Annotated in this window: 46 protein-coding genes (1 of these 46 only partly in view); 19 read left to right on the top strand and 27 right to left on the bottom strand. The window is 72.5% G+C overall.

Going from position 1 to position 57671, the window contains the following annotated elements; genetic code table 11:
* Nucleotides 1-123 precede the first annotated feature (123 nt).
* Nucleotides 124-252, top strand: coding sequence for a hypothetical protein (locus tag WMF14_RS16455; RefSeq protein ID WP_437802043.1), 129 nt, complete (start codon nucleotides 124-126; stop codon nucleotides 250-252).
* Nucleotides 253-1041: 789 nt separating this feature from the next.
* Here the strand turns inward: WMF14_RS16455 and WMF14_RS16450 are convergent.
* From WMF14_RS16450 to WMF14_RS16405, 10 genes are all read right to left on the bottom strand, one after another.
* Nucleotides 1042-1329, bottom strand: coding sequence for a hypothetical protein (locus WMF14_RS16450; protein WP_437802041.1), 288 nt, complete (start codon nucleotides 1327-1329; stop codon nucleotides 1042-1044).
* A gap of 103 nt (nucleotides 1330-1432) precedes the next feature.
* Entirely contained in the window at nucleotides 1433-1678 is a 246-nt protein-coding gene (locus WMF14_RS16445; protein WP_437802039.1) for a hypothetical protein, read from the bottom strand.
* A gap of 988 nt (nucleotides 1679-2666) precedes the next feature.
* Nucleotides 2667-3830 carry an IS481 family transposase gene (locus WMF14_RS16440; protein ID WP_437802038.1) on the bottom strand — a complete coding sequence of 388 codons (1164 nt, stop codon included), beginning with the start codon at nucleotides 3828-3830 and terminating at the stop codon, nucleotides 2667-2669.
* Between the two features lie 143 nt (nucleotides 3831-3973).
* Complete coding sequence (locus tag WMF14_RS16435) at nucleotides 3974-4222, bottom strand: hypothetical protein (protein ID WP_437802036.1); 249 nt, start codon at nucleotides 4220-4222, stop codon at nucleotides 3974-3976.
* A 13-nt stretch (nucleotides 4223-4235) separates the two neighbouring features.
* Nucleotides 4236-5705 (bottom strand): IS4 family transposase, encoded by a 1470-nt coding sequence (locus WMF14_RS16430; RefSeq protein WP_437802034.1) that lies wholly within the window; start codon nucleotides 5703-5705, stop codon nucleotides 4236-4238.
* A gap of 137 nt (nucleotides 5706-5842) precedes the next feature.
* A complete protein-coding gene (locus WMF14_RS16425; protein WP_437802032.1) occupies nucleotides 5843-7303 on the bottom strand; it encodes a serine/threonine-protein kinase in 1461 nt (486 codons plus the stop codon).
* 187 nt (nucleotides 7304-7490) lie between these two features.
* Nucleotides 7491-7874: a DUF5360 family protein gene (locus tag WMF14_RS16420; RefSeq protein ID WP_437802030.1), complete on the bottom strand. Its 384-nt coding sequence runs from the start codon at nucleotides 7872-7874 to the stop codon at nucleotides 7491-7493.
* Between the two features lie 138 nt (nucleotides 7875-8012).
* Entirely contained in the window at nucleotides 8013-10313 is a 2301-nt protein-coding gene (locus WMF14_RS16415; protein ID WP_437802028.1) for a DUF2169 family type VI secretion system accessory protein, read from the bottom strand.
* Nucleotides 10314-10466: 153 nt separating this feature from the next.
* Nucleotides 10467-11327, bottom strand: coding sequence for a hypothetical protein (locus WMF14_RS16410; protein ID WP_437802026.1), 861 nt, complete (start codon nucleotides 11325-11327; stop codon nucleotides 10467-10469).
* 9 nt (nucleotides 11328-11336) lie between these two features.
* Complete coding sequence (locus tag WMF14_RS16405) at nucleotides 11337-12953, bottom strand: hypothetical protein (RefSeq protein WP_437802024.1); 1617 nt, start codon at nucleotides 12951-12953, stop codon at nucleotides 11337-11339.
* Between the two features lie 125 nt (nucleotides 12954-13078).
* Between WMF14_RS16405 and argJ the strand changes: the two genes are divergently transcribed.
* The 6 genes from argJ to WMF14_RS16375 all read left to right on the top strand — a co-directional run bounded on the left by argJ (nucleotide 13079) and on the right by WMF14_RS16375 (nucleotide 18394).
* Nucleotides 13079-14254: a bifunctional glutamate N-acetyltransferase/amino-acid acetyltransferase ArgJ gene (argJ, locus tag WMF14_RS16400; protein ID WP_437329634.1), complete on the top strand. Its 1176-nt coding sequence runs from the start codon at nucleotides 13079-13081 to the stop codon at nucleotides 14252-14254.
* A 331-nt stretch (nucleotides 14255-14585) separates the two neighbouring features.
* Entirely contained in the window at nucleotides 14586-15467 is an 882-nt protein-coding gene (locus WMF14_RS16395) for a hypothetical protein (RefSeq protein ID WP_437802022.1), read from the top strand.
* A 48-nt stretch (nucleotides 15468-15515) separates the two neighbouring features.
* Nucleotides 15516-16124, top strand: coding sequence for an OmpH family outer membrane protein (locus WMF14_RS16390; RefSeq protein WP_437802020.1), 609 nt, complete (start codon nucleotides 15516-15518; stop codon nucleotides 16122-16124).
* A 41-nt stretch (nucleotides 16125-16165) separates the two neighbouring features.
* A complete protein-coding gene (gene fabZ, locus WMF14_RS16385) occupies nucleotides 16166-16633 on the top strand; it encodes a 3-hydroxyacyl-ACP dehydratase FabZ (protein ID WP_272098066.1) in 468 nt (155 codons plus the stop codon).
* 20 nt (nucleotides 16634-16653) lie between these two features.
* Entirely contained in the window at nucleotides 16654-17265 is a 612-nt protein-coding gene (locus WMF14_RS16380) for a TlpA family protein disulfide reductase (protein ID WP_437802018.1), read from the top strand.
* A 25-nt stretch (nucleotides 17266-17290) separates the two neighbouring features.
* Entirely contained in the window at nucleotides 17291-18394 is a 1104-nt protein-coding gene (locus WMF14_RS16375) for a dipeptide epimerase (protein ID WP_437802016.1), read from the top strand.
* Here the strand turns inward: WMF14_RS16375 and WMF14_RS16370 are convergent.
* Both WMF14_RS16370 and WMF14_RS16365 read right to left on the bottom strand, forming a co-directional pair.
* Nucleotides 18360-19070 (bottom strand): pseudouridine synthase, encoded by a 711-nt coding sequence (locus WMF14_RS16370; protein WP_437802014.1) that lies wholly within the window; start codon nucleotides 19068-19070, stop codon nucleotides 18360-18362. The genes WMF14_RS16375 and WMF14_RS16370 overlap by 35 nt on opposite strands.
* An 11-nt stretch (nucleotides 19071-19081) precedes the next feature.
* Complete coding sequence (locus WMF14_RS16365) at nucleotides 19082-20290, bottom strand: protein phosphatase 2C domain-containing protein (RefSeq protein ID WP_437802012.1); 1209 nt, start codon at nucleotides 20288-20290, stop codon at nucleotides 19082-19084.
* Nucleotides 20291-20593: 303 nt separating this feature from the next.
* On the opposite strand from WMF14_RS16365, the gene WMF14_RS16360 reads away from it, so the two are divergent.
* Nucleotides 20594-20743, top strand: coding sequence for a hypothetical protein (locus WMF14_RS16360; protein ID WP_272098061.1), 150 nt, complete (start codon nucleotides 20594-20596; stop codon nucleotides 20741-20743).
* Between the two features lie 259 nt (nucleotides 20744-21002).
* The gene (locus WMF14_RS16355) at nucleotides 21003-21968 is read left to right on the top strand and encodes an FHA domain-containing protein (protein WP_272098060.1); all 966 of its coding nucleotides are present in this window, start codon (nucleotides 21003-21005) and stop codon (nucleotides 21966-21968) included.
* Between the two features lie 98 nt (nucleotides 21969-22066).
* Here the strand turns inward: WMF14_RS16355 and WMF14_RS16350 are convergent, their stop codons facing one another.
* From WMF14_RS16350 to WMF14_RS16320, 7 genes are all read right to left on the bottom strand, one after another.
* Nucleotides 22067-23206: an acyl-CoA dehydrogenase family protein gene (locus tag WMF14_RS16350; RefSeq protein WP_437802010.1), complete on the bottom strand. Its 1140-nt coding sequence runs from the start codon at nucleotides 23204-23206 to the stop codon at nucleotides 22067-22069.
* Nucleotides 23207-23286: 80 nt separating this feature from the next.
* Complete coding sequence (locus WMF14_RS16345) at nucleotides 23287-23430, bottom strand: hypothetical protein (protein WP_272098058.1); 144 nt, start codon at nucleotides 23428-23430, stop codon at nucleotides 23287-23289.
* Nucleotides 23430-23708, bottom strand: coding sequence for a CcmD family protein (locus tag WMF14_RS16340; protein ID WP_437802008.1), 279 nt, complete (start codon nucleotides 23706-23708; stop codon nucleotides 23430-23432). The genes WMF14_RS16345 and WMF14_RS16340 overlap by 1 nt, the downstream gene beginning before the upstream one ends.
* Before the next feature lie 4 nt (nucleotides 23709-23712).
* On the bottom strand, nucleotides 23713-24504 hold the full coding sequence (locus WMF14_RS16335) for a cytochrome c biogenesis protein (protein ID WP_437802006.1): 792 nt from the start codon (nucleotides 24502-24504) through the stop codon (nucleotides 23713-23715).
* Nucleotides 24505-24604: 100 nt separating this feature from the next.
* A complete protein-coding gene (locus WMF14_RS16330; RefSeq protein WP_437802004.1) occupies nucleotides 24605-25996 on the bottom strand; it encodes a TolC family protein in 1392 nt (463 codons plus the stop codon).
* Nucleotides 25997-26086: 90 nt separating this feature from the next.
* On the bottom strand, nucleotides 26087-27550 hold the full coding sequence (locus WMF14_RS16325; RefSeq protein WP_272098054.1) for a sigma-54-dependent transcriptional regulator: 1464 nt from the start codon (nucleotides 27548-27550) through the stop codon (nucleotides 26087-26089).
* A 21-nt stretch (nucleotides 27551-27571) separates the two neighbouring features.
* Nucleotides 27572-28729 (bottom strand): diguanylate cyclase, encoded by a 1158-nt coding sequence (locus tag WMF14_RS16320; RefSeq protein ID WP_272098053.1) that lies wholly within the window; start codon nucleotides 28727-28729, stop codon nucleotides 27572-27574.
* A gap of 180 nt (nucleotides 28730-28909) precedes the next feature.
* On the opposite strand from WMF14_RS16320, the gene WMF14_RS16315 reads away from it, so the two are divergent.
* A complete protein-coding gene (locus WMF14_RS16315; protein WP_437802002.1) occupies nucleotides 28910-29878 on the top strand; it encodes a COX15/CtaA family protein in 969 nt (322 codons plus the stop codon).
* Nucleotides 29879-29937: 59 nt separating this feature from the next.
* Here WMF14_RS16315 and WMF14_RS16310 read toward each other — a convergent pair whose 3' ends face one another.
* Nucleotides 29938-30609, bottom strand: coding sequence for an AMIN domain-containing protein (locus WMF14_RS16310; RefSeq protein WP_437802000.1), 672 nt, complete (start codon nucleotides 30607-30609; stop codon nucleotides 29938-29940).
* A gap of 60 nt (nucleotides 30610-30669) precedes the next feature.
* Here WMF14_RS16310 and WMF14_RS16305 point away from each other — a divergent pair, with 60 nt between their 5' ends.
* The gene (locus WMF14_RS16305) at nucleotides 30670-31245 is read left to right on the top strand and encodes a DUF99 family protein (RefSeq protein WP_437801998.1); all 576 of its coding nucleotides are present in this window, start codon (nucleotides 30670-30672) and stop codon (nucleotides 31243-31245) included.
* A 56-nt stretch (nucleotides 31246-31301) separates the two neighbouring features.
* On the opposite strand, the gene WMF14_RS16300 is transcribed toward WMF14_RS16305, so the two are convergent.
* Nucleotides 31302-32720 carry a hypothetical protein gene (locus WMF14_RS16300; protein ID WP_437801996.1) on the bottom strand — a complete coding sequence of 473 codons (1419 nt, stop codon included), beginning with the start codon at nucleotides 32718-32720 and terminating at the stop codon, nucleotides 31302-31304.
* A gap of 250 nt (nucleotides 32721-32970) precedes the next feature.
* On the opposite strand from WMF14_RS16300, the gene WMF14_RS16295 reads away from it, so the two are divergent.
* The 4 genes from WMF14_RS16295 to WMF14_RS16280 all read left to right on the top strand — a co-directional run bounded on the left by WMF14_RS16295 (nucleotide 32971) and on the right by WMF14_RS16280 (nucleotide 42390).
* Nucleotides 32971-33582, top strand: coding sequence for a bactofilin family protein (locus WMF14_RS16295; RefSeq protein WP_437801994.1), 612 nt, complete (start codon nucleotides 32971-32973; stop codon nucleotides 33580-33582).
* A gap of 167 nt (nucleotides 33583-33749) precedes the next feature.
* Nucleotides 33750-34613, top strand: a complete 864-nt coding sequence (locus WMF14_RS16290; protein WP_437801992.1) for an SRPBCC family protein — start codon at nucleotides 33750-33752, stop codon at nucleotides 34611-34613.
* A gap of 524 nt (nucleotides 34614-35137) precedes the next feature.
* Complete coding sequence (locus tag WMF14_RS16285) at nucleotides 35138-38275, top strand: PD-(D/E)XK nuclease family protein (RefSeq protein ID WP_437801990.1); 3138 nt, start codon at nucleotides 35138-35140, stop codon at nucleotides 38273-38275.
* The gene (locus WMF14_RS16280) at nucleotides 38272-42390 is read left to right on the top strand and encodes a UvrD-helicase domain-containing protein (protein ID WP_437801988.1); all 4119 of its coding nucleotides are present in this window, start codon (nucleotides 38272-38274) and stop codon (nucleotides 42388-42390) included. The genes WMF14_RS16285 and WMF14_RS16280 overlap by 4 nt, the downstream gene beginning before the upstream one ends.
* Before the next feature lie 64 nt (nucleotides 42391-42454).
* Here WMF14_RS16280 and lon read toward each other — a convergent pair whose 3' ends face one another.
* Complete coding sequence (gene lon, locus WMF14_RS16275) at nucleotides 42455-44872, bottom strand: endopeptidase La (protein WP_437329614.1); 2418 nt, start codon at nucleotides 44870-44872, stop codon at nucleotides 42455-42457.
* 52 nt (nucleotides 44873-44924) lie between these two features.
* Entirely contained in the window at nucleotides 44925-45773 is an 849-nt protein-coding gene (locus WMF14_RS16270) for a hypothetical protein (RefSeq protein WP_437801986.1), read from the bottom strand.
* Between the two features lie 161 nt (nucleotides 45774-45934).
* On the opposite strand from WMF14_RS16270, the gene WMF14_RS16265 reads away from it, so the two are divergent.
* Nucleotides 45935-47479, top strand: coding sequence for a DUF262 domain-containing protein (locus WMF14_RS16265; protein WP_437801985.1), 1545 nt, complete (start codon nucleotides 45935-45937; stop codon nucleotides 47477-47479).
* Entirely contained in the window at nucleotides 47476-48690 is a 1215-nt protein-coding gene (locus tag WMF14_RS16260) for a type II toxin-antitoxin system HipA family toxin (protein ID WP_437801983.1), read from the top strand. The genes WMF14_RS16265 and WMF14_RS16260 overlap by 4 nt, the downstream gene beginning before the upstream one ends.
* A gap of 14 nt (nucleotides 48691-48704) precedes the next feature.
* On the opposite strand, the gene WMF14_RS16255 is transcribed toward WMF14_RS16260, so the two are convergent.
* Both WMF14_RS16255 and WMF14_RS16250 read right to left on the bottom strand, forming a co-directional pair.
* Nucleotides 48705-50666 (bottom strand): hypothetical protein, encoded by a 1962-nt coding sequence (locus WMF14_RS16255; protein WP_437801981.1) that lies wholly within the window; start codon nucleotides 50664-50666, stop codon nucleotides 48705-48707.
* Nucleotides 50667-50671: 5 nt separating this feature from the next.
* Nucleotides 50672-51721, bottom strand: a complete 1050-nt coding sequence (locus WMF14_RS16250; protein ID WP_437801979.1) for a PEGA domain-containing protein — start codon at nucleotides 51719-51721, stop codon at nucleotides 50672-50674.
* A 198-nt stretch (nucleotides 51722-51919) separates the two neighbouring features.
* On the opposite strand from WMF14_RS16250, the gene WMF14_RS16245 reads away from it, so the two are divergent.
* Together WMF14_RS16245 and WMF14_RS16240 are read left to right on the top strand one after the other, a co-directional pair.
* Entirely contained in the window at nucleotides 51920-53134 is a 1215-nt protein-coding gene (locus WMF14_RS16245) for a hypothetical protein (RefSeq protein ID WP_437801977.1), read from the top strand.
* Between the two features lie 61 nt (nucleotides 53135-53195).
* A complete protein-coding gene (locus tag WMF14_RS16240) occupies nucleotides 53196-55313 on the top strand; it encodes a thrombospondin type 3 repeat-containing protein (RefSeq protein WP_437801975.1) in 2118 nt (705 codons plus the stop codon).
* Nucleotides 55314-55331: 18 nt separating this feature from the next.
* Here the strand turns inward: WMF14_RS16240 and WMF14_RS16235 are convergent, their stop codons facing one another.
* Together WMF14_RS16235 and WMF14_RS16230 are read right to left on the bottom strand one after the other, a co-directional pair.
* Nucleotides 55332-56180 (bottom strand): hypothetical protein, encoded by an 849-nt coding sequence (locus tag WMF14_RS16235; protein WP_437801973.1) that lies wholly within the window; start codon nucleotides 56178-56180, stop codon nucleotides 55332-55334.
* Nucleotides 56181-56934: 754 nt separating this feature from the next.
* Nucleotides 56935-57671 carry the 3' portion of a hypothetical protein gene (locus tag WMF14_RS16230; RefSeq protein ID WP_437801971.1) on the bottom strand. It continues 172 nt past the right edge of the window, so only the last 737 of its 909 coding nucleotides appear in the window; its start codon lies beyond the right edge, outside the window; it ends in the stop codon at nucleotides 56935-56937.

The raw sequence follows: 57671 nt of genomic DNA, 5'->3' as shown, positions 1-57671 counted from the left end.
CCGGACACGATGCCGTTACCGTGTGCGGCGGCGAGCAGCGCCAAGGAGGCCGCGCCGACTCCCCTGCGCGCTGCGCCCGCTCCGCACGCGCAGGCCCCCAGCCCGTGGGCTTCCTGGCCAGGGATGCTCCGTATCACCGGCACCGCCTACCTCGACGAGGACCAGCTCATGCTCGAGGGCGTCACCATCGAGACCGGAAAGCCAGGCAAGGGCGGCACCAGCTGGAACCATGGAACCACGATGGCAGCATGACGGAGAGAGAGAGAGAGAGAGAGAGAGAGAGAGAGAGAGAGAGCGGCGAGGCTCATGCGACGCCCGGTTTCCTGAAGAGCGGGATTGAAGCTCGCTTCGGCGGGCGATCCGGCTCCGCCCAGGGAGCGTCAACCACGGACCAGGACAGCCAGACGCCCGCAGGAAGGGGCAAGCGGACTCCGGCACGGCCGCTGCGGTCCAGAGGCGCCTCGACGCCGAAGGCGGCGCGATGACGGCGGAGGTACTTGGACGCAAACTGAGCGGCTAGCTCCACTGCATGGAGTGGGTCCGCACCAGCAAGCGGTCGATCAAATGCGATCTCCGCTCCCCATACGATCGTTACACCGATGTCCCAAGGCGCGGGGTCGTCGGCATCGCGCGCCGGCCTGACATTGGACAATCGCACAGCAACACCCCGAGAAGCATCACCATAAAATCGATAATTCAAACCGATCATGACCACCCGCAATCTCTGTCATGTTCTCGACCACGGCACTGAGCGCGGTGACCCCTCCGATGCGCGGCATCCACCGCCGTAAATCTCCGCGCTTCTTCAGGGGGTCGCAGAGGAAGCCCCGAACCCGAGGTCATCCTCGCCAAGCCATTTTAACCTGGCTCCGGCGGGGGCAAGTGTGGCGAGGATTGGCGGGACGCTCCAGCATGCAGCGAGAAATGCCTGGAGTTCGTCGACACCGTAAAATTGGCGAGAGTACGGCCACATGGCCGAGCTCGACCACCGCCCCGAGCGCGCAGCACCGAGCATTGGTGTCCACCATCGCGTCCACTCGCTCAAGTTCCCCATGTCGTGTTCCAAATGGGTGGATCGAGGGTTCCGCCGCCCGCGTTCTCGACCTTGTCGTTGACCCTCCGAGCGATAAATTGGGCACCATCCACGATCGCCTGTGTCCAGTCCACCTGTTTCAGCCGAACCCTGTCATCATCCTTGAACCCGAGAATCTCCACGGCAACAGACCACGAAGCGCCACCGGAATCGAGCCGCACATCACTGATTCGAAGCGTGATGGTCCGCTTCGGACTACCGTCCACTGGGGTAAATATCGTGGTCAACTCAAGCATTGGACCTCACTTGCAGCTATCCTCGCATTTGCGAAGACACTTGGAATAGTCGGCATTACACTTCGCGCGACACGTTGACGTAGGATCGCGTTTTGTGCAGTCCTCATGACAGCCGTCGTGTGACGCTCGTGGACGCACCGAGACGCCCGGGGAAGTACCAGTCGGACTGTGCACGGCCGCCCGGAGCGACCCCCATCACGCGGTCGCAGATCACGGCGCCGCACACCTGCATCATGTAGATCGACAGCGACGGCCCAATGCTGACGTTGCCGGTCTTCGTGGTGTACCCGAGCATCACCACCGTCCGATCGTAGACCCCGACGCCTGCCCCTGGGACGACGCTGAGCACGTTGTGGACTTCGATCCGGAAGTCGCCCGTCCTGCGTGCGCCACAGCCACCCGATGAAGGGGCTCACGGCGAGCCTGGGCTCGGTCCCGACCTGGATCCCACCGACGCTGACACCGCCGCTGAACTCGAGCGCCAGCGCCGGGCGGGGGCCGCGACGAGGCTACAAGCGCAAAGCAGGCCGACCTTGCCGTGGAAGCGCATCGACATGGTGAAGGATCCTCGCCGAGCTGCGACACGCGGTGTGGGGACACCCGCCATTGTTCTTGGTGGGATCTGGGCGTCAAATAGAAACTCGGCGAGTGATCCGAAGAGACAGGAGTGGCCCCGTCCTGGGCGTACACTGATGTGCTGGCAGTGATGTGATTGGGAGTCTTCTTCAGCCGAGTGGTCGACGAACTGCACGCGTCCGGAAATCTGCGGGGCCGCGGCGATCTCGTTGGACGCACCAGAAGAGACTGCGCAGGAGAGAGCCAGCGTCGCGCAGGAGATCTAGCGGCGCTGCGCAGGACGACGCCAAGGCCGCGCAGGAGAGCCAGCGGCGCTGCGCAGGAGGCGGCCGTGGCTGCGCAGGAGAGCCAGCGGCGCTGCGCAGGAGGCGGCCGTGGCTGCGAAGGAGCGCCGCCGGCGCTGCGCAGGAGGCGGCCGTGGCTGCGAAGGAGCGCCGCCGGCGCTGCGCAGGAGGCGGCCGTGGCTGCGAAGGAGCGCCGCCGGCGCTGCGCAGGAGGCAGCCATGGCTGCGCAGGAGCGCCGCCGGCGCTGCGCAGGTGTACGAGCGGAGCCCTGGTAACACTTCTGACCGGGAGCTGCGGTGACACTTCCTTGAGCCACGGGCCCCTGCTCCGGGAGGACTGGAAACAGGGACCGGTTCCTCGTCGGCGCGACACGCTCGCCGCGCTTTCTCGGACCGCCTGGATCTATACACGAACCGCTCCCCGTGGTCGCGGTACACACGAGCCTCTCCTCACGATCCGGCGTGAGTTCGCGCAGGTCACCGCGCTCTGGCCAGCTTCAGCTCCTTGTTCTTGAGGGTGACCTGCGCGAGAAGGACCGGGCCGTAGTACAGCTCCCAGACGTCATCGGCGATCGGAGTCAGCCCCACGGGCTTGCCGGCGAGCAGTGTGGAGACGTTGGTCTGCGCGCCCCCGAACAGCATCCGTCCTTGGTCGTCAAGGCGTCGAACGGCCATCGTGTCCGGGTACTCCGGCGACGAGGGCTTGCTCGGCATCGAGCGGCGCGAGGGCGTGTAGCGCGAAGCCGGCGTCCTCTGGCCGAGCGCCTCGTGCGGACGCTGATCATTGTACTCGTGCCGAAACCGATCGAAGACGCGCTGCTGCGCTGCCAAGTTGGCTTCTGGCGGCGATGTCGCCTCCGCCTTCAACGTCTTGTGCATTCGCTCGTGGCGGCCGTTCTGCTGCGGCTTACCGGGCTCGATCCGCTCGGGATGAATGCCGAGCTTGATCCAGCTGACCGAGAGCGCCGAGAGCCCACCGATGCCAATCGTGGCGAACGGCGGGCCGTTATCGGAGCGGATGCGGTGCGGCAGCCCGAACTCGCGGAACGCGCGCTCGAAGTGCGGCCGCACCGAGGCCTCGTCCGGCTTCGCCACGCCCTCGCACTTGAGCAGGTACCGCGACGCCTGGTCCGTCAACGTCAGCGGGTGGCAGCGCGTCCTGTCGCCGAGCGCGAAGTGCCCTTTGAAATCGGCGCACCACGTGTCATTCGGCTGCTCGGCTGGAGCCAGCGGCGACGGCATCGCGGTCGTCGGCGTCACCACGCGGCGCCGACGGGGCCGGATCAGCCCGTGCTTCTTGAGCAACTCGCCGATGGTGCTCGTTGCTGGCAGCCCCTCGACGCCCAGGCTCTCCAGCCGCGCACGCAGCTTCTTCGGCCCCCATGTGGGGCGCTCCTTCCGCAGCTCGATCAGCGCGTCGACGATCGCCGCTGGCGTCGCGTGCGGGAACGAGCGCGCCACGGGCCGCCGCTCCTCCAGCCCGCTCGGTCCGGCCTGCTCGTAGCGCTCCACCCACTTGTACCCCGTCTTCCGGCTGATGCCGAACCGCCGGCACAGCTCCGCGAACGTCTCGTCCGACTCGTTGACCTGCGCGATGAATCGAAGCCTCTCGTCCACTGAACATGTCTCTTTCCAGGGCACCGGCGCTCCTCCGTCGCCGGTCCTCTACGACATGTGTCACCTAAGCTCCCGGTCCGTCCGGGTGCTACCCAGGCTCCCGGTCTGAACCGTTACCCAGGCCACCGGTCCGTACCCGACAGGCCCGCGAGCGCGCCCCCTCTCCCTCATCGGGGTTCACCAAGCGCGTTCAGGGCACCAAGCCCGCCCCCCGGCAAGTCACCAACGTGGTCGTGGTCGTGGTCGTGAACGTGGTCGTGGTCGTGAACGTGGTCGTGGTCGTGAACGTGGTCGTGGTCGTCAACGGCTCGATCGTGAACGTAGACGTCCCCAATCGTCGCCCAAGGTTTTCGCGGAACGTTCACGTCCACCATCGTGTCGTCGACGACCACGACCACGACCACGACCACGTTCACGTCTGAGGATTGATCACATTTCCCCCTTAGTTTTCGCTGCGTTGGCAAGGGCGGCGTTCCAGCCCGTCTCCAGCATGAGCAAGGTCTGCATTCCGCGCGCGAGCGTCAGCCAGCCGGGGGGACCGTTGCGCTTCAGATGTCCACCAAGACCGGCAACGGCGTAGAGCGCATCGACTACCGTCGCCCCCTGAGCCGGCAACTTCTTGGGCTGGTGCTGGTGCAGCAGCTTCAGCTGCGTGGGGTTCAGGGCTCGTTCCGCAGGCGCGTTGGGCTCAAGGCGTGACAGCGAGCGCAGCAGCAGCATCTGCCACGCGATCGGGGCGAACAGCGCCAGCGCGTTCGTCAGGCTCTGGAAGCTCTCGAGCTGGCGCGTCTCGAGGGCGCAGCCGGTCTTGAGCGCCTTGAAGAACTCCTCGATGAGCCACCGTGCCCGATAATGGTCGACGATCGCTCCGATCTGGTCGGGCGTGTCGACGGGCTCGTTGGTGGCCAGCACCCACGCCACCGGCTCTTCGCCCGCTGGCGGGTCGATCTCCTGCACAACCACGACGTTGACCGCGAGCTCTTCGGCCAGCTCGGGCAGGTAGTAGGGACGGCGCAGCGCCACGCGCCGCGCGCCGACGCCCAGCGTGGCCATCCGCTCCGAGCGCTCGGGGTGCGCGCGTTTGCTCGCCGGTACAGGGCCGGCGCGGCGTTGGGTGAGCACGACCTCGCGACTGAGCCGGATCGGCAGCTCGACCAGCGCCTCGCTCAGCCGCAGCCGTGCGCTGTCGTCGAGCGATTCTTCCTCGTCCTCGGCCAGTTCCGACACGTTTCGATCCCGCGCCATGCGCACGACGAAGCGGTGGCCCTGCTCGACCATGGCGCACAGAAGCGGGTAGGCGTCGGCCTCGCGGTCCATGATGTGCAGCAGCGACGTGCGGTCGCCCACGGCCTGCTCGGCCGCCTCCACCTGCCGCAGCCAGCGCGTCGACTCCTTGTCGGCCATGCGCGCATAGTCGCTGCCCGTCCTGTTTTTCTTGCGTGGGCTCTTGGAGAGGGCGGAGGCTTTGCGGGCCCAGCAGGCAAGGCCCAGCAGTCCAAGCGGCTGGTTGATCGCGTCGGTGGCCACGGCGAGCGTCGCGTGCGCCAAAAAGCCCTGGGTGTCCTTGCCGTTGAGCGGACCGAGCCCTTTGCGTGCTCCGTCGCCGTCGAAGGCGACCGCGGTGGTGTCATGCACCGCACGAACCGTGTCGTGACCGGCCATCCGCTCGAGGGTCTGCTCGCTGTGGGCTTGCACCAGCGCACCATACGACACGCGCTTGTTGCCAAGGAGCCGGTAGAAGCCCTCCAGCTCGGCTTCTGTCTTCAGCGAGTCCGGGAAACTCTCGCCCGGCGCCACGCTCAGCCGCGCCACCACAGCCCGGACCCGCTGATGCAGGCGCGTCGCCCAGCTGCACCGTCTCGAACTCGCGCACGATCGACGGCATCGCTTCCGGTACATCGGGATTTCCCATGATATTTCAGACGCTTGGCGCGTCCGAAACGGATCAAAAATGTGCGGGATCCTCAGACGTTCACGTTCACGTTGGTAATCGCCGGGGGCGCTGACGCGGCGCTACCTATCGACAGGACGATCGCTCAGACCCCAGCGCCCTCCCGCAGCACGATCGTCACATGGGACAGCCCTGTCCCGCCGAGGAGCATCGCCTTCACCAGGAACTCCACCATCGTGTCGAGGCACTCGGCGGGCGAGAATCCCGCCCTCCCCGCCCCGAGCAGCGGCAGCGCCATGCTCCGGAGCTTCATCGTGTCCGCGTGATAAAAGCACCCTTCCAGGAGCCGCAGGATGAGGTCGCGCGTCGGCCTGTAGGTCGCCACGTGATCCCAGTCGAGCGTGATCGCGTGAAACACGAACCGCGCGTTCAACCTGCCAGCGGAGCTGACCACCACCCCGCCGTGACGCACGGGAACGTACTTGCGCGTCTCCATGTGGCACACGCCGCCGCTCGCGTGGTTCAGGGCGAGCGCCACGCCGCCCGACATGGTGAGCTGCCCGTCGTCCGCGCTCACGAGCGCGTCGGCCAACACACCTGCGATGTTCGCGCGCACGATCGAGAGCGTCCTGTCCCCGTGGAACTGGAAGGCCGTGACCGGCCCCGCAGGGCCACCCGACAGGAGGGCGGGCCGGAAGCGCTTGTACTGCTCCATGTACACACGGAGCGTCAGGTCGTGCGGGTCCCCCCAGCGGGTGCTCTGGGCGCCCACGAGGGCGGTGTCGATCTCCTCGAAGGACTGGAAGCGGTCCTTCGGGTCCTTGGCCAGGCAGCGCTCCAGGACGGCCTGCACGTCCTCGTCGAGCTCGGGACGGAGCGCCCGCGGCCGGGCCGGGATGTCCTGCCGGTGCGCGAGCAGGAGCGGCAGGAGCTCCTGCTCCTCGAACGGCCGCTGTCCCGTGGCCGCGTGGTAAAACGACGCGCCATAGCTGTAGATGTCCGCGCGCGTGTCGCTCTCCTGCGGGCTCCACGCCTGCTCGGGCGCCATGTAGAACGGCGTCCCCAGCACCGTCCCCATCGCGGTGAGGGGCTGCTCCCGGAGCGCGGACGGCCCCGTCGTGGCGGTCAGGCGCGCGAGGCCGAAGTCGGCGACCTTCAGCTCCCCTGACGGCGCGATCAGCATGTTCGACGGCTTCAGGTCGCGGTGCATCACGCCGAGCTCGGTCGCGGCGGCCATCCCCCGCGCCGCGTGGAGCATGTAACGCCGCAGATCGTCGAGCGGCAGCGGCCCGCCCTGGAGCCGCGCGGCCAGCGACGGGCCGCCCACGTATTCCATCACCATGAACGGCGATCGGCTCGACAGGAAGCCGAAGTCGTAGCAGCTCACCACGTGCGGCGACTTGATGAGCGCCGAGATGCGCGCCTCGCGCAGCATCCGCTCCCCGGCGTTCGGCTCCGTGTGCCCGGTGAGCACCTTGATCGCCACGACCCGAGCGAGCGCGAGGTGGCGCGCGCGGAAGACGGCGCCCATCGAGCCCACGCCGAGCAGCCCCTCCACGCTGTACCGGCCCGCGAGCTCCTTGCCCAGCGTTGACGCGTCGATCATGAGCGGACGATGACTCCCACTGCCTTCGATGTTCGGAACCCCGCGCGCCGCGGTCAAGGGGCACGGCGCGCCGCGCCCTTCCCCGGCGGGGCGCGGCCGTCGATCCGCCGCCCCCCGGCCTGGGCTCGCCCCGACGCGCGAGGCGGCGTGGCCACGGCCGCGCGCGGCAACCGGGCAGCGGTCGAGCTCAGGCCTTCATGAGGAGCCGGGGGAGGAAGAACCATGGATAGACGAGAAGGAACAGGTTGGGCGCCCACCAGGAGAGATTGTAGTCGCCCACGATGGCCCAGAACGAGATCGCCATCAGGCCGGACGAGGTCGTGAAGACGAGCGACACGGTCGCGAGCCGCTCCCAGGCCGCGATCCCCTTGCGTCGCAGCGAGAGCGCGCCGAACCCCGTCACCGACACGGCGAGATCGATCGGCAGGAACGACCAGTTCCAGGCGACCATCAGCGGGTTGTCGTAGTCGTTGAACAGGTGCTCGGCCGGGATGACGTGCAGCACCGTGATCAACCAGTACAGGATGAATCCACCATCGACGGCGATAAACAGGTACGGGAGCGCGCGCATTCTCGCGGTGTGAGTACCAGGCTTGCTGGAGCGCGTCGCGCGCCGCGCACCGGGCCGACCGGGAGCAATGTCCTGACGCGGAGTTCCTCGTGGACGCGGCGCGCCAGCGCGCGCTGGCGCGGCGCCTCGCGCTTGCGCTCAGACGGCGTGCGCCGTGAGAGCGCCGCCCTGCGCGCGCTGGCGCGGCGCCTCGCGCAGCCTCGCGATCTCGGCCTCGACGCGGGCTCTGAGCCGCGGATCTTCGGCGAGGCGCCTGGCCCAGAGCCGCTTGATGCGCACCCACACGGTGCGTCGGATCGCGCGCTCGCCGAGCGCCGCCGCGCCGCCGCTGCGCTCGGTCGCGACGATCAGCCGGGCATAATCGGCCGCATGCAGCGGGCCACAGACAGCTTCCCACGCGCCGACATAGGCCGCGTCGAACCTGTCGCGGAGCGCCCGCTCACGGCACCTGGCCTCTTCCGTCATCGAGTCCCGCCACCGCCGCTCGGCCTCCGCCCAGCGCGCCTCCGAGAGGCCGTGCGCCTTGAGCACGTCGGCGCGGGGGACCGGCTTCTCGGCGAGCTCCGCCGTGATGATCGCGCACCGCTCGAGGCTCACCTCTTCGCCGTCTCCGAGCGGCGGGAGCGGCCCGGAGGGCGATTCGTCCTCGCGCCGGAGGACGTGAAAGAAGCGGGACGCGGCGGGTCGCTCGGGCTCGCGCACGAGGACGCCCGAAGCGGGGGCGGCGTAGGACGAAGACTCGACGGGCGGCGGCAACACCTCGACGGGCGGCGGCAACACCTCGGCGGACGGCGGCGGAGCATCCTCCAACGCGAGGGTCGCGAGCCCCATGGACGGGCCGGGCGCGGGTGAAGCGAGCGCGCCAGACCATGGCGCGCCGACGATTGGCGCCCTGAGCCTGAGATCGAGGCGCGGCGCCGACCTCGGGTCGAAGAAGAACGGGATCGCGGGCCGCTCACCAACGCGCACCTCCTCCTCGCTCGACAGGGCGAGCGTTGCGCTCGCGACGGCGTCGATCAGCGGTCGCGCTGGCTCGGGCCGGCTCTGCCTCGCCAATCCCGGCGCGGCCGCAAACGGCAGCGCCGGCGCGCGCATCACCGTTTCGCCGTGCTCGTCGGTGAGCGTCGCGCTCGCGACGGCATCGTTCAGCGGTCGCGCCGGCTCGGGCCGGCTCTGCCTGGCCGATCCCGGCGCGGCCGCGAACGGAAGCGCCGCCGCGCGCACCGCCGCCTCGCCCTGCTCGTCGGTGAGCGCGACCGTCTGCAGCGGCGACGGGCGCTGGATCAGGTCGATGATCTCGATCTCGTCGTCCGAGAGGTGGATGGTGCGCCCCGGATCCCCGTCCCGAAGGCGCGCCGGGCCAGGCGCGCCGGGCGCGTCCTCGATGTGCACGGTCCCTTGCGGGCCGATCAGGAGCGCCCCCGGAGCCGCGCTCGCGGCGCCCGAGGCCCGCCCGGGGCGCAGGTCGGGCCACGCGAGCTCCTCGCCGTCGACCGCGACGCCGGCGGCGATCCGCACGGCCGCGAGGGCGTCGTCGTGGACAGGGACGATCTGACGCCACACGACCGTGCAGCGCTGCTCGGCGCCGTCGATCCGGAGCGTGTCCGCGTTGAGCTCGATGACGTCGCCCCCTGTCGCAGGAGGCGCGCCGAGCCCGTGGATCCGCGCCATGCCGCGCGCCCGGGGCAGGCGCATCTCCAGCCGGCGAGCGGCCGGGTGCAAATTCTCGAGCACGATCCACTCGTCGCCGCGCAGATACTCGATCCGCTGGTCCGGGGGCGCCGCCTGGAAGTACGACCAGTCGAAGCCAGCGGGGATCTCCGCGTTCGGGCCCTCGAGCGTCTCGCGCCGGGTCTTGCCGAGCAGCCGCTTGCGCACGGGCCAGGCGCGCGCGATCGGGCCGAGCCCCGCGGGCCGCGCGGGGTCCTGCGGGTCGAGGACGCGGGCCTCGCCGTCGCTCGCGTCGATGCCGAAGGGGTTCTCCAACCCGTTCGCGCCGCGCGCTGCCTTCTCGTACACGAGGGGCATCCGCTGGAACGGCTTCTTGTCGCGGACGAGGAGGCGTTTGTCGAGCGCGCAGCCGCTCGCGCCGAAGACCGCGAGCCGCACCGGCAAGGACTCGACATGCGCCCCGTCAGGGGCGTGCGCGTCGCCCGTGAAGAGCACGTCCGCGCGGCCGAGGTAGGGCGCGAGATCGCCGGTGAACCGCACGCTCCGCGCGGGGTTCTTGCCGTGATGCACCTCGGCGCGGAGGATCTCCTGCGGCTCCGTCCGCCACATGGCCGCGCCGGGCGTGAACGCGAAGCTCGCCTTGACGATGATCGTGATGTAGCGCTGGCCCTGCGTGCGCCACGAGACGGCGGCGGCCTCCGCGCCCGGGAGCGACGCCACGGCGTCGGGGGGCAGCGCGCTCACGACCGCGTCCTTTTGTAGAAGCACCTCGCCATCGCTCGCATCGCGTCACGCATCGCTCTGCGACAAGTGAACCCGCTCAAGGTGACCATCGCGTTGCAATCGCGTGATCCGCGTGTGGAGCCGGCGCGGCGACGAGGGCGTGGGCGGGCGTTGGCAGACGTGGACCGGCGCCGCCGCTCACCCGCCGCACGGGTTCGCCCGGCACGCCCGGACGAAGCCGATCTCGCTCTGCCCCGCCGCGATCTGTTCGATCCACCAGCCGAGCCCCGGGTGAGCGGCCCGGATGAGCGCCACCGTCTCCGCGAAGCGCGCCGTGTCCCCCCGCGCGGCGTAGATCTCGGCGCGGAGCGCCTGGGCCTCCGGCTCGTAGACGCCGCGGAGCACGTCGAGGATGGCCGGGTCCACGTCGCCGAGCGGCTGCGGCCCGTACAGCAGATAACGCAAGAGGCTGTCGAAGCGGAGCGGATCGCCCGGCTCCACGCGGCCCGTGACCGCCGCGCCGCTGTCCGGAGGGAGGCTCGTCCAGCGGCCCCAGGAGCCCGCGCGGGCGGCCTCGGGCGCGAGGCGCCCGAGCTCGCGCTGCTCCTCGGGGCTCGGCGCCGCGAGCTCGACCGGCACCGGCGCGCTCTCCGCCCGGTTCGGCGGCCCGACGTAGACGATCGCCAGCGTGTACTGCCCGGGATCGAGCCCCGCCGGGAGGTACGACGAGACGTCGATGAGCATGCGCCTGCACTCGCCCGGGCACAGGCGGAACACCGGCGTGCCGTGCTCAGGGAGCACGACCGGCGAGGGCTCGGTCCTCACGACCTCCTCGCCGGTGCCCGCCCGCGCGAGGCGGACGCCGATGGCGCCGGCGTTGCCCGCCCAGCTCGGGCGCGGTAGCCGCAGGATGCAGGCGCCAGGGCGGTCGGCGCACAGCGTGATGGCCACGTGCAGGGGGAAGCCGAGCACATAGCGGTGATCGTGATCGAGCGAGCGGAGCACCAGCCCAGGCGGGCCGGCCGGGTCCCCGGCGCTCCGCGCGTGTTCATCGGACATGACAGCCCCTCATCTCCATCGAAGCCCCCTGTTGTTCTCGAGGCGCACGCGCCGGGTCTCCTTCACGTGGCGCCCGCACAGGTCGTTGCCGACCCGCCCGTCGGTCCCAGGGATGAGCTGCTGGTCGGCGTCCACCATCCAGTGGGACCGATAGTTCATGCAGCACGTCGTCCGGCGCGGCTGCCGGTAATCGAAGTAGCCGCACTTGTGCGGCATCCCGAAGGCGTGCGTGAGCTCGTGGACGATCGTGTGGAGCGTGCCTTGCTCGTAGCCGCGCCGGGGCTGCGCCGCCTCGGGGTCCCACCACGCCCTGTGGTGGGTGAAGAGGATGGTCCTGCCGGCGAAGTACCTCGCCGGCCCGACGTCGATCGTGGGGCTCATGCCGGCGACATAGGCGGCCCCTGAGCCCCGCACGTCGGCCTCGACGCTCGCGGGGATGCCGTAGCCCGGGGGCTCCCACGCCCCGTCCCTGCGGCGGGCCCGCGGGAAGAAGAAGAGGCGCCTCTCGTACGCGTGCGCCAGGGACCCGTCGCCCGCCGTGAACTGGCTCTGGATGTCGTGCGGCGCGAGCCAGAGGCGGGTCCGCGGCGGGTCGTCGAGGACGGCCGCGCTCGCGACCGAGAAGCTGATCTGCCAGCTTTCCCAGCGAAACGTGATGTAGCTCGCGTCCGGGTGGGTGCCAGGGATCTCCACGTACTCGCTGCGCCGCTCGCCCTCGCCGCCGTCGAGGATCGCGACGCTCCCGGAGAACAGCACCTCGCCCCGGACCTCGGGCACCGGGTGCGGCTCGAGCGCGGCGATCAGGCAGAACCAGCCAGGCTCCCCGGCGTGCTCGAAGTGCTCGCTCACGAAGCGCGCGGCCATGTCGCCGAGCGTCTCCGCGTCGGGCGCCAGGCGCTGCAGGTCCTGGATGACGCGCGCCTCGGCGAAATCGAGCTGGGTGAAGACCGGCTCGAAGTGCTCCGGCGCCAGCTCCACGGGCAGCGGGGGCGCGCTCTCCATCCGGATGTACTCGACGTCGATACGGCGCCAGAGCGTCATGATCCCGGTCTCGTCGCCGGCCGCCTCGGCGACGCCAGCGGCGTCGAGCGCGGCGCTCACGATCAGGTTGTCTCCTGCGATATCGGTCATGTGGCGCCGGACCTTGCTCCTCCTCCCGACGATCGCCGTGCTCGCGCTGGTCTCCGTCACGTCGGACAGCGCGTAGCCCTCCACCTCTTCCCAGCCAGACGCCCTGTCCTGCGTTCCCTCGTTGTCGTCCTCGACCGGCCCCACATAGCCCCCCGCGGCGTCGTAATCGTTCTCGTCGAGGGTGGGACCCCAGTCCGGGTGCACCTCCGGCCGCTCATTCGAGGGATCGTCGGGATCGCGCGCGCTCCAGCGAATCCGGGCTCCTTCTGGCAGCTCGCCCTCGGAGCTCGTCACCTCGACGGTGATCTCGACGAGCTGCGTATTCTTTGCCCACTGCCCATCGAGATCTCGATTGATGTAGACGCGTCCCCGGTTATCGACGCTCTTGTAACCGGGCTTGTATCCAGCCGCCCGCGTCGTCCCCGGCGGCGCCGTGCTGTCGGGAAAGCCCGGCAGATACAGGCCCTTGATGTCGACAATACGGACCGCGATCATCGAGGCGAAGCATTGCAAATGCCGCGCTCAGCTCGGCCGCCTCCGGGCCTCTCATCCCCCGCGGCGCCTGCCCCCCGCTTGTCGCTTTCTCCCGGCGCGCGTTCGTGCGTAGACTCCGCGCCCTCATGAGCTTCGAGCCAGTTGCAGGTTTTCGCTTCGGCGCCGTCAGCGCCGGGATCCGGAAAGACGGGCGCATCGATGTCGCGCTCGCGGTGGCCGATCAGCCGGCGGTCGTGGCCGGCATGTTCACGCGGAATCTGGTGCGCGCGGCCCCCGTGGACATCGCCATGCAGCGCGTCCGGTCGGGGCGCGCTCGCGCCGTCGTCGCCAACAGCGGGTGTGCGAACGCCTGCACGGGCGAGGCAGGGTGGAAGGCGACGCTCGATACGACGCGCGCCGTCGCGGAGTCCATCGGCGCCTCGGAGGACGAGGTGCTCCCCGCCTCGACCGGCGTGATCGGCGCCGTCCTTCCCGCGCACCGGATCATCGAGCGTGTCCCCGAGCTGTCGGCGCGCCTGTCGCCGAAGGGCTACCTCGACTTCGCCCAGGCGATCTGCACGACGGACCGCTGGCCGAAGCTCGCGCAGCGCAAGCTCGGCGCCGGCGCGACGCTGCTCGGCATCGGCAAGGGCGCCGGGATGATCCACCCCGACGTGGGCCCGCCCCACGCGACGATGCTCGTCTTCCTGTTCACCGACGCCGTGCTCGACGCCGGCGAGGCGAGCGAGGCCCTGGCGGCCTCGTGCGACGTGACGTTCAACGCGTGCAGCGTCGACGGGGACACCAGCACCAACGACACGGTGCTCCTCTTGTCCTCCGGCGCGTCCCAGCGCCGCGTCTCGCGCGACGAGCTCTCGGCGGGCCTCACCGAGGTCTGCGGCGAGCTCGCGCGCTCGATGGTGGCCGACGGCGAGGGCAGCACGCACGTCGCCGAGATCCGCGTCCGCGGGCTCGCGACGCGCGACGGTGCGCGCGCCGTCGCGCGCACGGTGGCCACGTCGATGCTCGTGAAGACAGCGCTGTTCGGCAAGGACGCGAACTGGGGGCGGCTGCTCGCCGCCGCGGGCCGCGCCGGCGTCCCGTTCGACCCGCGCGAGGCCCAGATCCTCGTCGGCGGGATCCCGATCGTGCGAAACGGCGCGCCGGTCGGGGCGGAAGCCGAGCTCAAGGCCAACGAGGTGCTCGCGCGCGACACCTACGTCATCGAGCTCGTGCTCGGCAGCGGCCCCGGCGACTTCGCGTACCTCACGAGCGATCTCGGACACGGCTACGTCGACGTGAACGCGGGGTACCGCTCCTGATCCTCGCGGGGTGACCGGCCGGGCCGCTCGCAGGGAGCGCCCCCGCGCCTTCGCCCTGACCGGAAGCGCCTGCTGCGGCATTCTCCATCACTCCCGGGCCTCGATCGCCGGCCGTCCCCCGCCTCGCCGCCGCGCGACCCCCGCGGATCAGTGAACCTCGCGCGACGAGCGCAGGTGAACGCAGGTTCACAAGCGGGTTCACAAAACGAGCGCCTCGTCGGGCTTCCCGGCGCTCCTCTCCTGCCGCCCCGTGGCACGCTGCGTGTTAGCGCGCGTCATGGTAGTCGTGCGGGAAGGCCGCGCCGGTGCCGGCCGCCGCTGGAGGACTTCGATGCTTCTTCATTCCCCCCTTGCGAAGATCCTGGGTCGAGGCGCGCTGTTCCTGATGATCGCCGCGACCGCGACGGGCTGCGGCGGCTGTGGCGACGCGTCGCTCCAGTGCGACCCCGATGGCGACAACTGTTTCCTCTGCGACGGCTACGGGTGTCGCCCCGTGGAGCCGGACATCGACACCAGCAGCGGCGGTCGGGGCGGCGCGGGTCCTGCAGACCCGGGTCAGGGCGGCGCGGGCCAGGGGGGCGCGGGCGGCGCGGGCGGCGCGGAGACCGACTGCGACGCGGAGCTCACGACGTGTCCCTGCGAGGGCGACGGCGCGTGCGAGGACGGCACGCGGTGCGTCGACGGGCTCTGCATCGCGGCGTGCGAGTTCAGCTACGAGTGCGGCGACGGCAGGGTGTGCGTGAACGGCGAGTGCGCCGATGGCTGCTCCAACGCCGCGCCCTGCGCGGAGCCCGGCACGCGCTGCGACCGCGGGGTCTGCGTCCCCGACCCCGCGAACCCCGCGTGCAGCGACGCGGCCCCGTGCGAGGGCGGCGCGGTCTGCGTCGACGGCGCCTGCACCACCGGCTGCGCGACGCACGCGGACTGCGCGCCCGGCGAGGTGTGCAACGCGGCCACCGGCGCGTGCATGGATGACCCCTCTCCTCAGCCCGGCTGCGGCGCCAAGGCCTGCGCGGCGCAGGGCCAGGAGTGCATGGATGACGGCTACTGCCACTACCCGTGCGAGAACACGCGGGCCTGCCAGCTCATCGACAGCCGCTTCGTCGGCTGCGACGACGGGTTCTGCAAGACGCGGGAGGAGGTCGCGCCGGAGTGCTCGCTCGACGAGCCTTGCCCCGATGGCGAGAGCTGCATCTCGGGCAAGTGCCTCTGATCCGCCGCACACCTTGACCGTCCGTCACGCGGCAGGTAATCGGCTCCAATGGTCGCCCGCTCTCCTGTTCATCGGTCCGCGCATCGGTCCGCGCCGCTCCTCGCCCGGATCGCCCGCGCCGCCGCCGTGTCGCTCGCCCTCGCCGCGCCGAGCGTCGCCGCCGCCGAGACCCGGATCGCCGTCGTCGACGTGCAGCACGCCGTCATGCAGACGGAGGACGGCATCCGGGCGCAGGCCACGCTGAAGAAGCTCTTCGACCGGCGGCAGCAGGAGCTCGACGCGAAGCAGACCGAGCTCCAGCGGGCGCGCGAGGACATCGAGAAGCAGTCGCGCGTGCTCTCGCGCGAGTCGCTCCAGAAGCGGATGGAGGACTGGCAGCGCCAGATGGTCGAGCTCCAGACCGTGTTCGTCGACTACAACAAGGAGCTCCAGAAGAAGCAGGGCGAGCTCACCGGGCCCATCCTCAAGAAGATGATGCTCATCGTCGGCAGGATCGCGAAGAAGTCGAGCTACGAGATCATCTTCGACAAGCAAGCGGCCCCGTACGTCCGCGCCGATCTCGACCTGACGGAGCAGGTCATCCAGCTCTACAACACCGGCGGCGGCGAGGACGACGCCGGCGGCGACAAGGCAGAGAAGAAGGACGACGCGAAGTAGCGCGCCGCCCGCGCGCTCCACACCGCGGAAAGGAGCCGGCCTTGCCTGACCGAACCCAAGCGCCCGTCACGCTCGACATCCATCAGATCCTGTCGATCCTGCCGCACCGTTACCCCCTCGTGATGGTCGACCGGGTGACGGAGATCACCGCCAACAAGTGCATCCGCGGCTACAAGTGCGTCGCTTACAACGAGCCCTGGTTCCAGGGGCACTTCCCCCAGCGGCCGATCATGCCCGGGGTGCTGATCCTCGAGTCGCTCACGCAGCTCGGCGGCATCCTCGCCTACGCGTCGGATCCGTTCGACGCGACGTCGAACCTCATGTTCTTCCTTGGCATCGACAAGGCGAAGTTCCGCCACACCGTGACGCCCGGCGACCGGCTCGATCTCTACGCCGAGGTGCTGCACCACCGCTCGAACGTCTGGAAGCTGCGCGGCGAGGCGAGCGTCGACGGGACGCTCTGCGCCGAGGGAGAGATGCTCGCTTCCATCGTCGATCGCGAGCCCTGACCGAGGAGGGAGATCTCGTCATGAGGCCCAGTCCATCGCCGTCGTTCGCCCGTGTCCTCGCGGCCCTCTGCGCCTCGCTCGCCCTCTCGCTCGCGGGCGGCTGCGGCGGCGCCGCGCCCCTCGCGCCCCCGGCGCCCGAGACGGGCGGCGGCCTGATCGGCTCGGCGGCGCCCGAGCTCGCTGCCGAGGTCGTGAGCGGCGAGGGGCCCTCCACGCTCAAGGACGCGCGCGGCAAGGTGGTGATCGTCGATTTCTGGGCGACCTACTGCCGCCCCTGCAGGAGGTCGTTCCCCAAGTACCAGGCGCTCCTCGACCGCTTCGGCGGCGATCTCGCCGTGCTCGCCGTCTCCCTCGATGCGCCCGAGGACGTCTCGACGGAGCAGCTCACGGCGTTCGCGGACGAGGCGGGGGTCAGGTTCAAGATCCTCTGGGACAAGGACCAGAGCGCGGAGAAGGCGTACAAGCCGCGGAGGATGCCGACCGCGTTCGTCGTCGATCGGGGCGGCGTCGTGCGCCATATCCACGCGGGCTACGAGGACGGCGAGGAGGACAAGATCTCCCGGGAGATCGAGGCGCTCCTCGGCCCGGGGGCCGCTCCGCCGCCCGCCGACGGCGGCCGCCAATCCCCTTGAGGCTCCCGAGGAGGCGACGCCCGTCTTGACGACCCCCACCCTGATCCGACGCGTCTCGGTCGAGGCGCTCGACATCCCGCTGCACGAGCCGTTCGGCATCGCCGGCGGCGCGCAGGAGCGCGCGGCGAACCTCCTCGTCACCGTGGAGCTCGCCGACGGGACGCTCGGCTTCGGCGAGGCGGCGCCGCTGCCCGCCTTCAACGGCGAGACGCAGGACGGGTCGCGCGCGGCCGCCCTCTCCCTGCGCGAGGCCGTGGTGGGCTCGGACGCGCGCGCGTGGCGCGCCGTCGCGCGCGCGCTCCGCACGGCGGCCGGGGGCGGCGCGGGCGCGGCGCGCTGCGCGATCGAGACCGCGATCCTCGACGCGCTGACGAAGCGCGCCGGCATGCCGCTCTGGGCCTTCTTCGGCGGCTCCGGGACGGCGCTCACGACCGACATCACCATCACCACCGGCTCGCCGGAGCGCGCGGAGGAGGCCGCGCGGCGCGCCTCGGGCATGGGCTTCCGCACGCTCAAGGTGAAGGTCGGCGGCCGCCTCGCCGCGTCGGACCCGGCGCGCATCGAGGCGATCCGCGCGGCCGCGCCCGGGGCGTCGCTGATCCTCGACGGCAACGGCGGGCTCACGGCGGGCGAGGCGCTCGCGCTCGTCGCGCACGCGCGCCGGCTCGGCGCGGACGTCGCGCTGCTGGAGCAGCCAGTGCCTCGGGACGACTGGGACGGCATGAAGGAGGTCACGCGGCGCGCCGGCGTCGACGTGGCCGCCGACGAGAGCGCCGCCTCCGCGGAGGACGTCCTCCGCGTCGCGGCCGAGCGCGCGGCGACCGTTGTCAACATCAAGCTGATGAAGGGCGGCATCGCCGAGGCGCTCGACATCGCGGCGGTCGCCCGCGCCGCGGGGCTCGGGCTCATGATCGGCGGGATGGTCGAGTCGGTGCTCGCGATGACGGCGTCGGCGTGCCTCGCCGCCGGCCTCGGCGGGTTCTCGTTCGTCGATCTCGACACGCCCATGTTCCTCGCCGAGAACCCGTTCGACGGCGGCTTCGTCCAGCGAGGCCCGGCGCTCTCCCTCGAGGGGATCCGCGCCGGCCACGGCGTCACCCCGGAGCGCCGCGATCCAGGGGCGGGCTAGCGATCGCGTCGCCGACGGCGCCGATCCACGCCGGCACGCCCAGCTGATCGAACGGGCCTCGCAGGTCGTCGGGCAGCGGCGCGGCGAGGCGCAGCGGCGCGCCCGTCTCGGGGTGGGCGACGGCGAGCTCGGCCGCGTGGAGCGCGAGGCGGTGCAGCGCATAGCGCTCGCGGAACAGGCGGTTGTGCTCGCCCTTGCCGTAGTTCACGTCGCCGATGATCGGGTGGCTGATGTGCTTGAGGTGCCTCCGCACCTGGTGCAGCCGGCCCGTGCGCGGGCGCGCCTCGACGACGGCGTAGCGCTCGAGCGCGTGGAGGCGCTCGAAGTCGGTGACGGCCGGGACGCGCGGGCCCCCCTCGCGCCGCGGGATCGGGTGATCGATGCACCCGCGCTCGGGGGGAACGCCGCGGACGAGCGCCAGGTAGCGCTTCCGCGCGAGGCCCTGCTCGAACTGCGCGCCGAGCAGCGCCGCGGCGGCGGGGTCGAGCGCGACCAGCAGCACGCCGCTCGTGGCCCGGTCGAGGCGGTGGACCGGGTAGACCTTCCGGCCCAGCGCGCGCTCGGCGAGGTCGACGAACACGACCGGCGCGCTGCCCCAGCCGCGGTGCACGAGCAGCCCGGACGGCTTCGCGAAGGCCGCGACGCGATCGTCCAGGTGGAGCAGGGAGAGCTGCATCGCGGCCCCGCTCATCCGGTCCCGAGCGCGAGGTACCGCGCGAGCCGCTGGTAGAGGGCGGCCGCGAGCTCCGCGTCGTGCTCGCAGACCTCGGCGAAATCGTCCTTGCGGATCCGGATGAGCCGCGTGCGCGCCGCGGCCACGGGCAGATCGCCCTTGCGCCGCGCGCCCACGAGCGACTCGGGGAAGAGCAGCCCGGAGGACCCGACGCGCCGCCCGTCCGGCAGGTTCACGGCGCCGTCGAGCACCAGGTAAGCGACCAGATCGCTGGCGACGTCGCGCGGGATCCGATCCCCCGCGCAGAGCTCCACCTCCACGCCGGCCGCGAGCGCCCCGAGCACCGCCGCTGGGCTCATGCCGGCGAGGAGCGGGCACGCGGAGAGCACCGACAGATCACGCGAGGACGGGCCGGCGTCGTCCGCGCGCTTCACGAAGCGCTCCTTGATGTCGATGACGATCACGCTCGCGTTGTCGTGGCCCCCCCGCTCGCGCGCGTGGCCGAGGAGGCCGGCGGCGACCTCCTCGGGCCCGCCCTTCGAGCAGAAGCGGGAGAGCGACGCCTCGCTGTCGACCGCGTTGTGCACCCCGTCGGTGCAGAGGATGATGCGGTCGCCGCGCGAGAGATCGACGAACACGGTGTCGACGGCGACGGTGCCCGCGAGCCCGATCGCGTTCACGAGCGGGTTCCGTTGCGGCTTCCTGGCCGGGGTCGGGTTGCCGGCCGCGCGGAGCGTATCGTAGAGGGCGTGGTCCTGGGTGAGCTGGACGGTGGTCGTCGGGCGAACCAGGTACGCGCGGCTGTCGCCCGCGTGGGCGAAGAACGCGCGGCTGTGCGCGAGCAAGACGAAATCGAGCGTCGTGCCCATCCCCTGGTAACTCGGCTCCGTGCGGCGCGCCTCCAGGATGGCCGCGTGCGCGGCCTCGCCCACGCGCCGGAGCAGCGCGAACACCTCGCGCCGCGCCTCGATGTTCGGGTCGGCCACGTACGCGTCGAGGATGTCGGCGGCGGGCGGACGGAGCACCTCGGCGCGCACCGTGTCGACGGCGATCTGAGCGGCGACCTCGCCCGCGGCGTGGCCGCCCATCCCGTCGGCGATGCCGAAGAGGGCGAGCTCGGGGCAACAGAGGATCCGGTCCTCATTGCTCGGGCGGACGAGGCCGACATCGGTCGATGCGGCGAACTCGATGCGATAGTCGAAGCGTGGGAGGATCCGGGACACCGCGACCAGGATAGACACCGTGCGGGCGGCGTCAAAATGGCGCGGCTGTCGACGACCGCGCGACGGCCCCGCGCCCGCTCGCCTGCGTCCGCCGGCGCTCGCCCCTGCCCCCCGCCGCGGGCCCGCCACGTCGCCGCCCCGCTGCCCCCCTCGCGCGGCGGCGCGCAGCGCGTCCGCGCCCTGGCCCGCCGACGCGGGCCGGCGCGCCCTGCGGGCCGCGGGGAGGCCGTGCCTCCGGCGGACACACCAGCGTGCAACGCGCACGGATCCACGGTTGGCCCGACTCTCGCGTCTTCGGGGAGCATGCAACTCATCGAGGTGGACGTCGGGCGCTTTCGGCTCGAATTGGGCGGAGGGCTCGGGCTGGAGGTCATCGTCCTGTTCAGCCGCTCGGTGGCCTTCTGGCGCTGGGGTGGCGAGCTCGTTGCGGAGGTCAGCGTCGGCGTGAGCTGAGCCGGACAGCCGTCGTCTCGACCTGAGCCCCGCCGGCCACAGCAGATTCGGGGCGCGCAGCGAAAGAGCCCCAGACGAAAAATTCCGGTAGGATTCGGCTCGACCGCATGAGGCCTCGCCGCTGTCTGACATCCACCACGCTCGCTCCTGCCGCGGCTCTGCCGGAGGCCTGCGCAGCGACTCCGCCGTTCACGCTCGCGCTCGGCGGTCCGACGCGGACTGCGGGGCGCGCGACCTCGCGCCGCTCGTGGAGCGCGCGATGACGGTAGAACCGCGGATCGACGTCGCCACGATGCGGCGCGCCCTGTCCACCGCCGAGGCGGTGATGGCGCTGAACCCTCCCGAGTCGCCGATGAGCGAGGGGTACCGGCTGTTCCGGGTGTCAGGCGGTGACGTCGCGTGGCTGGACCTGCCCGCGAACAGCGGCGCGTATGCCGTCTTCGGTTCGCACCCGCGCTGCGACATGAAGTTCGCGTCGGGCGACGACGTCTGCGTGCGCCACCTGGTCGCCACCTGCTGCAACCTCCCCGACGGCGCCTTCGGCCTGCGGCTCATGGATCTGCAGACCTCGATCCCCTTCTTCGTGGACGACGACGTGCCGCGGCGATCGATCGTCGTCAGCGGCCCGCTGCTCGTGCGCATCGGCAAGCACGTGGTCGGCGGGCTCCCGGTCGGGCCGCGCGCCTCGTCGAGGGCGCTGGAGGTGAGCTCGTGCGGGATGAGCGAGCCGCCGCGCGGGATCGAGAGCATCGCGGGCAAGGCCGTCAGCGAGGGCGCCGCGCCGCCGGCGGCGACCGAGGGCATCACGACCAGCCACCGCTTCGCCCGCGGAGAGATCTCCCACATCACGTCGGTGCGCCCCGTCTCGCACATCGAGGAGATGGTGGCCCCGCGCGCGAAGAGCGGGTACGTGCGGCTCACGCTGCAATCGAGCGAGCGCAGCGCCGCGGTCGAGCTGCCCCAGCAAGCGCTCGACGACGGCGTGCTCCTCGGGCGCGCCGACAACTGCCTGGACCGCGGCCTGCGCGCCGTCCTGAGCACGCACATCTCGCGGACCCACCTGCTGCTCCTGCGGGACGGCACGGAGATCATGGCCCTCGATCTCTGCTCGACGAACGGGACGAGGTTCGCGGGCCAGAAGGTCCGCCGCGTGATGGTGCCCGCCGAGGGCCTCGCGCTCACGCTCGGCCCCGAGCTCACGCTGATCTGGCACCCGCAGATCTGACACGCTGGCCGCGCCTCGCGGCCGCTGGCGCGCCTCGCGGCCGCTGGCGCGCCCTCGCGGCGCGCTATGCGCTACGCCAGCAGCTGGCGCGCTATGCGCTACGCCAGCAGCTGGCGCGCGATGACGAGGCGCTGGATCTGGCTCGTGCCCTCGTAGATCTGGAGGACCTTCGCGTCGCGCATCATCTTCTCGACGGGGTACTCCTTCACATAGCCGTTGCCGCCGAACACCTGCACGGCGTCCACGGCCGTCTGCATGGCGCTGTCGGCGCCGTAGGCCTTCGCGAAGCTCGACACGATCGGGTCGCGCACCCCGTGATCGAGGTTCCACGCGGCCTTCTGGTAGAGCAGGCGCGTGCCCTCGACGCGGATCGCCATCTCCGCGAGCATCCACTGGATGAGCTGGTGGCTGCCGATCGGCTGGCCGAAGGTCTTGCGCTCCTTGGCGTAGGCCACGCACTCGTCGACGCAGCGCCGCATCAGGCCGGTCGCGGCCGCGCCGATGTCCGGGCGGGTCTGGTTGAAGGTCTCCATGGCGAGCTTGAAGCCCTGCCCCTCGGGCGCGAGCAGGTTCGCCTTCGGCACCTTCACATCGTCGAGGAACACCTGGGCGGTGTCGCTCGCGCGCTGGCCGAGCTTGTCCTCCTTCTTGCCGACGCGCACGCCGGGCGTGTCGCGGTCGACGATGAACGCCGCGATCCCCTTGTGCCGCAGCTCCGGGTTCGACGTCGCGAAGATCACGTAGTAGCGCGCGTAGCTCGCGTTCGTGATCCAGCACTTCTGCCCGTTCAGCACGTAGTCGTCCCCGTGCTTCGTGAAGCGGGTCTTGAGGCCCGCGACGTCGCTGCCCGCGTCCGGCTCGCTCGTGCAGTAGCTCGCCATGATCGGCTCGGCGGTGAGCATGCCGAGGTACTTCTTCTTCTGCTCCTCGCTGCCGGCGAGCTTGATGGGGGTGAGCGCGAGGCCGTTCGCGAGGAAGCTCGTCTGGATCCCGGTACACCCGTACGAGAGCTCCTCGGCGAGGAGGGCGTTCTCGAGCTCGCCCATCCCCGGGCCGCCGTACTCGGCCGGGCAGGTCGGGTTGACGAGCCCGATGTTCCAGCCCTCCACGAAGACATCCATCGGGAAGTACGATTTCTGATCGCACTCGGCCGCGATCGGGAGGATGCGCTCCTTCGTGAAGCGACGCGCCGTATCGATGAGAGCCTTGTGCTCTTCGCTCACAGAGAAATCGACCACCTTGTGACCTCCGGCTCGTGGGGCGGGGACGGCGCTCACCGAGCCCGCCAGCTACGCGGGACGAGGGGCCTGCGCCCCCGTCACTGCTTCATTCTGCGCTTACGTCGCTCTAGCTCGGCCCGCACGGCGCGGCTGCCCAGGATGTAGCCGACGATCAGCCCGAGCATCAGCACCACGGGGATGTAGAGCGCGTGCTGCGGGGTCATCTCCCCCAGGTTCGGCATCAGCTCGCCCCCTGGCCTGCTCCAGACCGCGCCTTCTGCACGGCGGCCTCCAGCGCGTCGATGCGCCGGTCGATCTGCTTCTGCCGGCGCCAGGAGAGGAAGACCAGCGCGAAGAGGATGAGCCAGATCGCGGCGTACGCCTCGACCAGCAGCTTCTCTCCGCTCTGCATGTCGTTCCCCCCCTGGACGGGGCGGAACGCCTGCGACCGGTCGTCCGACGTGGTGCTCGTCGGCTGCTGCAACGCCGCATGGGAGAACAAGGAATGATGGGAATTCACGTTGTCAGTCCTCTCCGATGCCGGCTTCGAGGGCCTCTTGCTCGATCTCCGCGAGCCGCGACGACGCGAGATCGACGCGGTAGCGCGCCCACACGAGCGCGAGGGTGAGCAGGGTGAACGAGAGGAAGCCGAAGCCGAGCGCCATCTTCATGTCGGGGTGCCCGAGGCCGCCGCCTTTGCCCGTGATGACCGTGGGGTGGTTACCGCCCCACATCTTCACCGAATAATGGATGATCGGCAGGTTGGCCGCGCCGAGGACGCCCAGGGCCGCCGCGAACTTGCGCTCGGCGTCGCTGTCGCCGGTGAAGGCGCGGAGCACGACGTAAGCGATGTAGATAAGCACGCTGAGCAGCGACGTCGTGAGGCGCGGATCCCACGTCCAGTACACGCCCCACGCCTTGGCGGCCCACAGCGGGCCGGTGACGAGGACGATCAGCCCCATCGCCACGGCGACCTCGGCGCCGGCCTTTGCCAGCGAATCCCAGCGCTGGGTGCCGCGCGCGAGGTAGCCGGCGGAGCCGATGAAGCAGACGGTCGCGCCGATGTACATCGCGTACCCGGCGGGGGCGTGGAAGTAGAAGATCTTCTGCACGATCCCCATCGTGGCCTCGGTCGGCACGACGTACGCCACGAAGTGGAGAGTGCCGATGATGGCGAGGGCCGACGCCGCGAGCAGGACGTAAAACGCGATGCTGGCGCCCGCGGAGGCCCCGCTCGCCGCGCGCCGCGCCGCATCACCGCTCGCTGCCAAAGCCACCTTGTGCGGCGCCTGCTCGACGTTGACGTTGGCTCCCATGCTGTCCGCGCACCGTACTGCCAAGGACGGTCGCGTTCAAGCCGGGGTGACGTGGAGCCGAGCGACGCAGCGCGTGCCTCAGCGCGGCCGCCCCCCTCGCTCAGGTGCCGTCCGGCGCGATGGCGTCCCAGCCGGTCGCCTTCGCGAGCCGCGACATCGCCATGTCGAGATCCATCGTCGCGTTCAGCTGGTTAAATCGGTTCGTGGCATATGCCTTGGCTGGATCGATGAGATCCTTGTCCGTCATGGTCCCGACGTCGATTCCTTGCTGCACCATCACGAGCCAGCGCTTCCCGTACTTGGTCGCCTTGCTGTAGGCGTCGAGCCGCTTCTGGGCCTCCACGACCTCGGCATAGGCGGTCTCGACCTCGGTCGCGACCCCGCCCATGGCGAAGCGCTGCGTCGCCGCCATCTCCTCGAGCTGCGCCTCGGCGGCGCGGATGCGCGCCGCTTGCGGCAAGAGGTCGAGCTTCCACTGCAGCGCGAGCGCCGCGCTGTAGTGGAAGAAGTTGCCGGGGTCGTTGGTGAACGGGTTCAGCTGATCCGCGACCTCCGGGGCGGCGCTCACCCCGACCTGCACGGCGATGCCGATGTCGGGGAACAGCTGCGCGCGCGCGAGCCGCACCTGCGCGGACCTCGCGTCGAAGCCCGCGCGCGCCTGCGCGAGCTCCGGTCGGTACAGGCGCGCCGCGGTCAGGTAACGGGTGACGTGGCCGAGCCGGTGCTTCGGCGGGCGGATCGGGAGGTCGGGGATGTCGAGATCCGCGACGCCCGTGTAGAAGCGCAGCCCCGCCAGCGCGACCGAGATGTATTTGTCGGCCTCGGCCCCGCGCGCCTCGAGCTCGGCCCCGAAGGTCTGCAGCTTGAGCAGCTCGATGGGATCGCCCTCCTCGCGCTCGACCTGCTCCTCCAGGCGCCGGAGCGCCTTGTCCATCTCGGCCCTCACGTCCACGAGCAGGCTGCGCGAGTCGCGCGCCAGCTGGAGGCCGAAGTAGGCCTTGCGGACGTCGAGCCGCACCGCGTCCCGCTCCTTCTCGACGCTCGCCTGGTTCACCCGGACGTTCGCCTCGGCGGCGTCCCAGAGGTTCGTGATCTTCCCGAACGTCCAGAGCGGGATGACGCCGTCGATGTTCACGCGCCAGCCGACCCCGAGGCTCGAGGTGAGCGAGACGTCGGTGTTCGGGCTGAAGACGTTGTTCCCGCGGACGGTCGGCGCGAGCGCGACGCCGCCTGTCAGCTTGAACTGCGAGAACGGGGCGAACCGGGCCTCGTCGAGCTGCGCGCGGACCTGGTCGAGCTTCGCGCGGGCGACGGCGACGTTCGGGTGATTGCGGTCGGCGAGCGCGAGGACGCCCGGGAGATCGTGGACCACCGCCGCCCGCCGCCCGGGAGCCCCGCCGGCGTCGGCGGCGGCAGCAGAAAGCGGCGCCAGCCGGACCGCGAGGGAAACGGCGGCGGCAGCAAGGGCAGCTCGTGCAGCGCGTCGGGCCATTTTCGGCGCAACGTAGCACGAGCCGGCCGCGCGCTTCTGCGACGTGCGCGCGCGACGTGCGCGCGCGACGTGTGCCGAGGTGTCCGCGCGTCAGCCCGCGCCGCCCTTGCCCGGCGCCGCCCCGTCGGTCTCCCCCTGCGCGGCCTCGTCTCCGCGCGAGGCGACCTTTTTCTTCAGCCTCCGGAAGTTCGAGCGATCCATCCCCGCCTGCCGCGCCGCCTCGCTGAGGTTGTTGCCCGTGCGCTCCAGCAGGCGCCCGACGTAGATCTGATCGAACGCATCGACGGCGCGCTCCTTGGCCTCCGCGTAGGGGAGATCGCAGAGCTCGGCCGGCAGGACGAGCGCGTCCCTCGGAGGGCGAAGCGACGGCCCGGAGCGCCCCGACACCGAGGGCGGCAGATCCGCGGGCAGGATCGCCTCGCCGCGCGCCGAGATCACGGCGTGCTCGATGGCGCTCTCGAGCTCGCGCGCGTTGCCCGGCCACGCGTGCTCGCGGAGCAGGCGCGCCGCCTCGGGGCCGATCCGCTTGACGTCGCGCCCGTGCCTGCGCGCGCACCGGTTCAGGAAGTGGCTCGCGAGCAGCGCGACGTCCTCCCTGCGCCGCCGGAGCGGCGGCAGCTCGACGACGATGACGCCGAGGCGGTACGCGAGATCCTCCCGGAGCTGGCCGGAAGAGGCGAGCTCGCGGAGGCCTTCGCACGTCGACGCGATCACGCGCACGTCCACGCGGCGCGGCTCGCCCCCCGCCCTCGCGATCTCGCCGTGCGTGAGGACCCGGAGCAGCCTGGCCTGGGCCGCGAGCGGCAGCGCCGAGACCTCGTCGAGGAAGAGCGTGCCCTTGTCCGCCGCCTCGATCAGGCCCCCGCGGGCGCGGCCGTCCAGCGAGGCGTCGCCGCCTTCGCCGAAGAGCTCGTCCTCGGCCCGCGACGGCGGCAGCGCGCTGCAGTCGACGGCGACGAACGGCCGCGCGGCGCGCGGGCCGCGCCGGTGGACGGCGCGCGCGACGAGCTCCTTGCCCGTCCCGCGCTCGCCCACCAGCAGGAGGGGCGCGGCGACGGCCGCCACGCCGAGCGCCTTCCTGTAGGCGTCCTGCATCGCGGCGGAGCTCGTGATCACCTCGCCGAGCTGCTCGTGCTCGTCGACCCGCTCCTCGAGGGCCCGCGCGCGGCGCTCGAGCCGACGGCGCTCGATCGCGCGCTCGATCGTGATCGCGACCGCGGCCTCCGCGTCGACGGGCTTCGTCACGAACCCGTACGCGCCGGCGCGAACGGCCGCGATCGCGGCGTCGAGGTCGGCGTGGCCGGCCATCACCACGACCTCGACGTCGGGGTACGCGGCCCTGATCCGATCGAGCACCTCGGCGCCGCTCATGCGCGGCATGGCGAGGTCGAGCAGCACCGCCTCGACGCGGGTCGTCGCGAGCAGCCCGAGCGCCGCGGGGCCGTCCTCGGCGGTGAGGACGTCGAAATCGCGCACGAGCGCGCGCGCCAGGCCGCGGCGCAGGGCGGGCTCGTCGTCGACGAGGAGGATACGGGCGCGATCTGCGGCGTTCACGAGGCGGAGCGGCGAGCGGGGCTAGAGCGGCTTGCGTGACGGGAAGGGCGGGAGGTCGGTGCCCCGGCGCGTCTGCGGCTCCCTCGGCTCCTCCGTGGCCACGTGCGTCGCGGCGAAGGCCGGATCGCTCGAGCGCCGGAGCTTCCCTGGCGGGGGTGAGGACTGCGGCTCGCCGCTCGCCGTCGGCGTGTAGATGTGGCCGTGCTGCTGGAAGACGCAGATCCGGTTGCCGCCCTCGCGCTTCGCCTGGTTGAGCGCGCTCTCCGCGGCGCGGATCAGCGCGTCCTTGGAGCGGACGTCGCGCGAGGGGTAGAGCGAGACGCCGATCGAGACGCTGCACGGCCTCGCCTCTCCGCCGAACTCGACCGGATTGCCGGAGGCCTCGCGCCAGATCCGCTCGGCCACCGTCAGCGACCCGGCGAAGTGGGTGCTCGGCAGGACGATGAGGAACTCCTCGCCGCCGTAGCGCGCGACCACGTCCACCTCCCGGACGGAGCGGCGGATCCCGTCGGCCACGCGCCGGATCACGGCGTCGCCGAGCGTGCGCCCCCCGGTCTCGTTCATCGCCTTCAGCCGATCGATGTCGACGAGCACGCAGGCGAACGGCTCGTGGTAGCGCTCCGCGCGCTTGAACTCCTCGTTGAGGCGCGTGAAGAGGTAACGGTAGTTGTAGAGCCCCGTCATCTCGTCGTGGATGGAGAGCTGCTCCAGGTAGGCGCGCTGCGCCGCGACCTGGTCGTGCAGCCGCTTGATCCGGAGCATCGCCCCGACCCGCGCGAGGAGCTCCTCCTCCTCGAACGGCTTGCAGACGTAGTCGTCGGCGCCGATCTTGAGCCCCTCGACCCGGTTCGCCGTGTCGCTCTTCACGGTGACCAGCACGACGGGGAGGAACGACTCCGAGGTCATGCTCTTGAGCAGCCTGCACGCCTCGAGGCCGGTGAGCCGGGGCATCACGATGTCGAGGAGCACGAGATCGACCCCTCCCCGCCCGATCAGCTCGATCGCCTCCTGGCCGTCGTCGACCGCCTCGACCTGGAAGCCCGCCTTCTGAAGGATGCTCGCCAGCATCTGGCGCGCGAGGCGGTCGTCGTCCGCGACGACGATCCTGGCCGGTCGACCGCTCGGGAGCTCGATCGGCGCGGAGAGCGGAGCGCTTCGGAGTTCGTCGCTGTTCGGCACCGGCACATCCTCCCTTCAGCCGGGGCCGGGCGCAACGAGATCGCGCTGCGGTGGACGCCGCCTCGCCGCCGGTCGCGCGCGGTCGCGCTGACGATCGCAGGAGTTGCTTGGGCAGGTTGCCCGTGCATCGCCGATCTCGCGCGGGCTGCCGTCGCGCTGGTTTCGCGGTAAGGACCCGGCATGACTCAGGCGCGGTTCTGGAAGCTCGCGGCGCTCGCGCTGGCCTTCACGCTCGGCGTGATCCTGTGGGGCGCGTTCGTGCGCGCGACCGGCTCGGGGGCCGGCTGCGGCAGCCACTGGCCGACGTGCAACGGCGACGTCATCCCGCGCTCTCCGAGCGCGGCGACCTTCATCGAGTTCACGCACCGCGCCACCTCGGGCATCGCGTTCCTGCTCGTCGCGCTGCAGCTCGTCTGGGCCTTCGTCGCTTATCCGTCGGGCCACCCGGTGCGCGGCGGCGCGGCCGCGTCGATGCTGTTCATGATCACCGAGGCGGCGGTCGGCGCCGGGATCGTCCTGCTCGAGTACGTCGCGCACGACGCGTCGGCGGCGCGCGCGCTCTGGATGGCCGTGCACCTCATCAACACGTTCCTGCTGGTGGGCGCCATGACCTGCACCCTCTACTGGGCGCGCGGGGGCCGGCGCGTGCGCTTGCGCGGCCAGGGGGTGACGGGCGCGCTGCTCGGCGCCGGGCTCGCAGGCGTCCTCGCGGTGGGTGTGACCGGGGCCATCGCCGCGCTCGGGGACACGCTCTTCGCCGCGGGCTCGCTCCGCGAGGGGCTGGCGCAGGATTTCTCGCCCACGGCGCATTTCCTGCTGCAGCTGCGCGTGCTGCACCCGACCGTGGCGGCGGCCGTGGGCGTCTACCTCCTCTTCGCCCGCGGCGCCGTCGCTGCCCGGCGCCCCTCGCCCGAGGTCGCGCGGCTCTCGGCCGCGACCGGAGCGCTCGTGCTGCTGCAGATCGGCGCGGGGCTCCTCAACCTCTTGTTGCTCGCGCCGGTGTGGATGCAGCTCGTCCACCTGCTGCTCGCCGATCTCCTGTGGATGGTCCTCGTCACGTTCGCCGCGGCGGCGATGGGCGAGCCGGCCTCGGCGGCGGACGCGGGCCCGCCAGGGGAGAAGGCCCGGCGGGAGGCCGTCGCCATCTAGTCCCCCTCTGGCGGTGAGCTCGGCCTCGGCCCGGACCCCGGCCGCGGCCAGCCGGAACGCTAGAGATCCGAGCTCTCGTCGCTCCCGGGCTCCTGCGAGATCGTGCGGCGCTCCGAGCGCTTGCGCGCTCCCTCGGCCGGCGCCGCGGCGCGCTGCTCGGGGACGGACGGGGGGAAGTCGACCTGGAGCACCATCCCTTGATCGGTCTCGAGCACGCGGTAGGCCGCGTCGGTCTGGGTGCGCAGGTCGATCACCATGTCGAGATCGTTGCCCTGGCCGACGAGCTGCACCTGGGCCACAGGGGTCGCGAAGAACGACGTCACGAGCGGGAAGCGGTTCGTCTGGATCGCCCCTGCGCCCTTCAGCCGGTAAACGAGGCGCCCGGCGGCCTTCGACTCGGCGACGTCGACCTTGCCGCCGTGGATCTGCACGAACACGCGCGAGCCGCCGGCCGGGAGCATGCGGAAGCCGGGGAAGGTGGCGACCGGCCGCCCGGCGAGGCTCGCCTGCGCGTCTTTCTTGGGCTTGCGCGCGCGCCCGGGGCGCTTCGGCGCGCCGGCGCTGCCGCCGCGCGGCTTGTTGACCGCCGGCTTCTGCGGGGCGGCGGCCTTCTCCGGCGCCGCGGCGGCCTTCGGGGCCGGCTGGGCGGTGGCGCCCTGCCCGAGGGCGAGCGACGAGGCGAGGCCGAGGGCGAGCAGAAGGCTCAGCGAGAGGTGCCTGGAAGGTCGCATCCTAGCAGTACAGCACGACCGCCTGGCCCGGCAAAGGCGGCAGCACGTTAAGCTCCGCGTGTGCCGGCCCGCGCTCCACGCTTCTCGCACGTCATCGGGGTCGACGACGCGCCGTTCGCCCGCGACCACCGCGGCGACGTGCAGGTCGTCGGGACCGTCTTTTCGGGGCTGCGCCTCGAGGGCGTCCTCTCCACCCGCGTGAGGCGCGACGGGCGGAACGCCACGGCCGCGATCGCCGCGATGGTCCGCGGCTCCCGCTTCTACGCCCAGGCGCAGGTGGTCATGCTCCAGGGCATCGCGGTGGCGGGCTTCAACGTCGTCGATCTCGCGGCGCTGCACGAAGCCCTCGCCCTGCCGGTCGTGGTGGTGGCGCGGCGCCTCCCGGACCTCGACGCGATCCGCGACGCGCTGCTCTCGCGCGTCCGGGGAGGGCGCCGCAAGTGGGCGCTCATCGAGCGCGCCGGCCCGATGGAGCCCGTCGCGAGCGTGTACGTGCAGCGCGCCGGGATCTCGCTGGACGACGCGAGCGCGCTGATCGCGCGGCTCTCGGTGAACGGCCACCTCCCCGAGCCCCTGCGCGCCGCGCACCTCATCGCCGGCGGCCTGACCACCGGCGAGAGCCGCGGGCGCGCGTAACGGTACGGTGACGAGGCGCTGACGAGCCGCCGGCGAGCCGCGACGGCTCGTGCGCGTCAGAGCGCCTGCCGGCGCGAAGCGCTGGCGGCGCCCGCCTTCTCGGCCTTCTTCCCGCGGCCTGTCACCTTGGAGTAGATGACGTCGAGGTTGGCGTTGATGTCGAGATAGAACTGGGCGTCAGGGCTATAGAAGAAGCTCCTGCGCTGGCCGTCCTCCCCGAGCTGCGCCGTTGTGTTGTTGTAGCCGAGCGTGAGGTCGACGACCTCGTAGACCGGGTAGCTCACGTTGATGTCGAACGCCGTGTTCGGGAGGTAGGTGGTCCCGTCGAAGGTATACGGGGCGCAGCCGGTGCTGATCTTGAGGCATCCCTCTCCGAGCTCGGGCTTGAACCGGCTGAGCAGCCCGAAGCTCGTCCCCAGCGAGAGGTCCTTGTAGAGCGGCACGTCGAGATCGAGGCTCGTGGTCAGGCGATTGAGGACCTGGGCATACCCGCTCAGCTGTTCGTCGAGCTCGCTCTCACCGCTCGGGTTCTGCCGGAGTCGTCGGAGGTCCGGGTTCACCCGCATGATCGATCTGGAGAACAGGTGGGCATACGTCACGCCGAGCGTCGCCGTCACATGGTTGAGCCCGTCGGCCTTCGAACCGAGCAGCTTGATCTTCTGGCTCACCTGCGGGCCGACCGACACGGTGAAGTAGTCGCCCGAGTTCCAGCTCTGCGGCGAGGTCGGCAGGGTCACGCGCAGCCGCATGGCGGCGTCCGTCTTGTACTCGCCTTTGTTCGCGCCGCCGCTCTCCCAGAGCGCGCGGCTGTACCGGGCGCCGAGCGTCGTGTCCTTGAGCTGCGGCTCCCGGTACGTGGCGGTGGTGTCGCTGTTCGTGAGCTCGACGAGCCAGCCGATCTCGGCCGACAGCGACACCTTGTCCTTGGGGCGGTCGAGCAGGTAGTAGCTCGGCCGCAGCGTGAAATCCCAGCCGTAGACCTGGATGTCGGGCGTGTACTCGCCGCCGACGCCGAAGAGGGTCGTGCTGCCGGCCTGGTTCCACGTGAACGTGGTCCCGCGCCAGCGCAGGTTCGTCTCTTCGTCCTCCTCCTGCACGGTATCGGCCGCGGTGGCCAGATCGAACCGCACCACCGGGGAGACCACGGCGTCGGACCGCGGTGTCACCGGGGCCGACGGCGGCTCTGCCGGAGGCTCGGGCTGCGCGGGGGGCGCTGGCTCCGCGGGCGGAGCGGCGGCGGGCGCGGCAGCCACGCCCGGCGCAACCGCTGGGGCGCCGGGAGCCGCGGCAGGAGCGCCGGGCGCGGCAGCGGGAGCGCCGGGCGCGGCCGGCGCCGGGGCGGCCGGTTGCTGCGGCGGCTGGGGCGGCGTGAGATCGGCCGGTGGAGCTGTCGGCTGCGCGGGCGGCGTCTGCGCGGACGCCACCGAGATGCTGCCCAGGACACCGGCAGCCACAAGCAACGATCGGAACGTCATCTCCACTCCCTCTCCTGGTCGCCTCGGACCCTCACGCTCCACCGCGCGCTCTGCCAGACGTCGGCCCACCCTCCGCGCGCGCCGTCCACCGGCGCGGTCAGCGCGCCGGGACACCTGCTCGGTCCGCCCCCTCTGCAGAAAACGTACCCTGCCGCAAATCGTCTCCAAGCATAGGAAATCACTCAACATACACGGCCACCTCGGCGCGCCCGTTACGCGACTGACGCGCACCCCCGTTGCGAATGTGACGATGCCTGAAGTAAGCCAGCAGGCGATGGAGCCGATGTCCTTCCCGGGCGACAGGGATTCGCCCCTCTCGCCGCGATCCCCAGGAAGCCCGCGCGGCGACGACGGCGGGGGCCACCGGCCCACCGAGATCAACGCCCTCCTGGGCCGCGGTACGCACTTCGAAGGCAAGCTCTTCTTCGAGGGCCGCGTGCGCATCGACGGCAGCTTCCGCGGCGAGATCCGCGGCGAGGACGTGCTCGTGATCGGCGAAGGGGCGCTCGTGATCGGGGAGATCCACGTGGTCACGTGCATCGTCACGGGCGGCGAGGTCCAGGCGAGCATCCGCGCCCGCGACGCCATCGAGCTCTACGCTCCATCCAAGGTGACCGGCGCCCTGCACGCGCCCGCCATCTTCATCGATCGCGGCGTGCAGTTCGACGGCTCCTGCAAGATGGCCCCGCTCGACGAGGAGCCAGGCGAGCGGCCCCTGCGGCCGCCCGCGGCCTCGTCGGAGCCCGACGCCGACGCTGCCGGACAGGCCCCGAGCGCCGCGCCCACGACGCCCACGATCGACGACAGCGCGCAGCGCGGCGCCAGCGGCGTGAACGTGAAGCGCGCCGACGCCGATCGCTGAATTCCGACCTCGTCCGAAGAAAGCATGTTTTCTGTAGTGCGCAGGCGTGCGGCTGCCTGCTCACGGAGTTACATGTAGCGAGGGGCTGCGGTCTCGCCGCCCGAGGCGCATGTCCGCTACGTGGGGGGGAGCCCGCGCTGACGGACGTCGCTCGAACAGGAGAGTCCATGAAGAAACTGTGGTCCCTGTCCTTGATCGCCTTCTCGCTCGCCGTCCTCGCCCTCTCCCTCTCGCCGCGCGCGGCCCGCGCCGCCGACGCCGAGTCGGAGAAGCTCGCGTCGCTCGGGAAGGCGCTCCGGTACACGCTGAAGACCACCGGGCCCGTCGCCGCGATCGACACCGGGGGCGCAGCGATCCTCGTGAAAGCGCCCCTGTCGGCGGTCCGGAAGATCGTCACCTCCTACGGCAGCTACAAGACGTTCATCGGCCCCTTCGACCAGAGCCGCGTGCTCGCGAAGCGCAAGGGCACGAGCGAGGTCTATCTCCAGGTGCCGATCCTGAACGGCGCCGCGCACATCTGGACGGTCGCCGACATGTCGCCGCCCACCAAGGACGGCGCCGACGAGGTGATCTCCGGCCGCCACAAGCGCGGCAACGTCGCCGACTTCCGCGCCCGCTGGCGGCTCCGCGCCGTCGACGAGCACCACACGATCCTGAAGCTCGAGCTCTTCGTCGCCCCGAAGCTCCCCTTCCCGCCCTCGGTCGTGACGACACAGCTCGTCAAGGCGGCCGACAAGGCGGTGACCGCCGTGCGGAATCGCGCACAGTCCGAGGCGCCCCCCGGCACGCAGGCGACCACCGCCGCCTCCGATGCTTCACCCGCCGCCTCCGATGCTTCGCCGGGCGCCGTGACGAGCGCGTCCGCCGCCGCGTCGGCCGGCGCCGGTCCCGCCGCGCGAGGCGGCGACCAGGGCAGCGCGACGGCGGCTCCCACGCTGCTGCCGCCAGCGATGCCGCCAGCCAGCCTGTCCGATCTGCCGCCGGCCAACGATACCAGCGTCCGCCGCGACAAGGACGTGGCGCGCCGCTAGCCCCCCTCGCAACCGGCGCAACCGACGGGAGCGACAGGGCGCCTCGCGACGGAGCGCCCAGCCCCCCTCCCCCCTTTCCTCCTTCCGTCCGCCCTGCCCCGCTCGGCCTACCGAGGCGGCTCACGCCCCGTCGTGACGCCCGGTCGCCTCCGATCGCCGCCGACGCCACCGACGACCGCTGAGCCTGTTGAAAACTGCAGAGCGCCCCGGGCGTGCTCTGGCCCGCCCTCGCTGCGTGCAATTCCGCAGGTCTACGGCGCGCTGCGACCCGGACCGTCCGGGGTTCTCAACAGGTTTTTCAACACGCATTCCCTTTTCCCCACAAGAATTCCCACATTCCGCGGGACTTTTTCAACAAGGCGCGCCCCCGGCAGAGGTTGCGAGGGGACGGATGCATGAAGTAAAGCGTCTGCCGTGAGGTCCCCCATGCTGGACGTGCATTCAGACGCGCCGGCGCCCTCTCAGCCGCCTGCCCTGGCGGGCGCCTGCGCTTCCCGGGAGCGGCACTCGGCCGTTTCGCGGTGGTGAGCAGAACATCGCTCCTCATCGTCCCGACCGAGCGGCACGTTGAACGCGAGCTCGCCTCGCTCGATCTGCGCGACCCGCGTACCGCAGGCCATGAGATCCGCTCACGGTGGAGCTTCGTCTCCGAGGCGCTCGCCCTGCTGGCGCCGGACGCCGCCATAGCGAGCCTTCACACGAGCCGCCTCGCCACCCGGCTCGCCCTCGACGCCCTGCCGCCGGATCGGCTGCGTCAGCCGGCCGAGCCCGCCGCGCGCGTCGCGCTCGCGCACGCCATCGACCGCGCCCTCGGGAGCTTCCGGCGCGCCGGGACCTCCCCGGCGGAGCTGCGGGCGCTCGGGACCCCGTACGCGATCGCCATCGCCGAGGTCCTCGATCGGGCGGACGCCGCCCTGCGGGCAGCGCGCCTCGTCGACCCGCGCTGCGCGGGGTCCGTGCTCGCGCGGGCGCTCCGCTCGGCCGGCGCGTCCGCCGCGCTCCCGCTCCCGCGCAAGGTCACGATCCGCGGCGCCGTGGCCTGGGAGCCCGACGATCTCGCCTGGGTCGAGGCGCTGCACGCCGCGGTCCGCGCCCGCGGCGGCGCGGGCGTCACCGTCGAGCTGCCCGCGCTTCCGGACGACGGCGCGGCGCCGGTCGCCGACGCCCTGGAGCGGCGCTGGGCCTCGCTCGAGGACGCGCCGGAGATCGCGTGGGTGCCCGACGGCGGAGCGGAGCCGCTCGCCGCCATCGCGGCGAGGACCCCGGAGGGCGAGGCGCGCGCCGCCGCCGCCGAGGTGGCCGCCGCGCTCGGCCGCGGGATCCCGCCCGAGCGGATCGCCCTCGTCGTGCCGGCGCTCGACGACGCCGCGCTCGAGCCCCTCCGCGCCGCGCTGGCCGACGCGGGCGTCCGCGCCTCGGAGCCGCGCGGCCGCGCCGCCGCGAGCTGCCCCGATGGGCGCGTCGCGCTCGCCATCCTGCGCCTCGCCGTCGGGCCGGTGCGCCGCGAGCAGGCGATCGAGATCCTCCGCGCCCCGGGGGTCCACGCCGGCGCCTGGATGGACCGCACGTCCGCCACGGAGGCGGAGCGGCGCTCGACCGACCTGGCCCACCGGCTGCGCGACGTGCCCGTCGAGGTGGATCGCACGGGCCGGCTGCTCATCGACGGCCTCATCTCGGTCGTGGCAGCCCGCCGCGCGGACCGCCGCGCAGGGACGGCGCGGACGCCGCCGGCGACCGCGCAGGAGGCGCTGAGCGACGCGGAGCTCGCCCTGGGCCTCGAGGTGCTGCGCGGCGCGCACGGCGACGAGGACGGCGACGACGAGGCGTGGATGCCGCACGCGCTGGAGCGGCTGCTGGCCAGCGCCCGCTGGATCGGCGAGGCGGCGACACGGCCCGAGATCGTGCGGCGCTTCCTGTCGCTCCTCGACAAGCTGGGCTTCGGCGAGCCCGGGATCGAGGAGCTCCGCGCCGCGCTGCGCGGCGAGCGGCGGAGCGGCGGCGCGCTCGCGCTCGAGGCGATGGGCGCGATGGGACAAGGCGCGCGGGCCGCGCGCGCGATCCGCGAGCAGGCCGAGGCGCTCGCGCGGGCCGCGTACGACCTCGGCTGCGAGGAGCGCCCCGCCACCGCGGCCGAGATCTACGCGGAGCTCGAGCGGGCCGCGGCCGAGCAGGGCGCCGGGCCGCGCGGCGACGCGGGGCGCGCCGGCGCCGTGCGCATCGACGTCGCCGCCGGCTTCACGGCGCTCGATCACGACGTGGTGGTGGTGACCGGGCTCGACGCGCGCGCCTACGGCGGCAGCCCGGGCGCGGACGAGACGCTGCTCGGCGAGGCGCTCCGCGGGAGGCTGCCGGCGCCGAGCCGCCCCGCGTCGGGGCGCGAGCGCCAGGCGACCCAGCGCGCGGAGCTCGGCTGGGCGCTCGCCGGCGCCCGGCGCGTCGCCCTCTGCTTCACGCGCGGGGACGACAGCGAGCCGAACGAGCCGCACCCGCTCTTCGTCGCGGCCGCGGCGGCCGGCGCGCCCCAGCGCACGGAGCCCGCCTCGCGCGTCGCCCCGGACGCGGCCCCCCTCGGCCCGCGCGACGCGGAGCTCATCGCCCTCGCGGGCGGCGGGCGGCCGCCGGCGGACCTCGCGGAGCGGATCCGGATCGAGCGCGCCCGCGCGGACTTCTTCCTCGATCCGCGCGCGCCGATCGACCTCCACACGGGCCGCGTCCTCGTCGACGGCGATCCAGCGCTCGCCGCGCAGCTCAGGGCCGCGATCGGCGGGGCGCACCCCGGCAGGCCGATCGCCGTCACCCACATCGAGCGCGCCGTGGGCTGCGCCTTCGCGGCGTTCGCCCGCCGCGTCCTGCACGTGCGCCGCGCCGACGACCTCGCCGAGTCGGCCGACGCGCGCGAGCGCGGCACGCTGATCCACCGCGCCCTGCAAGCCTCGTTCGAGGCCCTGCGCGAGCTCGGCCCGGAGCGCGATCCGGCCGAGCAGCTCGCGGCGGCGCGCGCCGCGGCCGAGGCCGCGCTCGGCGTCTCGGCGCCCATGGCCCCGCTCCGCCGCGAGGCGGTCGAGAAGGCGATCGCGGACGTGATGGAGGTCGTGGCCCGCACGCTCGACGGAGACGGGGAGGACGCGTCGCCGGAGCTCCGCTTCTTCCTGGCCGAGCGGCGCTTCGGCGCCGGAGAGCCGCCCCCCTGGCAGCCGCTGGAGCTCCCCCCGTTCGACGAGGAGGGCGGCCCGAGCCTGTGGGTCGACGGCCAGATCGACCGGCTCGATCGATCGACCGACCAGCGCGTCGTGCGGGTCGTCGACTACAAGACCGGCAAGCTCCCCGACGCCAAGGAGCGGCGGAGGGCGCTCCAGCTGCCGCTGTACAGCGCCATCGCGGCGCGCGCGCTGGGCGCGGAGGAGGTGCGCGCCGTCTACATCGGCGTGCGCCAGCGCGGGCTCATCGAGCTGTGGCCGCGCACGGCCGACGAGCAGCGCGCGCTCGCCGAGGGCTGGGCCGAGGCCGCGCGCACGGCGCGGGCCGCGGTCGTCGCGCTCTGGGAGGGCAAGGCCGCGCCGCGGCCGACGCTCTCGACGATGTGCGCGCGGTGCGACGCGCGCGACGTGTGCCGCCGCCCCGCGGTCGTGCCGAGCGACGAGGCCGCGGAGGAGGTCGCGTGAGCTCCGCGCCGCGCGGCGCGGAGCTCGCCGAGGGCGACGCGCTCATCTACGCCTTCCGCCGCAACGTCGTGGTCGCCGCGAGCGCCGGCACCGGCAAGACGCACCGCCTCACGGCGCTCTACGTGCTGCTCACGCTCGGCCTCACCTCCCTCGGCCTGCCCGACGCCGCGTCCGCCGCGCCGCCTGTGCCGCCGGACCGCATCGTCGCGACGACGTTCTCGCGCGCCGCGGCGCGGGAGATCGCCCACCGCGTCGAGCGATCGCTCCGCGAGATCGCCCGCTGGAACGGCGAGGCGGACATCCCCTTCGCCGACATCCTCCGGGCGCGGCAGGCGGCCGTCGCCGGCCTCCCCGGCGCCTCGCTGCCCGTCGCCGAGCTGCGCAAGCGCGCGGAGGAGGCGCTCGCCCGCCTCCCCGCCGCGCGCATCGACACGCTCCACGGCGTCGCCAAGCAGATCGTGGACCGGCACGCGATCGCGATGGGGCTCTCGCCCTCGGCCCGGATCCTCGACGAGGAGGAGGCGCAGGCGCTCAGCGATCTCGCGGTCGACGAGGCGCTGAGCCGCGCGCTCGCCGAGGGGGGCGAGCGCGCCGACGCCGCGCGCGCGCTCATCGCCGCGACGGGCGGCGTCGAGGCCGCGCGGAGCGAGGTCACGCGGCTGCTCGACCGGCTCGACGAGGACGGCCTCGCGCCGCGCCGGCTCTCCGTGACCGACCACGCCGCCGAGGCCAGCGCGCTCGCGCGGGAGCTCCGCCGCCTCGCCGCCGGGAGCGCCGCGCTCGGCAGCGCCGCCTTCCGCGCGCCGGCGGCGGCGCTCGTTGCGGCGCTCGGCCGCGAGGACGGCGGCGCGCCCTTCCCCGCGGGCGCCGCGAGCGCCCCGCTCATCGAGCTCCTCACGCAGCGCAAGCCGCACAAGAGCAAGTCCACGCCGGCCGACGAGGCGCTCATCGCCTTCCGCGAGGCGCTGCCGGGCGAGAAGCACCGCGACAAGGCGCAGCAGCTGCTCGGCTTCCTCCGCGAGGCCCCGGCCCTGTCGCGCCGCGAGGCGCGGATCATCGAGCTGCTGGAGGAGATCCGCGAGCGGCTCTCGGCGATCCGCCGCACCGAGGGCGGCCTCGGGTTCGGCGATCTCCTGCGCGCCGCCCGCGACGGCCTGCGGGACGATCCGGCGATCGGCGCGGCGGTCCGCGGCTCGGTCGACGTGCTGCTCGTCGACGAGTTCCAGGACACGAGCGCGGTGCAGCGCGATCTCGTGTACCTCCTGCGCGAGCGGGACGACGCCGCCCTCGCGCGCCCGGCCGGCGTGGCCCCGACGGCGGCCGGCCTGTCGGGCCACGGCCTGTTCCTCGTCGGCGATCGCAAGCAATCCATCTACGGGTTCCGCGGGGCCGACGTCTCCATCTTCTGCCGCGTCTGCGCGGAGCTCGCGGGCGCCGCCGCGGGCCGCGCGCTCGAGCTCGCGCCCGCGCTCTGGTCGCCGGATCCGAGCGCCGATTTCGTGGCGCTCCGCGAGAGCCGCCGGTCGACGCCCGAGCTGCTCGCGTTCATCAACGCCTTCTCCGCGCGCGATTTCGCCCAGGATCGCGGCTCGGGCGACGGCGGCGCGGGCGACGGCGACGCGGGCGCGCCCCAGGCTTCGCCGCGCGAGTTCGAGATCGCCTACAGCGCGGCGGAGCACCTCGTCGCGGCGCCGGGCAGGGCCGCGGAGGGCCTGACGGACGTCGTGCTGGTCAGCGACGGCGGCGGCGCTCCGGACGGGGTCGACGCCCTGGTCCGGGACGCGCGCGGACAGCTGCGCGAGGCGCTGATCGCGGCAGCGTACATCGCGCGGCGCGTCCGCGGCGCGGGCTGCGACGGCGCTGCGGGCCGCGACGGCGCTGTAGGCCGCGACGGCGCTGTAGGCCGCGACGGCGCCGCGACCGGCGATCTGCGCTTCCGCGACGTCGCCGTGCTCACCCGGCGGAGGAGCACGATCCCGCTCGTCGAGCTGGCGCTCGCGCGCCTCGAGATCCCGTACGTGGTGGCCGGCCGCGCGCTCTTCGACGCGGCCGAGGTCCGCGATCTGGCCGCGATCCTCCGCCTCCTGCTCGATCCGCGCGATCGCCTCGCCCTGGCGACCGTCCTCCGCGGCCCGGTGGTGGCGCTCTCGGACACCTCGCTTGCGCTCCTCGCGCCTCCTGGCCGCGGCCTCGCGGTCCCGTTGCTCGGCCGCTGGTCCGCCGCCGCGCTCGCGCAGGGGGGCCGGTCGCCCTCGCCCGACGACGCCGAGCTCGACGACGGGCGCCCGCTCCCCGCGCTCGCGCGCCTGCCCGCGGGGGATCGCGAGCGGCTCGAGGCGTTCCGCGCCCGCTATGCCGGCCTGCGCCGCGCCGCGCTACGCTCGACGCCCGGCGAGGCGATCCGCGCCGCGGTCACCGCCTTCGATCTCGACCGCGTCCTCGCGGCGCTCCCTCGCGCCCAGGCCCGCCTCGGCAACGTCGACCGCCTGGTCTCGATCGCCCGCCGCCGGGGCGGCTCGCTCGCGAGCTTCGTCCGCTGGCTCGATCGCCGCATCCGCGACGAGGCGGACGAGCCCGAGGCCGCCGTCTTCTCGCCCGAGGACGACGCCGTGCGGCTCACGACGATCCACGCCAGCAAGGGGCTCGATTTCCCGGCCGTCGTGCTCCTGGATCTCAACGCGGAGCCCCGCGCGGCCCAGCCTGGCCTGAGCTACGTCCCCGCCGCGGGGGACCGGCCTGCCGCGCTGCTCGTGCGCCACTACGTGCAGGTGATCGACGGGCGGCTGCGGACCAGCACGCTCCAGGACGCCGAGGCGTCGGCGCGCGGGCCGTCGTTGCCCATCAGCACGCCCGCGCTCCAGGCGGCGCGCGCCGAGGTGCGGGCGCGGGAGCGCGCCGAGCGGCAGCGGCTCACGTACGTCGCGATCACGCGCGCCCGCCGCGAGCTCGTGCTCGTCGGCGCCGAGGCGAAGCCGCGGAGCGGCTCGGCGTGGCTCACGCTGAAGGCGGCGGTCGACGCCGACCCCCGGGCCGCGGCGGCGGTCGACGCGGAGCCCCGGGCCGCCGGGGCGCTCGACACCGAGCCCCGCATCGCCGCGGCGGTCGACATCGAGGCCTCCACGCCGCTGGCCGGCACCATCCGTGCGACGCTCGACGCCAGCTCGCTGCTCGCCGGGGCGAAGGCGCCCGCGCCCGGCACCGACGCGTACGCGCGCGCCGCGCCGGCCCCCCGTGCGCCGCCGGCGACGGGGCCTGCGCGCGCGCAGACCGTGCTGGTCGCGGCGGCGTCGCTGGCGGCGTTCCAGGCGTGCCCGCGCCGCTTCCGGCTGCGCCACCTCCTCGGGATCGGCGAGCCTGCCGGCGAGGGCCAGCTCGGCCTGTTCGACGTCGAGGGCCCGCCCGAGCTCCCGGGCGAGGAGCGCGTCGAGCTCGAGGACGGCGCGGATCCTCGCCCCCCTGGCCGCGCCGTGCACCGGGTGCTCCAGCGCTGGCCTCGCGCGCGCTGGGGTGAGCCGACCGAGGCCGAGGAGGTCGCCGCTCGCCTCGCCTTCGAGGGGTTCCCGCCGCACGGCCCGGACGTGCTGCGCACCGCGGAGCGCGTCGCGCGCTTCCTGGACGGCCCTTACGCGCGCCAGGTGCGCGGAGAGGAGGCGTCGCTCCTCCGGGAGGAGGCGCTCGTGCTCGACGTCGAGCCCCAGCGCGCCGGACGGCGGCGCGGCGCGAGGCTCGCGCTCTCGCTCGCCATCGATCTCGCCATCCTGCACCCGGGCGGCCAGATCGACGTCGTCGAGTACAAGCGCGCGCGCCCCCGCGCGGATCTCTCGCCGTACGAGCTCCGCCTGCGCGCGTGCGCGCTCGCGCTCAGGAGGCGTCACCCCGACCGCCCCATCCGCGCTGGCGTGCTCTTCGTCGGCGCCGAGGTCGAGCCCGTGTGGCTCGCTGCCGCGGGCCCCATGGGGACCCTCACCGACGACGAGCACGCGCGGTTCGAGCGCGAGCTAGCCCGCCTCGCCGAGCGCTTCGCCGAGGCGAGGTCCGAGGATCGCTTCGACGGCGTCCCGGTCGAGGCATGCCGCAAGCTGCGCTGCGGCTTCGTGCGCGCCTGCCATGGCTAGCGCGCCTCCGCGACCCCCAACCCCCCATCGACAGACGACGGTAAGGCCCTCGACGAACTCTCTCCTACTGCGCCCCCGCCTGCTCCTCGATCTCCTCCGGCGACGCGCTCTGCGCCGGAGCGCGCCGCGGCGGCTCCAGCACGATCGGCAGGATCTCCTCCATCGACGACACCATCGTGATCTTGATCTGATCCTTGACGTCCTGCGGCACGTCCTCGAGGTCACGCCGGTTCTTCGCCGGGATGAGCACGTGCCGGATCCCGGCGCGGTGGGCCGCGAGCAGCTTCTCCTTGACCCCGCCGACCGGCATCACCCGCCCGCGCAGCGAGATCTCCCCCGTCATCGCGACGTCGCTGCGCACCGACGCCCCCAGCAGCAGGGACGCCACCGCCGCGAACATCGTCACGCCCGCGCTCGGCCCGTCCTTCGGCGTGCCGTGCTGCGGGATGTGCACGTGCAGATCGATCTCCTTGAGCCACTCCGGATCGAGGTGCAGCCGATCGGCCTTGCTGCGCACGAAGCTCACCGCCGTGCTCGCCGACTCCTGCATCACGTTCCGCATGTTGCCGGTGAGCACCACGTTGCCCTTGCCCGGCATCTTCGTCGCCTCGATGAAGAGGATCTCGCCGCCCGCCGGCGTCCACGCGAGGCCGGTCGCGACCCCGGGCTGGAGCGTCCGCTCGGCGATCTCGGGGCGGTGCTTGTGCGGGCCGAGCACCTGCTCCACGTGCTCGGGCGTCGCCACCTCGCGCACGTCGTGGCCCTCGGCGACCTTCACCGCCGTCGCGCGGCACACCGCCGCGATCTGCCGCTCCAGGCCGCGCACGCCCGCCTCGCGCGTGTAGTGGTCGACGACCGCCTCGATGCCCGGCTCCGTGAACTCCAGGCGCTCGTCCGTGAGCCCGTGCGCCGACAGCTGCTTCGGCACCAGGAACTCCCGCGCGATCCCCAGCTTGTCGGTCCGCGTGTAGCCGGGCACCTCGATGACCTCCATGCGGTCGACGAGCGGCCCCGGGATGCCGTCCCAGTTGTTCGCGGTCGCGAGGAACATCACCTGCGACAGATCGAACGGCAGGTCGAGGTAGTGGTCCTGGAACGTCGAGTTCTGCTCCGGATCGAGCACCTCGAGGAGCGCCGCCGCCGGATCGCCGCGCAGGTCGACGCCCATCTTGTCGACCTCGTCGAGCACGAGCACCGGGTTCTTGGTGCCCGCCTTCTTCAGCGCCTGCAGGATGCGCCCGGGCAGCGCGCCCACGTACGTGCGCCGGTGCCCGCGGATCTCCGCCTCGTCGCGCACGCCGCCGAGCGCGATCCGCTCGTAGCGGCGCCCCATGCTGCGCGCGATCGACTTGCCGAGCGACGTCTTGCCGACGCCGGGCGGCCCGATGAAGAGCAGGATCGGCCCCTTCTTGTCCGTGCGGAGCTGCCGGATCGCCGAGTACTCGACGATCCGCTTCTTCACCTTCTCCAGCCCGAGGTGATCCTCGTCGAGGCAGCGCCGCACGCTCTCGACGCTCAGCTTGTCCACCGTCGTCTTGGACCACGGCAGATCCGCGATCCACTCGAGGTACGTCTTGGTCACGTTGAACTCGGCCGACTGCTGCGCCATCGAGCGCAGCCGGCTGAGCTGCTTGCGGACCACCTTGTCGACCTCCGCCGGCACCTTGGCGCGCCGGATGCGCTCGCGGAGCTCCTCGATCTCGTCGTCGTCGCCGCCCTCGCCGAGCTCCTCCTTGATCGACTTCATCTGCTGCCGGAGGATGTACTCGCGCTGCGACTTGCCCATCTCCTCCTGCACCATGGAGGAGATCTCCTTCTTGACCCGCAGCACCTCGAGCTGGCGGCCGACCATCGCGAGCACGAGGCGGACGCGCGCCTTCACGTCGAACGCCTCGAGGATCTCCTGCTTGTCGCCGACCGAGGCCTGCGCCTGCGGGAAGTTCGAGGCGATCAGATCGGCGAGCGCGCCCGGCTCCCGCACGTTGTCGAGGATGCCCGCCGTGTCGCGCGGCAGGTTCGGCATCAGGCCGAGCACCTCGCGCGTCGCCTCGCGCAGGCCGGCGCCGAGCGCCTCGAGCTCCACGTCGCGCACGAGCGACTCCGGGATGCGCTCGATCCGCGCCCGCATGTACGGCTCCAGCGAGAACGCCGACTTCACCCGGAAGCGGCCGAGCCCGTTCAGCACGACCGAGTAGTTGTTCGGGCCGAGCCGGATGACCTTCACCACGCGCGCGACCGTCCCGACGGAGTAGAGCTCCTTGAACGTGGGCTCGTCCACGTCGGGCGACCTCTGGCTGATCACGCCGACCAGCGCGCGCTCGCGGCCGAGGAGATCCTCGACCAGGCGCACGCTCCGCGGCCGGCCGACGTTGATCGGCACGACCGACATCGGGAACAGCACCGAGTTGCGCAGCGGGAGGATCGGGACGCTATCCGCGTCGGGCGAGGGAGGCGTTCGCGAAGAAGGATCGCCGGTCGGCATGCAGACAACCCTAGTACAGCGCTCTTCTCGAAGCCATGACGCGGGCGCGCCGCTAGAAGTCCTTGATCTTCCAGACCCCGTGCTCGCGCGTGAAAGCGACCGTACCGCCGGCGCCGTAGGCCATCGACGCGCTGTCCCCCGTCTCCTCGATGGTCGCGGTCGGCAGCGCCGCCTTGATCGCCTGGACGACCCGGTTGATCTGCTCCTTCTGCGGCCCCTCCCAGGCGCTCTTCAGCTTCTCGGGCGTGAGCTGCCCGGCGTCGGCCGCGGCCTTGACCGTCCCGGGCCGACCGCCCGGCTTCTGCGCCGCGTCAGCTCCCGCGCCGGGCGGCGCGGCTCCAGGTCCGGCGGGCTGCGCCGGGCTCTCGCCACCCCGCGCGGAGCTCGCCTCGGCGGGCGCGCCCGCCTCGTCGGGCGCAGCGCCTGCGGGCTCGACGAGGCCTTCCCGCTCGGCGTCGGGAACGTAGCGCATGATCACGTCGTAGCGTCGCCGCTCGAAGGCCCGCAGGAACCCCACCAGCGCCTGCCGGGGCGTCGCCTGACCGTAGAGATCGACCGCCGCCGCGTCGAGCCGCCAGCGGCCGCCCTCGAAGACGAGCAGGAGCTCCTCGCCGTTCGGCATGGTGACCGTCGCGGTCACCACCGGATCGGCCGCGGGCCGCGCGATGGCGCGGGCGATCTCGAGCGCGTCGTCCGGGTTGTCCCGCACCGCGCGCCGGAAGGCCTCGAGCGACATCGACCGCTTGGCCTCGTCCGAGAGCAGCCGGTACGCCGCGTCGACGCGCCCCTCCTGGAGCGCCTGCGCGTAGGCCCGGAGCGTGTCGCTCGGGCCCTGCTGTGCGTAGCTCGATCCGCACGCGGGGAGCGCGAGGGCGAACAGGAGAAGCGCCGTGCGTTTCACGGATCGGCCCATAGCACACGCGGCGGCGAGCGCGCAGACGGCGCGGCGTCTGGGTGCGGCTTGCCGGGGATCGCCAGGAGGCGCTACCCCTTGAGTAGATGGATAGCCGCCGCCTTGAACGCCGCCCAGAAGCCAGAGCGCTCAGCGTCGAGCGTCTGCTGTTGGACATCCGGGACGGCAAGCTTCGGATCCCCGAGTTTCAGCGCCCGCTCCGCTGGCGCTCCGCGCATGTGCTCGACTTCTTCGACAGCGTGTACCGCGGGTTCCCCGTCGGCGAGCTCCTCCTGTCCAAGAGGTCGGCTGAGCCGCGGCTCCTGCACTTCGGCCCGCTCCGCGTGGATGCCCCCGCCGTACCCGACGCGCTGTTCGTCGTCGATGGCCAGCAGCGCATCAACGCGCTCGCCGGCGCCTTGCTGCACCCCGACACGCGGCCTCGCGGCGACATCCACGCCGTGTGGTTCGATCTCCAGGCGGAGCGTTTCGTCCGCTCGCGCTCGGCAGAGCCTCCGCCGCACTGGATCCCGCTGAACGTCATCTCGGATTCGTTCCTGCTGCTCGGCTGGCTGCACGAGTGGCCGTTCGGAAAGCAGCGACCCGATCTGGTCCAGCGCGCCATCGCGCTCGGCAAGGCGATCCGGGAGTACCAGATCCCCGCGTACGTCGTGGAAGAGGCATCGAAGGAAGCCCTCAGGTTGATCTTCAAAAGGGCGAACACGTCCGGCGTGCCGATGAAGGAGAGCGAGGTATTCGAGGCGCTCTTCGACGGCGCCGGGCCGCGCCCGATCGAGAGCGCTTGCGCGCGGCTCCAGGAGCAGACCGGGTTCGGGGTCATGGAGCGAGACTGGTTCCTTCGCTGCCTCAAGGCCGTCGAAGGGCGCGATCCGCGGCACACCTTCACCGAACGTGAGGGCGACGCGACGGAGGTGAGGGCGTCCGCCGTGGAGGAAACGGAGACTTCGTTGCGGCGCGCGATCGCGTTCCTCGCCGACGATGCCGGAATTCTCCATCTACAGCTCCTGCCGTACCGGCTCCCGCTCATCCTCCTCGCCCGATTCTTCCACCTGCACCCGAGTCCACACCCTCGCACGCGGACGCTCCTGGTTCGCTGGATCTGGCGCGGCGCGCTCGCTGGCGTCCACACGGACAGCAGTCACGCGACCGTCAACAACCTGCAGTCCAAGATCGACCGCGACGAGTTCGCCTCCGTGGAACGCCTGCTGTTCACGGTCCCGAAGGACGTGGAACCACCGGCCGCCTCCACGGTCTGGTCGGGACACAGCGCGGCCACGCGGCTCTGCGCGGTCGCCATGCTCCACATGGATCCCCGGAACGTCGATACTGGCGAGGCCTACACCTTGCAGGAAGTCCAGAGGCTGCTCGACAGGCGGGATCTGGCCAAGATCTTCCGCGACGTGGGTCGAGACGCGCCGTCGACGGTCGCGCGGCGTGTCCTGCTCCCAGGAAGCAAGCAGATCGCCAGGCTCCCACACGCGCCGGAAGAGGTGTTGCGAAGCCATGGGCTGGACCGGAGCGCCGCGGACGCGCTGCTGCGCGGGGACATCTCTGAGTTTGTCGAGCACCGACAGCGAGAGCTCGATCGGTGGTTTCAACGCTTCTTCTCCGAGCGAAGCGCTCCGGGCGAAGCTGACCGCCTCCCCATCGCTGAGCTGGTCCGGCGCGTCGAGGCACAGGCTGCCACGACATGAGCGCCCTCGAGGTGCGTCTCGGATCGGTGCGGATCGGCATCCTCGAGCGCTTCAACGACTGGGACTACCGCTTCTCGTTCGACGAGTCATGGCTCCGCATGGCCGATGCCCCGGTGCTCGGCCAGCTCTTCGAGGACCGCAAGCCGTACGACATCGAGAGCACTGGCAACCTGATTTGCTGGTTCGATCATCTCCTCCCTCAGGGACCTCTTCGCCGCGCCGTCGCGAAGCAGGCGCGCTGCGATGAGGACGACGAGTTCAACCTGCTGCAGCTCCTCGGCGAGGATCTTCCGGGCGCCGTGATCCTGACGCCCTGTCTGCCGCGGCTCTCGCGCGAAGCCGGCGTGAGCCGCGTCCAGGCTCCGCACACGGCCGAGGGGCTGCTCCGCTCGTCGCTGGCGGGCGCGCAGTACAAGTTATCCGTTCGCGAAGGTGAGCGTGGCCTGACCCTCCCGGTCCAAGGGCAGACGGGGTCCTACATCGCGAAGTTTCATGATCCGCTCCACAAGGAGCTACCGCGGGTCGAGCTCGCCACGATGCTCTGGGCACGAGCGTCGGGCCTCTCGGTGCCGCCATGCCGGCAGGCACGCGCCGAGGAGTTCGTCGAGCTTCCGGACGGAACCCCGATCGGCGATGGAACGGTCTTCCTGATCGAGCGCTTCGATCGCTTGCCGGGCGGCGAGCGCGTCCACATCGAGGATCTGGGCCAGGTGCTCGACCGCCCCCCCGGGGATCCTGGACAGTTCACGGGTCGCTACGAACACATCGCGGCCGTCCTCGCGCAGCTCGCCCCGGACGATCTGCGACCCTTCTGCGAGCGCCTCGTGTTCTGCGTGCTCTGCGGGAACACGGACGCACATCTGAAGAACTGGTCGTTGATCTATCCGGACAAGCGTCACCCTCGCCTGTCCCCCGCCTATGATCTGATCGCGTCCATCCTCTACGTCCCGCCGCTGGGCGACGGGCTCGCGCTGGACCTCGGCGGTTCCCGCCGGTTCGAGGACGTGCAGATCGAATCGTTCCGCCTGCTAGCGGAGGTCGCAGACCGCCCGTTCGACGAGGTAGCGGGCTGGATCCGGCAGGCGGCGGAGCGCGTGCGCGAAGCATGGCATGAGCATGCGGCGGAGCTGCCTTACCGTTCGAAGGAACGCGCGCGCATCGACGAGCACATGGCGCGCGTCCCGCTGGCGACCACCAGCCCGTCCGGCTGACGGACTGCCGCCCATCACTTCGCGAGCTTCAGCACCGCCCCGTCCTTCACCGGCGCGCCGTCGCTGCCGTCCGGCGATCCCTCGTTGATCCAGTAGACGGTCGCCTCGTCCACAGCGATGTCGCCCGGCCGCGCCTGCCCCGAGGCCAGCACCTCCTGCTCGCCGCCGCCCTTCGGCATGCGCACGACCGTCCCCGCGTCGCGCCGCGTCCAGTACACGTGCCCCTCGTCCACCGCGAGGCCGTTCAGCTGGCCCTGATCCGACGCGATCTCCTCGGGCGCGCCGACCTCCGCCCCGCTCAGATCCGCCCGGAAGACGCTGCCGCCCTCGAAGCTCGCCCAGTAGACAGCCGCCGCGTTCCCCTCCCCGTCCACGTCGAGCGCGATCTCGCGCGGCGTGAGCTGCTCCGCCGCGATCGTCACCGAGGCCTCTCCCACGCGGCACGCCACCGCCCCGTCGGTCCTGCCCAGCGTGCCCTGGTACGTCCAGCACACGGTGTCCCCCGCGCTGGCCACGCGGTAGGGCGACGAGAACGCCGTGCCGGTCGGCGTCAGCTCCTCCGGCGCGCCGAGCTCGACGTCCGCGCCGCTGCCGCTCAGCTGCGCCCGGAACACGCCGCCTCCCCAGAGCTCGGTCCACGAGAGCGCGCCGCCCGAGAGCGCGAGCCCCTCGGGCTGCTCCAGATCCGCGAGCAGCACGCGCGGCTCGCCGCCCGCGAGCGGGACCACCCTCAGCGTGCCGTCCTCCGCGTTCGTCCAGAAGGCCACCTGCCGCGCCTCGTCGATCGCGAGATCCCGCGGCGAGGCCTGCGTCGCGCCGAGGATCAGCGGCTCCCCGCCGTCGACGGGCGCCGTCTTCAGCTCCCCGTCCGCCTGGGCCATCCCCTCCCCGTCGAACGTGGCGCCCGCGATCCACGTCACGCCGCCCGCCGCCACCTGCAGCGACACCGGGTGGACCTGCGCCACCGCCACGGGGACGGGCGCTGACGCGTCGGGCACCGTGGACTCGCCGCCCTGCAGCGCCGACCACGGGCCGCACGTCGGCAGGTCCGTCCCCTTCCTGCGGCACTTCCCCTCTCCCGCCGCCGCGATCGCGAGCCCCGCGAGCTTGCCGCTCTGCGCCCGCCTGCACACCTCGACCGGCAGCCGGAGCACGTTGCCCTCCTCCACCCGGAAGCCCGCGTCGCTCTCCGCGTCGAGCGGCACGAAGCACGCGCTCTCGCCGCAGATGCCGCCGCCCTGCGTGAGCAGCGCGACGTTCACGTCGCCGCTCGGCGCGGCGGCCCGACAGACGGTGCCGTCCGCGGCGAACGCCTCGAGATCGACCGGCGCCGACGCGGCGGCGGCGAAGCACTGCAGGGTGTCGAAGCAGAGCCCGTCGCCGTCGCCCGACCCGCCGCCGAACACGGCCACGGCCTCGTAATCGGGCAGCTCGCGCGAGTCGACCTCGCGCGGCACGCACGAGCCCGCGACGCAGCTCTGGCCCTCGGGACAGCTGTTCTTGACGAGCACGTTGCCGTCCGCGTCGCGCAGCGCGTTGCCCTGCGCGTCGCGCTCGACCTCGGCCGAGCCGTCGCACAGGAACTGGATGGGCATGTGCAGCGTCGCTGTGCGCCCCTCGGGCACGGTCGTCAGCACCTCGCGGAGCAGGCGCACCCCGTCCTTCCCGCCGCGGCTCGCGATGACGCGCACCCGGAGCGCCTGCGACGGGTCGTCGGGCGTGAGGAAGCCCAGCGTCGCCGGAAGGCGGATCGACCCGTCGCTCCCGAGCCGCTCGAACGTCTCGTCGTAGACGACGGACCCGTCGAGCGTCGCCTCGATCCGGACCGTATCGATGTCCTTCGGCAGCGACATGTCCGTCTGGAAGACGACCATGAGCTGCCCCTTCTCCCCGCCGCAGGCCGAGAGCCCAGCCGCCGCGGCGAGCGAGAGCCACACCGCCGCCGACATCGACCTGGTCCGCTTCGTCCGTTTCATCCGCATCAACGTCTCCCTCCGAAGCTGAGCGGGACCGTGCCCAGGCTGCCCTGCTCCACCGGCGTCCCCGGCTCGAAGAGCAGCGCGCCCGCGACGAGCGCGCCCGCGAAGATCGCCGCGCCGCCGCCGATCCAGAGCCACTTGCTCGCGCCGCCCCGCTGCGCGGCGCGCTCCAGCGACACGTCGATCCGTCGGCGCTCGTCGTCGCGGACCAGGATCTGCGCCTCGTGCGGCGCCATCCCCGGCGCCGTCACCCGCAGCGCGTGGGTCCCGCTCTGCACCGAGCCCTCCCAGCGGCCCTTGCCCACCACCTTGCCGTCGATCGCGATGAGATCGTCCTGCCCCGCCGCGATGGCGAGCCGCCCCCGGTGCACCGCCCGGTCGAGCCGCGCCACGAGCGCGACGCTGTCGCCGCCCACGACCTTCACCTGGCGGACGAAATCGACGAAGCCGGGCTTCGACACGCGGATGCGGCGCTCGCCGATGTCGATCGGCACCGGCGCGGCGAGCGGCGTCGTCCCGACCCGCTCGTCGTCCACGAACACCGCGGCCCCCGGCTCGCTCGCCGTGATCGCGAGGAGGGACACGAAGATCCCGGCGGCCTTGAGCAGATCGGCGATGTCCTGCCTGTCGCGCGCCGACAGCGCGGCGCCCCCCTCGGCCTCCAGCCGGCGCAGCGTCGCGAGCATCGACGCGTAGCGCCGCAGGTTCTTCTGGCAGAGCGCGATCTTCCAGAGCAGCCGGTGATCGCGCGACAGCTCGTAGGCGCGCTCGTACCGCGCGAGCGCGCCCGCGTAGTCGCCCTCGTCGAACAGCGCCGCGCCCGCCCCGTGCTCGGCCCTGGCCATCCCGGTCAGCGACTCCGCGAGCGGCGTCTCCGCGGGCGGCGCGGGCGGCGTCGCCGCGGGCGGCGTCGCTGCGGGCGGCGCCTTTGCGGGCGGCGCCTTTGCGGGCGCGGAGCGCGCCGGCTGGGCCGCGGCCGCGCCCGCCGCGAGCCCCACGCCGAGCGCGGCCGCGACGGCGCGCCCCCAACGGCCCAGGTGCTTCCCTCGCATCGATGCTCCTTGCTGGCGGAGGCACACCGCGCGGGCCGTGCTCCGACTCTCCGATTCTCCGACTGGGATCACCGCGATTCTCCGGCTGGGATCACCGCGATGCTACCCGATGCGCGCGCCGCGCAAGCAACTGTTGGAAACGTCTCGGACAAATCGCCTTTGCTCCGCTTGCGGTGGCGGGGATACCATCCGGCGCCCATGAGAGGCCTCATCACGGTGGGCGCGGCGCTTGCGGGCGCGCTCCTCGGCATCGCCCTCGGCCCGTCCTCCGCGCGCGCGGAGGGGCCTGGCGCCGTCGCGCTCAGCCGGTTCGAGCCGACACCGGCGGGCGATCCGCTCTTCGGTGTGCCGTCGCCGTTCATCGGAGGGCACCTGGTCCCGCGCGGGCTCGCCCTGTTCGACCACGCAGAGGATCCGCTCACGCTCTCCGATGGCGCCTCGCCCGAGCGGGTGATCGTCGGCAGCCAGTCGCTCCTCCACGTCGGCGGCTCCCTCTCGCTGTGGGATCGGCTGCTCGTCTCGGCCTCGCTGCCGCTCGCGCTCGCCCAGAGCGGCGACGGCGCCGCGGCGGCGGCCGGCGCGGGCGCGCCCGAGGCTCCGTCGTCGCCTGCGCTCGGCGATCTGCGCCTCGGCGTGCGGGTCCGGCTGCTCGGCGACGACGGCGACCCCTTCCAGATCGGCACGAGCGCGTCCCTGCACCTGCCCACGGGCAGCTCGGACGCGTACATGGGCGAGGGCGCGGTCCGCGTCACGCCGCAGCTCCTGCTCGGCGGGCGGGTCGCGCGCGTCGTGTGGAGCGTCGCGGCCGGCGCGGTGATGCGGAGCTCCGAGAGCCCCTCGACGCTCGCTTACGGCGGCGGCGCGGGCGTGCTCCTCTGGGACGAGCGGCTGCAGGTCGGCCCGGAGGTGTACGCCGAGACGATGCTCCAGGGCGGCTCCCTGTCGCTCACCGCGCGCGAGCGGGTCGAGGTGGAGAGGACGACGAGCGCCGAGCTCCTGATCGGGGCCCGGCTCCGCCCCCTCGCCGGCCTCGTCGTCGGAGCGGCCGCCGGGCCGGGGATCGGCGACGCGATCGGCACGCCGTCGTTCCGCGCGATGGGCACGGTGGCGTGGGCTCCCCCGGCGCGGCCGCCCGCCGGCGCGGCGCCGGACGCCGAAGCGAACGCGGATCCGGACATGGACGGCATCCCCGGCGCGCGGGACGCGTGCCCGTACGCGCACGGCCCGGCCAGCGCCGACGCGAAGCGGAACGGCTGTCCCGTCGAGGACGAGGACGAGGACGGCGTCGCCGATCAGGACGACCTCTGCCCCCGGGCGGCCGCGGGCTCCGCGGGCGGCGACCCGTCGCGGCGCGGCTGCCCGGAGCAGGCGCAAGGCGAGCAGAAGCCGGCCGCGGGCGGCGCGGCGCGGTGACGAGGACGAGCGTGATCGGGCCATGCGACGCGGCCCTGCGTGGCGAGAGAGGGTGAAGAGGATGAAGCGAACCGTGATGGCCACCGCGCTCGGCGTCACGCTGGCGCTCGCTGCGGCGCCGCGTAGCGCGGCCGCGCAGTGCTCCGCCGCGGGCCCCTTGCAGGACCTCATCGATGGTCTCTCCTTCCGGTGGGACGTCGGGACGGACGGGGTGATCGGCGACGGGACGAACGACGCCTTCGACACCGGCATGATGCTGCGGGTGGACGGGAGCACCTTCCCCTCGTCGACCCGGGCCGAGGAGATGGACGGGCGGCAGCTCGTCCACGGGCCGGCGCTGATGGGCGAGCTCGAGGTCACCCGGAAGATCTACGTGCCGACCGACGAGGGCTGGGCGCGCTTCCTGGAGATCCTCCACAACCCCACCGCCAGCGAGCGGGTGACGGTCGTGCGGATCGAGACGAACGTCGGGTCCGACAACGGCACCACCATCACGCAGTCGTACACGGGCGATCTGGAGTTCACGCCGGCGGATCGATGGCTCGCCACGGACGACGCCATCGACATGGGGGGAGATCCGAGCCTCCATTTCAATTTCTTCGGGCCCTCCGCGGCGATCGTGCCGGGGAGTGTCGGGATGACCACCTTCGACTGCGCGGCGACGCAGGGGCCCGCCGTCGAGTTCACCCTGAAGCTGCCGCCTGGGGCGACGCGGATCGTCATGCACTTCGGCGGCCAGCGCGCGAGCCGGGCCGATTCCCACGCGGGCGCGGCCCACCTCGACGCGCTCCCGGCGCCGGCGCTCGCCGGGATGTCGGTGCGCGAGCGGGCCTACGTCGTCAACTGGGACGCGGACGGCGACGGCGATGACGACGACGACGGCGTGAAGGACCTCGACGACAACTGCCCGTCGGCGCCGAACCCGGATCAGGCCGACGCCGACGGCGACGGCGCGGGCGACCCCTGCGATCCCGACGACGACGGCGACGGCGTGCCCGACGGCGACGACAACTGCCCGCTCACGGCGAACCCCGATCAGTCGGACCTCGAGGGCGACGGCGCGGGCGACCCCTGCGATCCCGACGACGACGGCGACGGCGTGCCCGACGAGGGCGACAACTGCCCGTCGACGCCCAACGCGGGGCAAGAGAACAACAAGGACGAGTCGCCGCCGGACGACAGCGGCGACGCGTGCGACGACGACGACGACAACGACCGCCTTGGCGACGAGGTCGACAACTGCCCGCTCGTCCCCAACCCCGATCAGGCCGACGCCGACACGGACGGCCGGGGCGACGCGTGCGACCTGAACGCGCTGGACAGGGACGACGACGGCGTGGAGGACGGCGTGGACAACTGCCTCTCCGTCCCGAACCCCGACCAGTCCGATCTCGACCGCGACGGCGAGGGCGACGCGTGCGACATCGACGACGACGGCGACGGCGCGCCCGACGACGGCGACAACTGCCCGCTCGTGGCCAACCCGAGCCAGAGCGACGGCGACGGCGACGGCTACGGGGACCGGTGCGACGACGACGACGACGGCGACGGCGCGCCCGACGCCGACGACAACTGCCCTTTCCTCTCGAACGAGGGGCAGGAGGACGCGAACGGCGACCACGTGGGCGACGCGTGCGACTGCAGCGCGCCGGCGAAGCCCGACGGCACGCCCTGCGACGACGGCAACCCCTGCACCCGGAACGACGCCTGCGACGGCGGCGTCTGCAAGGGCGGCGATCCGGTCGTGTGCGCGCCCTCCGGGAACGTCTGCACCTCCGCGCAGTGCCACCCGAGGCACGGCGAGTGCGCGCTCCTCCCCAAGGAGGGCGCCCGCTGCCCCGGCGGCACCTGCGTGGCCGGCGGCTGCGTGCCCGATGACGCCGGCAGCGGAGGCGGCGGCGCGGGCGGCGAAGACGGTTCGGGCGGCGGCGACGCCGGCGCGGGCGGCGGCGACGCGGGCCCGGGCGGCGGCGACGCCGGTGCGGGCGGCGGCGGAGGCCACGGCGGCGAAGACGGCTCGGGCGGCGAGGGCGCCGCCCCCAGGCCCCTGCGCGGCACCCCGCGAGCGCACGGCAACGGCTGCGGGCTCGCGGTGGGCACCGACGGGGCGACGGGCTCGGCAGCGGCGTGGCTCGCCGCCGCGGCGCTCCTCGCGCGGTGGCGGCGGCGGCGCGGGTGACGCGGCCGGCGGCGCGCGTCACTCCACGGGCGGGCTGATCCCGGGCCCGCCGCCCGCGGCCGCGCCCCCCTCCCCCGCTGCCGCGGGCTGGCGAGGCCCTTCGGCGCCGGCGCCCCCGGCCTTGCCGCTGGCGTAGCGCCTGCCGGCTCGCTCGGACGCCTTCAGGACGGGGCCGCGGATCGTCTCGATGGCCTCCGCCGGAGCGCTGGAGATCTCCAGGTTGGAGAGCACCGCGGCGACGACGCGGAGCCATTGATTGCGCGCCGCCAGGATCGTCGCGTTCACGACCGGCGCGGTCTTCTCCTTGGCGGCGAGCGCGTCCCGCCGGTGCTCGATCGTCGCGAGCTCCTTGCCCGACGCGATCCACCGCTGCACGGTGTGGAGCAGCGTCGTCTTGCCCGGCGCCGGGATCGCCTTGAGGAGCGCGGCGGTCGAGGGCTCCTCGTCGAGGAGCCGGGCGATCCGCGCCGTGTTGCCCGACTCCGCGGTGGGCGACGCCTTGATGATGGCGAGCCCGGTCGGGAACAGCCGGCCCTGGGCCTGATCACACGCCTCCGCCCCCCCGACGTCCGGCGGCTCCTCCGCCAGACAGTGCTCGCGGTGCGCGTCGATGCCGTACGAGACCGCCTTGGCCAGGTGATCGTGGCGCTCGTCGACCTTCGCGAGCTCGTCGTTCAGGGCCGTCATCCCGGCCGACACGCCCGTCTTGCTCGGGCGAACCGCCAGCACGGCGCCGTGGACCTCGGCCACCTTGTCGTGCAGCCCCGCGATCTCCGGGATCGACAGGAACAGCCGCTTCCGCTGGGCATCCTCGATCCACGGAGCGACGAGGGCGACCATCTCTTCAATCATCAGGTGTTTCAACATGGGACAGACCTCCACGTGGGGGACAGCGCGTCGTGCCAGGGAAGCGCCGGTCTCATGTCCTGTCGATGACACCCGATTACAGGAGCAACCGCGGAGCGCGCAGCGCGGCCCCGAGTCGCGCTTCGGGGCGACCGACGTGAGGTGACGGCCCTCACAGGCGCTCGTCATGGGCCGAGGCTCACGAGAGCCGTGAGGAAGGCGGCCCCGATCTGGCGGTCAGCGTAATTTTGAAGGGAAGCCCAGGTGTGGACCTGGGCACAGCGTTCGCGGCAATGTCCCGGGAAGATCGCGATCTTGCCGGCACGTCGAGCTCCGGCGCTCGGGCTGATCGCGACCTGGGCGAGCGCCTGATGACATGCGTCGGCTCAGGTCACGTTCTCGACGGGACATCCGGGTTCAAGCGTCCTCCCAGATCGCGACCTGCCGGAACGCTCGACGACGAGCGTCGAGTCAGGTCACGCTCTCGACGGCACGTCGATATCGACCGCTTTCCCAGATCGCGCCCTGCCGGAACGCTCGACGACGAGCGTCAGGTCAGGTCGCGCTCTCGACGGCACGTCGATATCGACCGCTTTTCCAGATCGCGACCTGCCGAAACGCCGGACGGCGAGCGCTCGGATGGGTGGAGGGGTACTTCGGCCAAAGGCAGGGTCTTTTGAACCGCCAAGACGCCAAAAGACGCCAAGATTTTTGTGTTTTTCTTGGCGTCTTTTGGCGTCTTTTGGCGTCTTTTGGCGTCTTGGCGGTTCCATCATCACGGCTTCGCGGAGCCCGACGCCGACCACGGCCCGCACGTCGGCAGGCCCGCGGTCTTCTGGACGCACGCGGCCGTCACCGGCGACGTCACGACGGCCGCGATCTTCCCCGCGGCCACGTGCTCACACACGGCGGTCGGCAGCTGGATCCGCCCGTCGTCCTCCACCCGGAAGCCGTCGGCGCTGCCGGCGTCGAGCGCCACAAGGCAACGGTCGGCGTCATCGCAGATCCCGTCGCCCGCGGCGGTCTCCAGCGCCACGTTGAGCGGGACCCCGGTCTCGCCAGCGATCGAGCACGCCGCGTCGACCTCCGCAGGCGCCGTGCCCTGGAAGCAGGCCGTCACGTCGAAGCAATCGCCGTCGCCGTCCCCGTCTCCGCCGCCATAGACGTCCCCGGGCGCGTAGTCGGGGAGCGCGCCCGCATCGACCTCGCTCGACACACACGCCCCGGCGACGCAGGTCTGCCCTTCCGAGCAGTGCTTGTTCACCACGTCGCCGCTCTCGTCGATCTCGCCCGAATCGTCGCAGAGGAAGTTGAGCGGCAGCGTCAGCAGCGCGACGCGGTTCTTCGGGATCCTCGTGACCGCCTCGCGCAGGACGCGCACCGCGCCGAGCTCGTCCCCGATGCGGGCGCTGACCTTGATCCGGATCGAGTCGCCGCCGCCGCTCGCGGAGAAGAAGCCGATCGTCGCCGGCAGGCGCGCGGCGGCGTCGGACTCGCCGAGCCGCTCGTAGG

Origin of the sequence: Sorangium sp. So ce693 (assembly GCF_051521375.1) — a bacterium.
In the GTDB taxonomy this organism is placed as follows: domain Bacteria; phylum Myxococcota_A; class Polyangia; order Polyangiales; family Polyangiaceae; genus Sorangium; species Sorangium atrum.
The sequence above is the reverse complement of the archived record's forward strand: the minus strand, read 5'-3'. Positions and strand labels throughout refer to the sequence as shown.

Bases quoted from the DNA above. Each gene is read 5' to 3' on its own strand.
- WMF14_RS16455 (WP_437802043.1), top strand. From the start codon at position 124: ATGCTCCGTATCACCGGCACCGCCTACCTCGACGAGGACCAGCTCATG.
- WMF14_RS16450 (WP_437802041.1), bottom strand. From the start codon at position 1,329: ATGCTTGAGTTGACCACGATATTTACCCCAGTGGACGGTAGTCCGAAG.
- WMF14_RS16430 (WP_437802034.1), bottom strand. From the start codon at position 5,705: ATGTACCGGAAGCGATGCCGTCGATCGTGCGCGAGTTCGAGACGGTGC.
- WMF14_RS16425 (WP_437802032.1), bottom strand. From the start codon at position 7,303: ATGATCGACGCGTCAACGCTGGGCAAGGAGCTCGCGGGCCGGTACAGC.
- WMF14_RS16420 (WP_437802030.1), bottom strand. From the start codon at position 7,874: ATGCGCGCGCTCCCGTACCTGTTTATCGCCGTCGATGGTGGATTCATC.
- WMF14_RS16410 (WP_437802026.1), bottom strand. From the start codon at position 11,327: ATGTCCGATGAACACGCGCGGAGCGCCGGGGACCCGGCCGGCCCGCCT.
- WMF14_RS16405 (WP_437802024.1), bottom strand. From the start codon at position 12,953: ATGATCGCGGTCCGTATTGTCGACATCAAGGGCCTGTATCTGCCGGGC.
- argJ (WP_437329634.1), top strand. From the start codon at position 13,079: ATGAGCTTCGAGCCAGTTGCAGGTTTTCGCTTCGGCGCCGTCAGCGCC.
- WMF14_RS16395 (WP_437802022.1), top strand. From the start codon at position 14,586: ATGCTTCTTCATTCCCCCCTTGCGAAGATCCTGGGTCGAGGCGCGCTG.
- WMF14_RS16390 (WP_437802020.1), top strand. From the start codon at position 15,516: ATGGTCGCCCGCTCTCCTGTTCATCGGTCCGCGCATCGGTCCGCGCCG.
- WMF14_RS16380 (WP_437802018.1), top strand. From the start codon at position 16,654: ATGAGGCCCAGTCCATCGCCGTCGTTCGCCCGTGTCCTCGCGGCCCTC.
- WMF14_RS16370 (WP_437802014.1), bottom strand. From the start codon at position 19,070: ATGCAGCTCTCCCTGCTCCACCTGGACGATCGCGTCGCGGCCTTCGCG.
- WMF14_RS16360 (WP_272098061.1), top strand. From the start codon at position 20,594: ATGCAACTCATCGAGGTGGACGTCGGGCGCTTTCGGCTCGAATTGGGC.
- WMF14_RS16355 (WP_272098060.1), top strand. From the start codon at position 21,003: ATGACGGTAGAACCGCGGATCGACGTCGCCACGATGCGGCGCGCCCTG.
- WMF14_RS16345 (WP_272098058.1), bottom strand. From the start codon at position 23,430: ATGCCGAACCTGGGGGAGATGACCCCGCAGCACGCGCTCTACATCCCC.
- WMF14_RS16335 (WP_437802006.1), bottom strand. From the start codon at position 24,504: ATGGGAGCCAACGTCAACGTCGAGCAGGCGCCGCACAAGGTGGCTTTG.
- WMF14_RS16330 (WP_437802004.1), bottom strand. From the start codon at position 25,996: ATGGCCCGACGCGCTGCACGAGCTGCCCTTGCTGCCGCCGCCGTTTCC.
- WMF14_RS16315 (WP_437802002.1), top strand. From the start codon at position 28,910: ATGACTCAGGCGCGGTTCTGGAAGCTCGCGGCGCTCGCGCTGGCCTTC.
- WMF14_RS16310 (WP_437802000.1), bottom strand. From the start codon at position 30,609: ATGCGACCTTCCAGGCACCTCTCGCTGAGCCTTCTGCTCGCCCTCGGC.
- WMF14_RS16300 (WP_437801996.1), bottom strand. From the start codon at position 32,720: ATGACGTTCCGATCGTTGCTTGTGGCTGCCGGTGTCCTGGGCAGCATC.
- WMF14_RS16295 (WP_437801994.1), top strand. From the start codon at position 32,971: ATGCCTGAAGTAAGCCAGCAGGCGATGGAGCCGATGTCCTTCCCGGGC.
- WMF14_RS16290 (WP_437801992.1), top strand. From the start codon at position 33,750: ATGAAGAAACTGTGGTCCCTGTCCTTGATCGCCTTCTCGCTCGCCGTC.
- lon (WP_437329614.1), bottom strand. From the start codon at position 44,872: ATGCCGACCGGCGATCCTTCTTCGCGAACGCCTCCCTCGCCCGACGCG.
- WMF14_RS16260 (WP_437801983.1), top strand. From the start codon at position 47,476: ATGAGCGCCCTCGAGGTGCGTCTCGGATCGGTGCGGATCGGCATCCTC.
- WMF14_RS16255 (WP_437801981.1), bottom strand. From the start codon at position 50,666: ATGAAACGGACGAAGCGGACCAGGTCGATGTCGGCGGCGGTGTGGCTC.
- WMF14_RS16250 (WP_437801979.1), bottom strand. From the start codon at position 51,721: ATGCGAGGGAAGCACCTGGGCCGTTGGGGGCGCGCCGTCGCGGCCGCG.
- WMF14_RS16245 (WP_437801977.1), top strand. From the start codon at position 51,920: ATGAGAGGCCTCATCACGGTGGGCGCGGCGCTTGCGGGCGCGCTCCTC.
- WMF14_RS16240 (WP_437801975.1), top strand. From the start codon at position 53,196: ATGAAGCGAACCGTGATGGCCACCGCGCTCGGCGTCACGCTGGCGCTC.
- WMF14_RS16235 (WP_437801973.1), bottom strand. From the start codon at position 56,180: ATGTTGAAACACCTGATGATTGAAGAGATGGTCGCCCTCGTCGCTCCG.